The following is a 56,866-nucleotide window of genomic DNA, read 5'->3' on the forward strand; positions in this document are numbered from 1 at the left end:
CCCGGCGGCCCGCACCCCCTCCGCCACCGCCTCGGCGGCAGCGGAGTCGCGGACGTAGTTCACGACGACGTCATGGCCCTCCGCCGCGAGCCGCAGGCAGATCGCGGCACCGATCCCCCGGCTGCCACCGGTGACCACGGTGACCAGACGTTTCATGAGTACCTCCTGGCGAAGGGCGCGATACGAAGATCCCCAGGCTCGCAGATGCGCGAGCACCTCGTCACCGAGGGGTGGGGCCCCGCTCTTCGGGGCCGAGCCCGGGCAGTCCTCCCCGAACCGCTCGGCACTTCGACTCCGGCGCGAGCACGATCGCCGGCATTGACCTCGTCCACACGGCATGCCCGTGATCCGCGGGCCCGCGACGCCTCCCGGGTGGAGCCGCGGCCACGGACCGCTCGGCGGCGCGGCATGCGCGACGGCCGCCCGGTGTCGTGACCCGTGTGACCCGTGGTGGCCCTACGACGACGCCCTCCAGGTCACGGCAGCACGCGGTAGGTCACGTGCGTGACCAGGCTCGCCGGCCGCGACGTCACCTGCTCCAGCTTCAGCGGCGGCACGCCGTCGAACAGTCGCGTGCCGGCGCCGAGTGTGAGTGGCACGATGTGCAGCCGCAACTCGTCGATCAGGCCGGCGGCGAGGTACTGGTTGATGGTGGTCGCGCCGCCGTGGACGAGGACATCGCCGTCGCCGGCCGCCGCGCGTGCCCGTGCCAGTGCCGACGCGATGCCTTCGGTGACGAAGTGGTACGTGGTGCCGCCGTCCATCGGCTGCGGCTCGCGCGCGTGGTGGGTGAGCACGAACACCGGCGCGTGGAACGGCGGATCGTCGCCCCACCAGCCGTTCCACGGCCGATCCCACTCGCCTCGCACCGGGCCGAACATGTTGCGCCCCATGATGAATGCCCCGGCGGCGGCCAGCCGGTCGGCCTCGGCCCGGTTCTCGTCGGGAGTGTCGAACATCCAGGCGTGCAGTCGATCGCCCGAGCCGTCGCCGCCGTCGTCGCCGAACGGGCGTTCCTCTGTCTGGTTGAGCCCGGCCGAGTAGCCGTCGGCCGAGATCGTGAGGTCACAGATCACCCTGCCCAGGGGACCGGTCATCGCTCTCTCCTCCTCCTGGCGACCTCCGTCGCCTTCACGGTGAGCTCCCTCTTGGGCGTCGGCATGAAACGGACACGGCATGAACCCCGTGCCGGGCCTGCGCCGACCCTGCCGGCCACACCCGCGCCGACCACAGGGGTGTACGTGTTCCGCGCGCTGTGGCCGAGGCGCCGGACGCAACGGAGAAGGCCCGGTCGGGTGATCGTTCGCGGCGTCCGGTCTCGGCAGCCGCGCCGTACGCCGGAAGACCGGCGAATATCCCCGCACGCCCCCTTGGCCGCGCACCCGCCATGGCCAACACTGAGCCGATGACGCAGCGTGTGGAGCTCGCGACCGTGAGGGACCGGCTGGCCGTGGACGGGCTGGTAACCGAGTACGCGGTGGCCGTGGACGACGGCGACTGGCAGGCATACCGAGGGCTGTTCACGCCGGCCGGGCGGGTCGACTACCGCTCGGCGGGAGGCATCGAGGGGAACGCCGGGACGGTCGCCGGGTGGCTGGCCGAGAGCCTGGAGGCGTTTCCCGTGCGGCAGCACCTGATCGTCAACCGGCGGGTGCGGTTCGGGATCTGGGAGCAGGACACGGGCGACACGGCGCAGGTACAGGCCGACTACGTGAATCCGATGGGCCCCGGCGGGCAGGACGGCGCATCCGCCGCGCCGGACTTCGTGTGCGGTGGCCGGTGTGCCTTCGCCCTGCTGCGCACGGAGGACGGCTGGCGGCTGAGCGAAGTGGTCGTACGGGAGAAGTGGCGCCGCCTTCCCGGTCTCCGGGCGACCCCTGTGATCAACTGAGCCGGCGCGCACTGTTGCGGATCACCTCCGGTACGCACACTGGAGGCACCACGGGGTAGGGAGGCGCCTATGAAGACGCTCGGCCACTGGCTCGCCTCCCCGTGGCGGCGCTCGACCGCCGCCGCGGTCGTGGGCGCCCTGCCCGTCCTGGCCTTTCCCTCCCCTTCCCTGTGGTGGTTCGCCCCCGTCGCCCTGGTCCCGTGGATGCTGCTGGTTCGTAGCGCTCCGACGGGGAAACGGGCGGCCCACGACGGCTGGTGGGGCGGGTTCGGCTTCATGCTGGCCATGCACCACTGGCTGCTGCCGAACCTGCACGTGTTCACGTTCGTCATCGCCGCCCTGCTGGGCGCGCTGTGGGCGCCGTGGGGCCGGCTGGTGCGGCGACTGCTCGGCGGGGTGCCGTCGCGCGGGCGGGTCGCGGCCGCGCTCGTCGTCGTGCCGTCGGGCTGGCTGGCGATCGAGCTGGTCCGCTCCTGGGAGGGGCTCGGTGGCCCCTGGGGTGTGCTCGGCGCGAGCCAGTGGGAGGTGGAGCCCGCGCTGCGGCTGGCGTCGGTGGGCGGGGTATGGCTGCCGAGCTTCCTGGTGGTGGCCCTGAACCTCGCCGTGGCGGTGCTCGTCGCGGTCCCGCGGGCCCGCGTGCCCGCCGTGACCTGCCTGGTCGCCACGGTCGCCGCCACCTCCGCCGCCTGGGTGTTCTCGCCCCGGCCCGACACCGGCGACCGGGTCCGGATCGCGCTCGTGCAGCCGGGTGTGGTCTCCGGACGCGACAGCGCGGACCGCCGCTTCGACCGCGAGGAACAGCTCACCCGTGAGCTCGTGGGCCAGGGCGTCGGCCTGATCGTCTGGGGCGAGAGCAGCGTCGGCTTCGACCTCGGGGCCCGGCCCGACCTCGCCCGGCGGCTCGCGGCCCTCTCCCGCGAGACGGGCGCCGTGATCCTGGTCAACGTGGACGCCCGCCGCTCGGACAAGCCCGGCATCTACAAGAGTTCGGTGCTGATCGGCCCGGACGGACCGACCGGCGACCGGTACGACAAGATGCGGCTGGTGCCGTTCGGCGAGTACATCCCGGCCCGGTCACTGCTGGGCTGGGCGACATCCGTCGGCGAGGCGGCCGGCGAGGACCGCAGGCGCGGCTCGCGGCAGGTGGTGATGGACACCGGGAACGGGCTGCGGATCGGCCCGATGGTGTGCTTCGAGTCCGCGTTCCCCGACATGAGCCGGCATCTCGCCGAGGACGGCGCCGACGTTCTCCTCACGCAGTCCTCCACCTCGACGTTCCAGCACAGCTGGGCCCCGGAGCAGCACGCCTCGCTGGCCGCGCTGCGCGCCGCCGAGACCGGGCGTCCGATGGTCCACGCGACGCTGACGGGCGTCTCCGCCGTGTACGGACCGAGCGGCGAGCGCGTCGGCCCGTGGCTCGGCACGGAGGCGAGCGCCGCTCAGGTGTACGAGGTCCCGCCGGCGCACGGCACCACCCCCTACGTCCGTTTCGGGGACTGGCCGCTGCACGCGGCGCTGCTGGTCCTCGCGGTGTGGGGTGTCACCGAGGCGGTGCGCTTCAGGCGGAGCGCTCGTGGACCGCTCGTACCACCCGTTCGCACAGCTCATGGGTCGCCAGCGCGTCCCGGGCACTGAGCACCTTGCCCGCACGCACCGCGTCCAGGAAGACGAGCACCGCCTGCTCGATGCCGCGCTGCCGGGACACCGGCACCCAGTCACCGCGCCGTCGCACGGTCGGCTGGCCCTTGTGGTCGATCACCTCGGCGAGGTTGACGACCTGACGCTTGGTGTCCTGCCCGGAGACCTCCAGGATCTCCTCCGCGGAACCGCTGAGCCGGTTCATCACTCCGAGCGCGGTGAAGCCGTCACCGGCGAGCTGGAGCACCACGTGGTGCAGCAGCCCGCCCTCGGTGCGGGCGCGCACGGTCACGTCGTCGATGGGGCCGGGCGCCAGGAAGCGCAGGGTGTCCACGACGTGGATGAAGTCGTCGAGGATCATCGTGCGCGGTTCCTCCGGCAGCCCGATCCGGTTCTTCTGCATCAGGATCAGCTCGCGCGGATGGTCGGCGCACTGCACGTAGCCGGGGGCGAAGCGCCGGTTGAAGCCGACGGCGAGGCTGGTGGCCCGCTCCTCGGCGAGCGTCACGAGCCGCGCGGATGCGCCGAGCTCGTAGGCGAGCGGCTTGTCGACGTACGTCGGCACGCCCGCCTCGAGGAGCCGGGTCACCATCTCCGGGTGGACATCGGTCGGTGCGTGCACGAAGGCGGCGTCGAGGTTCTGGGCGAGCAGGGAGGCGAGGTCCCGGTGGCGCCGTCCGGGCGGGAGGTGGAGGCTGTCGGCGACCCGGTCCAGCGTCGCCGGGGTGCGGGTCTGCAGATGCAGCTCCACTCCCGGCTGGACGGCGAGCACCGGGAGGTAGGCCTTCTGCGCGATGTCACCGAGTCCGATGCAGCCGACCTTCACCTGGAGTACTCCTCTGATCCTTGCCTGCCGTGGTCCGCTGCGAAGCATACGGCCGCCGGGGAGGCCGCCAGCCGGCGATCCGGTCGAAGCCGCGCGCGCGAACAGAGCCGGTCCGGCCCTTCGACGGCGCGGCGATCGCGTCGTCGCGTACGGCGATGCCGCGGCCGGTCATCAGGTCGAGGCGGGCCACCTTCACGGCCCGGCGGGCGATGGCGGTGGTGCGCTGCGGCCGGGCAGGTCGTCGGTGTGGTGGGCGAGGGGGACCGTGTCCTCGACGGCCTGGTTGCCTGCCGTCGGCTTCGTGCCGCCCGTGACGCGCGCCGTCCCGAACCGCGGGCTCACTTCGACGTGGCCGGTGCCCGCTTCCGCGACCGGCTCACGACCCTGGTGACCGGTCCGGGCCCGACGGACCCGGACCGTCATGCGCTGTCACTGATCGCCTGGGCGGACGGGCTGACGTCCTCCTGCGTGGCCGGTTCCCTCAGCGCGCCGGTGCCGACCCTCGCGGAGTGCACTCGGACGTGCGGGAACCGCTGCCCCGGACGCTGGATGCCGAAAAGTCCTGGCGAGCGGAGGCCGGGCCGGACCAGGATGGCGCCATGACGACCGAGCGCAGGGAACCCGCCAACAACGCCGACGAGCGCACCATGCTGGAGGGGTGGCTCGACTACCACCGCCGCACCCTCGCCTGGAAGTGCGAAGGGCTGACCGACGAACAGCTGCGCACCGCGTCGGTGCGGCCCTCGGAGCTGTCCCTGATGGGTCTGGTGCGGCACATGGCGGAGGTGGAGCGGAGCTGGTTCCGCAGGGTCCTCGCGAGTGAGGACGCCGGCCCCCTCTACTTCACCGAGACCGACCGGGACGGCGACTTCCACCTCACCGAGGCGGACACCTGGCAGGAGGCGCACGCCACCTGGCAGGCCGAGATCGACGTCGCCCGGCGCAACGCGGCCGGTTTCGCCCTGGACGACCTGTCCCGGGGCCGCAGCAGGCACACCGGCGAACCGTTCAGCCTGCGCTGGATCTACACCCACATGATCGAGGAGTACGCGCGCCACAACGGCCACGCCGATCTGCTCCGCGAGCGGATCGACGGCGCCACCGGCGACTGACGTCACCCGCGGCGCCTTCAGGGCCCCCCGTACGGGGCCGGAGATCACCCGTGCGGGGCATGCTGCGCCTGTCCGCCCCCTCCGGGACGGGCGGAGCCAGCAAAGTGGCGCGGGTGCATCGAACGACGACCACAGCAACGCTTCTGGTGACCGTGGCTGTCTGCGCCCTCTCGGGCTGTGTGACGGTCCAGCGTCCCCTCGCACCCGGCCCGGCGACGGCACCGTCCCAGCGGGCCGAACCACGTTCGGGCGGGCAGAACGAGACGCAGGTCGTGCAGGCGCCGGCACGTGAGGCCCTGGAGATGATCGGCCCGTCCCGGCCCCCGAGGACGCCCGCGGCCCCGTCGCACCGCGCCGCGCCCACGACCGACCCGCCGCAGCGGGACACTCCTCCCGGCAACCGGAAGGGACAGACCGGTCCGGCCCGTCCGGATCCCGGCGGCAACGGCCGGTCGCGCCGTCCCTCGGCGGACCTCCCCGGCGTCGCGGAGCCGATGCGCCGTGACGCCTCCGGGAGGCCGGACCTCTGCGCGTTGGGCAGGAAGTACGGCGGCTGGCGCCCGGACAGCCCGGAGGCGGCCATCTGCCAGGAGGCGTACGGACGCTGAACCGACCGCGGATGGACGGTGCACGGCGGCGGCCCCGAGCGGGCCGCCCGGACACCGGCGTACGGTCGCCGCGGGACACCGGCGGATGACGTGCGCGGCTGCCGGCGCCGGCGTTCGGCGGGTCCTACGGGCGCTGCCGCGGGGGTCCCCAACGCCCGGGCGTGCCGTCGTCGCCCAGCCGGACGGCCAGCCGCCGGATGGCGGCCCGCACCCCCTCGCCGTAGCGGTCGTCGGCGAGGGTGCGGGCCGCGTCCCTGGCCCGATGGAGATGGGTGCGGGCGGCGTCGGGGCGGTCGAGGCGGGCGTAGTCGGCGGCCAGGTTCAGATGCAGCGACGGGTAGAGGGCACGCACGGCCAGGGACCCCTCGTACGCGGCGAGCCGGTCACCCGCGACTTCCTCGGCCGCTGTCAACGCCCGCAGGTCCCAGGCCAGTTCGTCCTCGGGATCGTCCTGGGTGTCGGCGAGGTAGTGGGCCAGTGTGCAGCGGTGCAGCGGATCGCCGTGCTCGCCGATCTCCGCCCACAGACCGAGGAACCGGTGCCGGGCCTCCTCGCGGTCCCCCGCGTGGTGCAGCATCACGACCTGACCGATCCGCGTCAGCACGGCGTCCGGCGCCGCCTGCCCCTGTCGCTCCGCCACCACGTCCTCCGCACCGCTCGCCGGCTGTCGCCCCCGACGCTAGCCGCAGGCAGACGCGATACGGGACAAGCCGCTCCGTAGCACCGCGAGCTGCCGGGTGCGGGATACGGCGGACGAGGTCCGCACCCGGCGGAGCGCCTCGCGGGAACCGTCAGCCCAGGTTCGGGACGGTCCAGTCGATCGGCTCGTGACCCTGCGCGGCCACCGCCTCGTTGATCTGCGTGAACGGACGCGACCCGAAGAACTTCTTCGCCGACAGCGGGGAGGGGTGCGCTCCCTTGACCACCACATGGCGGCTCTCGTCGATCAGCGGCAGCTTCTTCTGCGCGTAGTTCCCCCAGAGGACGAAGACCGCCGGATCGGGGCGCCCGGCCACCGCGCGGATGACCGCGTCGGTGAACCTCTCCCAGCCCCGTCCCTTGTGCGAGTTGGCCTCGCCGGCGCGAACCGTGAGCACCGCGTTGAGCAGCAGCACGCCCTGCTCGGCCCACGGCATGAGATAGCCGTTGTCCGGGACGGGCGTGCCCAGCTCGGCGTGCATCTCCTTGTAGATGTTCCGCAGCGACGGCGGGATCCGCACACCCGGCCGGACGGAGAAGCACAGGCCGTGGCCCTGGCCCTCGCCGTGGTAGGGGTCCTGGCCGAGGACCAGGACCTTCACCTTGTCGTACGGCGTGGCGTCCAGCGCCGCGAAGACCTCCTCGCGGGGCGGATAGACGGGACCCTTCGCCCGCTCCTCCTCGACGAACTCGGTCAGCTCCTTGAAATAGGGCTGCTGCAGTTCGTCGCCCAGAACCCCGCGCCAGGACTCGGGCAGCATGGCGATGTCGGTCACGTCAATGTCCTCACGTGTGCGGTCACTTCCAGGCCACAGAACCTACAGGCGAGCACTGACAACCGGCCCGGCGGACGGTCGTACCCGGCGCTACCAGCTGGTCTTGCGGGAGAGTTCCCACATCATCATGATCGTCGACGGGTCCAGCGCCCGCTCCGCGCCCGAGATGTCCCGGCTGGCCGCCACGTACTGCCGACCCTGCCACAGCGGCAGCAGCCGCGCGTCGTCGGCGAGGATCTGCTGGGCCTCCTCGAACTGCCTCAGCACGTTGCCGCGGTCGCTCTCCCGGCGGGAGCTGGGCAGCAGATCCTTCGTGATCTTCCTCGCCTCGTAGGGCGTGCCGAGCGCGTTCTGCTTGCCGACGAACGGGGCGATGAAGTTGTCCGCGTCCGGGAAGTCGGGGAACCAGCCGCGGCCGAAGACCGGGTAGTCGCCCTTCTGGTAGCCCTCGACGTACGTCTTCCAGGGGCGGCTCTCGAGCGTGATGTCGAACAGCTTCGACGCCTCCAGCTGCCGCTCGAGCTCCTTGAACTCCAGCGCGGTCTCGGAGCCGTAGCGGTCCGTGGTGTACCAGAGGGTGAGCGGGACCGGCTCGCTGATGCCCGCTTTGGTGAGGATCTGCCGGGCCTTGGCGACGCTGGGCTCGCCGTAGTCGTCGAAGAAGCCCGTCGTGTGCCCGGTGATGCCCTTGGGGACCATGGAGTACAGCGGGTCGACGGTGTCCTTGTAGACCTTGTGCGCGATCGCCGCGCGGTCGACGACCTGCGCGATGGCCTGGCGCACCTCCTTCTTGCCGGCCCAGGGATCCTTCGGGTTGAACACCAGGTAGTTGATGTCGGTCCCGGTACCGTCGATCAGCTGGATCTCCTCTTCCTCGGAGGTCCTGCCCTGGAGATCGATGATGTCGCCCGCGGCCAGACCTCGGTAGGTCAGGTCGATCCGCTCGTCCCGCAGCGCCTTCACCATGGTGCCGGAGTCCTGGAAGTAGCGGATGGTCACCGCGCTGTTCCGGCGCTCGGCGGAGCCCTCGTAGCGGTCGTTGCGGACGAGTTCGGCCTTCTCGCCCTCCTCGTACGACCGCAGCGTGTACGGCCCCGAACCGACGACGGCGCTGTCCTCGCGCAGGGCGTCGGCCGGGTAGGCGCCGGGGGCGACGATCGACATCGCGGGGGTGGCGAGCACGAACGGGAAGGTGGCGTCCGGCTTGTTGAGGTGGAAGACGACCTCGCGCTCGCTCGGTGCCTGCACCCGCTCCAGGCTGCCCAGCAGACCGGCCGGACCGCCGTTGACGTTGATCTGCCGGATCCGGTCGATCGAGTGCTTGACCGCCTTGGCGTCGAGGGTGCCGCCGTCGGAGAACGTCAGGCCCTCGCGCAGCTCGCAGCGGTACACCTGGTTGGAGTCGTCGGAGAACTCGCAGCTCTTCGCGGCGTCCGGCTGAGGGGTGGTCGCACCGACCGGGTAACTGAGCAAGGTCTGGTAGATGTTGCGGAACAGCTCCCAGGAGCTGTCCCAGGAGGCGGCGGGATCCAGCGTGCTCGGCGAGCTGGTGGTTCCCACGACGATGGGCCCCTCGTCGTCCGGGGAGTCCGCCGACAGAACGCCGCATCCGGTCACCAAAGACGCTATGGACGCGATGGCCGCCACCCGTCGCAGGCATCGGTTCCGGTTGAACACGCGCACGCTCCTCGATCTGCCATCCCAAGGGTCGGCAGACCATACCGCAGTGTTTGCCCCGTTGGCCCCCCTGTGAACGACCCTTGAGATCGACCATCCGATGACTACGTTGTCACGCGCCGTAACGATCCAGGAAGCCGTACATGGGCGGCGTCTTCGTCCACGGGCACCGCGCCGGGACGGCCGTGCACCGCCCCATTCGCCCGCGTGCGTGCGCGCGTCCCGCACGCACGCGGGCGATGTCCTGGGTCAGGCCACCCCGGCGTTCAGGAAGATGCCGCCGTCGACCACCAAGGTCTGGCCGGTGACCCAGTCCGACTGGTCCGAGGTGAGGAACGCGGCGGCGCCGCCGATGTCGGAGGGCACGCCGAGCCGGCCCAGCGGGTAGGCCGCGGCGGCCTCCGCCTCCCGGCCCTCGTACAGGGCCTGGGCGAACTTGGTCTTCACCACGGCCGGGGCGATGGCGTTGACCCGCACCCCGGGCGCGAACTCGTGCGCGAGCTGCACGGTCAGGTTGATCAGCGCGGCCTTGCTGACGCCGTAGGCGCCGATGAAGGGCGAGGGCGCGAGGCCCGCGACGGAGGCGATGTTGACGATCGCGCCGCCGTTGTCCTTCTGCCAGGCGTGCCAGGTGCGCTGGGCGAAGCCGAGCGCGGAGACCACGTTGGTCTCGAACACCTTGCGCGCCACGTTCAGGTCGAGGTCGGCGATCGGCCCGAACACCGGGTTGGTTCCGGCGTTGTTGACCAGGTAGTCGACGCGGCCGAAGGCCTCCATCACGCGCTCGACGGCGACGGCCTGGTGCGCCTCGTCGTGCGCCTTGCCGGCCACGTAGACGGCGCGGTCGGCGCCGAGCTTCTCGACGGCCTCCTTGAGGGCGTCCTCGTTTCGGCCGGTGATGCAGACCCGGTCGCCGCGCGCGACCAGCGCCTCGGCGACGCCGTAGCCGATGCCGCGGCTCGCGCCGGTGACCAGGGCGACCTTGCCCGAGAGTTCCACTGACGTCATGGTTCCGTGTTCCCCAGTCATTCCCTAGTCGAGCGGTCCGCCGGCGACGTACAGCACCTGGCCGGAGACGAAGCCGGCCGCCTCGCCGGTGAAGAAGGCGATCGCGTTGGCGATGTCCTCCGGCTCGCCGACGCGGTTCACGGGGATCTGGGTGGCGGCGGCGGCCTTGAAGTCCTCGAAGCCCATGCCGACGCGGTCGGCGGTGGCCTTGGTCATCTCGGTGGCGATGAAGCCGGGGGCGACGGCGTTGGCGGTGACGCCGAACTTGCCGAGTTCCTTGGCGAGGGTCTTGGTGAACCCCTGGAGGCCCGCCTTGGCGGCCGAGTAGTTGACCTGGCCGCGGTTGCCGAGGGCGGACGAGGAGGACAGGTTGACGATCCTGCCGAAACCGGCGTCCACCATGTGCTTCTGGCAGGCGCGGGACATCAGGAAGGCGCCGCGCAGGTGCACGTTCATGACGGTGTCCCAGTCGGAGACGCTCATCTTGAACAGCAGGTTGTCGCGCAGCACGCCCGCGTTGTTGACCAGGATGGTCGGGGCGCCGAGCTCCTCGGCGATCCGCGCGACGGCGGCCTCGACCTGTGCCTCGTCGGAGACGTCACAGCCGACCGCGACGGCCTTGCCGCCGGCGGCGGTGATCTTCTCGACGGTGTCCTTGCAGGCGGCCTCGTCGAGGTCGATCACGGCGACCGCGCGGCCCTCGGCGGCCAGTCGTACGGCCGTGGCGGCGCCGATGCCGCGCGCGGCGCCGGTGACGACCGCGACCCGCTGCTCAGTGGTGGACATTGCTGCTTCTCCTCGCCCTTGGGATGCGGCTCCTGCGGCCGGACTCACCTGGATGAGCGACCGCTTAGTACCTTCAGCAGACGAGACGCTAGAAGCCCTGGCACCCGGTGTCAACGGCACACCGCGCGTGTGTGATCCATTCCCCGCGCGGGGACGCACCGGGCGTCCGTGCCGTCCCGTGCTCGTTCCGCGCCCGGCAGTCCCGCGAAGCACCCGATCGGCCCACGGCTGCGCGCCCCAGCGCCGGGCCGCGTCTAGCGTCGAAGCGCGAGCCACCCGTGGCCGGAAAGGAGGCGCTCCATGCGCCGGCGCACCGGTGCCATAGGCACGCTGATCGCGCTCTCCGCGATCGTGCCGTTGGCCGACACCGCTCACGCCCAGGATCTGGACTGCAGCGACTTCACCTACCAGGAGGACGCGCAGACGTTCTTCAACACGGACCCAAGTGATCCGCATCGACTCGACGAGGACTCGGGTCCGGACGACGGAGTGGCCTGCGAGGCACTTCCCCGGCGCGGCCTCACCTCGTCCACCTCCCGGCCCGCGCCGACCACCTCCGCTCCCACGGGAACGGCGACACCCACGACCGCCGAGCCGACCCGGACCATGACTCCCACGCCCACCCGGACGGCGACACCCACGCCCACCCCGACGGCGACACCCACGCCCACCCCGTCGGCGACTCGATCGCCCACCCGGAGCGCGACACCCACGACCGCCGCGCCCACCCGCACCACGCCGTCCATGACTCCCACCAGCGCGCTCGCCGCGCCGACGACTCCCGCCTCCGTCGCGCCGACGCGTGGCGTGCGCGGCGGGCTGGGCGGCGCGTCGGGCTCCGGCCCGAGCCACTGGGACGTCGGCATCGGCGCCACGTTCGTCACGGGCGCCGTACTCGCGACCGGCTACGCGGTGAAGCGCCGCCGGACCTGACGGCCGGGTCAGCGCACGAGCAGGTCGAGCAGCCGCTCGACCTCCGCCGCCGGATCGGCGGTGAGCCCCGTGTGTACGGGACCGGGCTGGACGATGGTGGACCTGGGCGCGATCAGCCAGCGGAAGCGCCGCCCGGCGTCGTCCCCCGCCGCCTGTCCCGCCGCGTCCCCGCCCGCGCAGACGCCCTCGACGGCGCGCAGTGCGGCGCGCACGCCGGGCAGGTCGGCCTTCGGGTCGAGGGCCAGCAGCCGCGCCTCGTCGAGGTGGGTGCGGGCCGCGACGAACGACCTGGGACGGCAGTAGACGAGCACCCCGGCGTTGACGCACTCGCCGCGTTCGACGCGCGGTACGACCCGCAGCAGCGCGTACTCGAAGACGTGGCGGTCGCTCACTGGTCCCCCTCGAGGCCGTGGATGTGCTGGTGGACGGTTGCCGCGCGGGCGATCAGCGGCCGCGCGTAGGCCAGCCGGAGTTCGTCCGGCGTGTCGAATCCGGGCTCGCCGGTCAGCCAGACGTCGGGGATCTCGGCGGTGACCTCGGCGAGCAGATCCTCGGTGACCCGCGGCGCGAGTTCCGCGGCGGCGGACGCGATGTCCGGCGCGCAGGTCTTCAGGACGTGGTCGAAGGCGTCGTAGGGGCAGGCGGCGGAGGCCGCGGCGCCGGGCCAGTTGTGGTGCCAGATCATGGTCGCGCCGTGGTCGATGAGCCAGAGTTCGTCGCGCAGGCGGAGCAGATTGGGGTTGCGCCAGGAGCGGTCGACGTTGTTCACCAGCGCGTCGAACCAGACGATCCGTCCCGCCTCCTCGGAGCTCACCTCGAAGGCGAGCGGGTCGAAGCCGAGGGCGCCGGACAGGAAGTGCATGCCGAGGTTGGTGCCGCCGCTGGACTTCAGCAACTGCTGCACCTCCTGGTCGGGCTCCCCGAGCCCCAGCACGGGGTCGAGCTCGACGGTGACCAGGCGCGGCACCCTCAGTCCCAGCCGGCGGGCGAGCTCTCCGCAGACGACCTCGGCGACGAGCGTCTTGCGGCCCTGTCCGGCGCCGGTGAACTTCAGGACGTAGGTCCCGAGGTCGTCGGCCTCGACGAGTCCCGGCAGCGAACCGCCCTCGCGCAGGGGCGTGATGTAGCGGGTTGCGGTGACCTCGGTCAGCATTGCGCCAGGCTACGCGATCTTCCCACCCTGCGGTCCACGGCCTCCCCGGGACCGCACACGTCAACCGCTCAGCCGGGACTCGGGCTTCGCCGCGCTCCGACAGCGAAACGACAGCTGTGATTTACGCCCTTCCGACCGCGGGCAGGCCAAGCTCTTCGCACTGCCTGAACAGCGTGGGCCCGCTGACCGTACCTCTCCCCAGATCACGCGTCCTCCCCGGAAGGAAACATCGGCATGACCAGCGCATCGTTTCAGCCCTCCCCCAGGCTCTCGGCTCCGCTCGCGCAGGGCGGTGCCCCCACGGCGGGACCCGCCCGCCGTACCGTCGTGGCGGCGGCCGGAGCGGCGGGCCTCGCCGTCGCGCTGACCGCGTGCGGCGGCTCCGACGACGACGCGTCGAGCTCCTCCGTGGACTCCGGATCCGCCGGCGGCTCAGCGGACGACGGCGCGGCGAGCAGCGGCGGTTCGGGCGGCGACGACGCCCCCGCCGGTGCCGCGCTCGCCTCGACCGCCGACATCCCCGAGGGCGGCGGCAAGGTCTTCGCCGACCGCAAGGTGGTCGTCACCCAGCCGGCGGCGGGCGAGTTCAAGGCGTTCTCGGCGACCTGCACCCACCAGGGGTGCGCGGTGAAGAGCATCGCCGACGGGGTCATCAACTGCCCCTGCCACAACAGCAACTTCTCCATCACCGACGGCAGCGTGAAGAGCGGCCCGGCGACCGAACCGCTACCCTCCGTGGAGATCACCGTCAGCGGGGACTCGATCACCCTCGCCTGAGTCGCCGGTGCCACAACGCCTTCCGGCACGACGTGAGAGATGAGGGGGAATGATGACCGCCACGCAGCGCCGCGGCCGCAAGATCATGATGACGCCCGGGGAGCTCGACGATTTCCTCACCGCCCAGCGCACCTGCCGGGTGGCCACGGTCTCCGCCGACGGCGCGCCGCACGTCAGCACCCTCTGGTTCGCCTGGGACGGCACCTCGCTATGGCTGTACTCCGTGGTGCGCAGCAAGCGCTGGGCGGATCTGCGCCGGGACCCCCGGGTGGCGATCGTGGTCGACACGGGCGAGGAGTACGACGAGCTGCGCGGCGCCGAACTGTCCGGGCGGGTGGAGTTCGTGGGCGAGATCCCGCGCACCGGTGAACTGTGCGCGGAACTCGACGTCCCCGAGACCCTGTTCGCCCGCGAGAACTTCGGCCAGGACGAGATGCCCCACGACGGCCGGCACGCCTGGATGCGGCTGACACCGGAGAAGATCGTGTCCTGGGACTTCAGGAAGCTGCCGACGCTGCAGTAGCACCGGCTCGGCCACGGGGCCGAACCCCGGACCGCGGCAACCGCCCGCCGTCCGCTCGGCCACGGCCGGTCCACCGACCACGGCCGGTCCAGGGACCACGGCGACGCCCGGCCCCCACCTCACGCCGCGCTCGCCCCGACGCGTTCCCCCGCCGCCCGCAGCGCCTGTACCGCCGCCCGGATCGACGGGCGGCGGTCGGCGTCGGCGCGCCACACGACGAACACGTGCCGTCGTACGCGCTGTCTGAGCGGGACGGTCACCACCCCCTCGGGCAGCGGGTCGCGGCCCAGGAGCGGTGCGACGCAGACGCCGAGCCCTGCGGCGACCAGGCAGAGCTGCGTGTGGGTCTCGGCGGCGCGGTGGCCGACGACCGGCTCGATGCCCTGGGAGCGCAGGGTGAACATCAGCCACTCGTGGCAGAACTCGCCCTCGCCCCAGGTGATCCACTCCTCCTCGGACAACTCCGCGAGGTCCAGCTCGTCGCGGCCGGCGAGCCGGTGGCCGGCGGGAAGCGCGACGTCGGTGGGGTCGTCCAGCAGGGCGGCCTTGACCAGGCCGTCGGGCAGCGGCATCGGCTTGTTGTACCAGTCGAGCAGCACCGCGAGATCGAGGTCCCCGCGCACCACTCCCCGGATGCCCTGCTCCGGTTCCAGTTCGCGGGAGCGCACGCGCAGGGCGGGATGCCGCTCGCGCAGCTCGCCGAGCGCGGCCGGGAACAGTCCCCGCGCGGCGGTCGGGAACGCCGAGACGCGCAGCTCGCCGACGACCTGACCGCGCTGCGCCTCCAGGTCGGAGTGGGCGAGTTCGACCTGGGAGAGGATGCGCGCGGCGTGCTCGGCGAGCAGCCGGCCCGCGTCGGTGAGCCGGACACCGCGCCCGTTCTTGGCGAGCAGCCGCTGGCCGACCTCGCGCTCCAGCTTGGACATCTGCTGCGAGACGGCCGAGGTCGTGATGTGCAGCCCCTCGGCCGCCCCGCTGACCGAGCCGTGCCGGGCGAGGGCGTCGAGGGTGCGCAGGCGCTCCAGGTTCAACATGTAAGCGATGCTACGAGATACCGCGCGCGAAATCTCGATTGTGCTACGAGATGGGTGTCCGCCATGGTTGCTTCCATGAGCAGCGTCACCGCCACCACCACCACGCCCAGCCCGGTCCAGCCGGCCCCGGAACGCACCCGCCCCCGCCTGGACTGGCGTCTGCGTTTCGGCGCCCTGTCCCTGATCTGGGGCTTCAGCTTCCTCCTCATCAAGGTCGGCACCCAGGGCTACGCCCCCTTCCAGGTCACCCTGGGCCGGCTGGCCTTCGGGACCGCCGTCCTCGCGGTCGCGATGGCGGTACGGCGGGAAGGACTGCCGCGCGGTGCGCGCACCTGGGGTCATCTCGCGGTCGCCGGATTCCTGCTGAACGCCCTGCCGTTCTCGCTGTTCGCCTTCGCGGAGCTGACCATCCCGTCCACGCTGGCCGGCATCTGCAACGCGACCTCGCCGCTGTGGGGCATGGCCCTGTCGCTGGTGGCCCTGTCGGAGGACCGGCCGACCCGGGTCCGTGTGGCGGGACTGGGCGTGGGCTTCCTCGGGGTGCTGACCGTACTGGGCGCCTGGCAGGGCTTCGCGGGCCTGGACGCCCGCGGCACCGCGCTGGCCCTGCTGGCCTCGCTGAGCTACCCCGTGGGCTGGATCTACGTCCGTCGCACCCTGGCGGGCAGCAGCCACTCGAACCTGTCTCTGACCGGCGGCCAGTTGCTGCTCGCCACGGTCCAACTGGCCGTGGTGACCCCGCTGTTCACGACCCTGCCGACCACTTTCGCCGTGGGGCCGCTGCTGGCGATCGCCGCGCTGGGCACGCTGGGCACCGGACTGGCCGTACTCGTCCAGTACGGCCTGGTCGCCGAGGTCGGCCCGACGACCGGCCAGATGGTCACCTACTTCGTCCCGGTGATCGCCGCCGCGGCCGGCATCGTGCTGCTCGGCGAGACGCTGACCTGGTCGACACCGGTGGGTGCCGTGATCGTACTGGCGGGTGCGGCGCTCACGCAGGTCAGGCCGAAGGGGACGGCGTGACGGCGCCCGTCCGTCCCGTGGTCGACGGTGGCCGGTCCGAGGAGGCGTACGCCGCCGGCCGGCCCGGTCACGGCACCTCCCCAGGGCCTGTCTGACCATTCGCGTCGTCGCCCGCAGGGCGGCCTCGCGGCGTCAGGTGCGTGCTCCCGGCGTGCCGGGCGCAGAGCCTCGTACGGGATGTACTCGGCTCTGCGCCCGGTGCGGCGAGAGTGCGTGCATGGCGTCGCGAGGCAGGCGGGAATGGTCAGACCGGCCCTACTAGACGTACGTCCGCGTCGGCGTCCCGGCAGGGCCGACCGCCGCGGTGATCGCCCGCGCCAGGGGCTCGATGTCGTCCTGCGTGAGCGTCGAGACGGTGACGCGGATGCCCGGCGGCGCGCTCATCCGGAAGCGGGCGCCGGGGGCCACCGCCCAGCCGGCGTGCAGCAGCCGGGCGACGGCGCCGGTCTCGTCGGGGACCGGCACCCACACGTTCATGCCGCTGCGCCCGCGCGCCTCGATCCCGCGCCGGGCCAGCGCCCCGATCAAGGCGTCCCGGCGCCGCCCGTACCGCGCCGCCACGGCCGCCGGGTCCACCGCGCCGTCGCTCCACAGCCGCACCACCGCGCGCTGGACGATCCGGCTGACCCAGCCGGGCCCGAGCCGCTGCCGTCCGCGCACCCGGTCGAGGGTGACCGCGTCCCCGGTGAGCACCGCGAGCCGCAGATCGGGGCCGTAGGCCTTGGCCGCCGAGCGCACGAAGGCCCAGGTGCGGGTGGCACCCGCGAGGGGATGCAGCGGGAGGTCGACGATGTGATGCCCGTGGTCGTCCTCGATCAGCAGCGTCTCCGGGTGCTCGGCGAGCACCGCCCGCAGGGCACGCGCGCGTGCCGCGGTCAGCGCGGCGCCGGTCGGATTCTGTGCGCGGTCCGTGACGATCAGGGCCCGCGCGCCGTCCGCCAGCGCGCTCCGCACGGCGTCGGGGAGCGGTCCCTCGTCGTCGACGCCGACGGGGACGGTCCGCAGGCCGAGCGCCGGGACGAGGTCCAGCAGACTCCCCCACCCGGGGTCCTCCATCGCGACCGCGTCGCCGGGTCTGAGATGTGCCGCGAGCACCCGCTCCACCGCGTCCAGCGCGCCCGAGGTGACGGCGACGGGCCCGTCCGGAACGCCGTCGGCGTCCAGTCCGGCGCGGGCCAGACGCGCCAGCTCGGGTTCCACGGGCGCGTGCCCGTACAGCACCGGCTCCCGGTCGCCCTGCCCGGCCGCCGCCGCGAACGCCCCGGCCAGCGCGGGCAGCAGCGCGGGGTCCGGATTGCCCTCGGACAGGTTCCGCACGCCCGGCGGGACCTCCACACGGATGAGATCGCGCGCGGTGGTGGCGGGTTTCGGCCGCACCCGGCTCCCCCGTCGGCCCGCGGTCTCGATGACACCGCGCTCGCGCAGGTTCCGGTACGCGGCCGCGACCGTGTTCGGGTTCACTCCGAGCCGGTCCGCCAACTCCCGCATCGGCGGCAGCAGTTCACCCGGTCGCAGCTCCCCCTGCGCGACCGCTCGTTCCACGCTCGCGGAAATCTCCACGGCGCGCCGCCCACTGATCCGATACTCTCCTAGCACAAAACCGATTATGCACTAGTGCAATGGAGAGCGCCATGCAGGGGACCCCGTCGCAGCAGCGGCCCGCCGCCACCGCCTACCCGCCCACCGAGCGCACCGTCCCCACCCGCTCCCCCGACCGTGCCGCCTACGACAAGGAACTGGTGCACGCGATACTCGACGAGGGCTACGTCTGCCATCTCGGCTTCGTCCGGGACGGCGCGCCGGTGGTGCTGCCCACGCTGTACGGCCGGGTCGGTGAGCGTCTCTACGTGCACGGTTCCACCGGCTCGCGCCCGCTGCGCGCGGCGGGTCAGGCCGAGCCGGGCCTTCCGGTCTGCCTGACCGTCACCCACGTCGACGGTCTGGTGCTGGCCCGCTCGGCCTTCCACCACTCGATCAACTACCGCTCCGTGGTGGTGCACGGCCCGGCATACGACGTGACCGACCCCGAGGAGAAGCGTCAGGCGCTCGACGCCCTGGTCGACCACGTCGTGCCGGGCCGCGCCGCCGACTCCCGGCCGGCCGACAAGAAGGAGCTGGCCGCCACCGCGGTGATCCGCCTCGACCTGAACGAGGTCTCCGCCAAGCTCCGCACCGGCGGTGTCAACGACGAGCCCGAGGACCTGGCCCTGCCCCACTGGGCGGGCGTCGTCCCGCTGCGCCGGGGCTACGACACCCCGCTCGCCGACCCCGGTCTGGCACCCGGCACCGAACTGCCCGACTACCTCGCAGCCCTGTGATGCCGATCCACCCCTGGGGCGCGCCCCGCGACGACGCCGAGTCGCAGCGCCGGCCGGCCGTACACGACTTCGGGCAGTTCGCGGTCGACGGCCCGCCGGGCGAGCCGCCCCACCGTCCGGGAGGCGCCGGCCGCGCCTGGAAGTGACGGGCGTACGGGCGACGTTCACGTACGCGGGAAAGCGGTCCGAGGCGGTACGGGACCGGATCGCGGCCGGACTGTCCGACCGGGACGGCGCGCGTGACGCGGCGGCACGCGCGCACGTCCCGCGCCGGTCATCGGCCTGACCCGGGGCCCTCCCCGACGGAAGGGCCCCGCGCCGTCACGCCCGCACGGCCTCCCGCTCCGCCTTGCGGACCCGTGCCCCCCGTGCCTCGCCCACCGCGAGCCCCGCGACCGAGCCCAGCATCAACAGGGTGCCGGCCAGGGTGGCCGCCGTGAGCCGCTCACCGAGGAGGGCGACCGCGAGCACCGCCGCGCTCACCGGCTCGAGCAGCATGATCACGGACACGGTGGCCGACCGGACGACGGCCGCACCGGCGAAGTAGAGGCCGTACGCGAGCGCCGTCGGTACCGTGGCGACGTAGGCCAGCAGGCACAGGAGCCCACCGGGTGCGTCGGTGTGCGGCACCAGTCCCTCGACGGCGGCGAACGGCAGCAGCACCAGGCTGGTGACGGCGAACGCCCCGACGGTCGTACCGGAGGAGTCCGTGCCGCCGTCGCGTCCCCACCAGCGGGTGAGCAGTGTCATCGCCGAGTATCCGGCCGCGGACAACAGGGCGAGCAGGACGCCCCAGGGGTCCACGGTCGTCCCGCCGCCGCCGAGGACCAGCACGACGAGTCCGGCGAGCGCGCCCACGACGGCGGCCAGTCCGCCGCGCCCGAGACGTTCGCCCATGGTCACGCGCGCGCCGAGGGCCATCAGCACGGGTCCCGCACCGAGGGTGACGACCGTGGCCACGGCGAGTCCCGTGGCGGAGACGGCGGCGAAGTAGGCGGTCTGGAAGACCGCGAGCCCGATCCCGGTGGCTGTGGCCCGCAGCACCCGGCGGCCGAGGGGCTCGGGTGCGGCGGGCCGGGTGCGCCGCAGCAGCAGGGCGGCGAGCAGCAGCACCAGCCCGAGCGCGCAGCGCCAGAAGGACAGGGCGACGGGACCCATGTCGCTGATCCGGTAGACCAGGGACGCGGCCGCGCCCGCGGTGCCCCAGGCGGCACCGGCGACGATCAGATAGAGGAGGCCTCGCCCGACGGGCAGGCCGGAGACGGCGTTCGACACGTGTTCTCTCCGCAGAAACACGCACCACGCGCATCGGCGCGGGCGCGGAAGTTCGGGAAAGGACCCCGGATCGGCCCCGGACGGGGCCGGATCGACGGGATCCGCGGACTTCGTCTGCGGGCAGCACCGTTACGCCCGGCGACGTGCCGGGCGGATGTACCGGAGGGCCCGCCTCAGGCGGCCGGAGGCGGAAGAACCAGTGCGCGCGCATGCATGAGCGGCACCCTATGCGCTCGTTCCGGGCGTGGACAACTCCCGTTCGGGCCCGCCGCTCGCCACCGGCTCCTCGGAGCCCTTGGCCGGGGCCGAGGACTGGGCGATGAAGGCGCCCGTGAGGACGACCGCGCCGCCCACGATCTGCGGCGCCGACAGATGCTCGCCAAGCAGGACCCAGGCCAGGACGGTCGCGATGACCGCCTCGAGGCAGGCCACGACACCCGCGACCTGCGGCGAGAGCCGGCGCACCGAGATCACCCCGGTGACGTACGCGACGACCGTGGCGACGAGGACGATCCAGGCCAGCAGCGCGAAGGCCGCGACCGGAGTGCCGTCCATCTCGGCGCTGCCGGTGAGCAGGGACCAGTCCATGGACCAGGGGCGGGCGACGACGGTCAGGACGGCGGCGCCGATCAGCAGTCCGTACGCGATCACACCGAGCGGATCGGGCGCCTCGTCGCCGTCGCTGCCCTGGTCGGACAGGACGAAGTAGCCGACCTGACAGCAGGCTGCGCCGAGCGCCAGCAGCAGTCCGAGGGCGTCGAAGCCGAGGCCCGACCACACCTCCACGACGCAGGCGAGCCCGCCCACCGCCAGGACCACGCCGACCGCGGCGGCACGGGTCACCGGCCGTCGCTGCACGAACCGCACCCAGCCGAGGACGAGCGCGGGCGCCAGATACTCCACCAGCAGCGCCACGCCGACGGGGATGCGGGAGAGGGCGGCGAAGTAGCAGGCCTGGACGCCGGCCACGGCGAGCAGGCCGAACCCGGCGAGCAGCCCCGGCCTGCGGCGCAGCAGTCCTCGGTGACGCACCGCCAGCGGCAGCATGACGAGGGCCGCGCCCGCCACGCGCAGCCACACGACGTGGAGCGGGTCGAGCCCCGCCTCGATCAGCGGCTTCGCCGCCACACCGGATCCCCCGAAGGCCATCGCCGACAGCAGCGCGAGACCGAGCCCGACGCCCTTCGACTGGTTGCTCCGGGTACTGACAGAGGTAGGCACCGGCACATGATGACAGGCGCCGACAGGAGCGTCACCCCCTATCACACCTGTCTCACCGACTGGACTCCCCGGGCGGGGCGCCGGCCCGGACCGCCAGCCGGTCGAACAGTTCACAGGGGTCGATACCGGCGCGCCGGAGCACCTCGACGGCCCGCGCCCGCGGGTTCACGACGATCGCCGCGAGCAGGTCCGTGCCGCACGCCGGGCCGCGGCCTTGCTGGGCGGCGCGCTCGTGGGCGTACGCCATGCAGCCCGCGGCCAGTGGGGAGAAACCCGCGGCCTCCACCGCCACGGGGACACCGGCGGAGTCCTCGACCGCGCTCTGCCAGCGCAGGCCGTAGCCGATGCTGCGCTGGACCAGATAGCCGAGCAGCCGTGCGATCCGGGGACCGTCGCCGAAGACGGCTCTCACCTCGGCGTCGGACTCCAGCAGCGAGTGCAGCAGATGGGCGGTGTCTATCTGGCGGTCCCCGTCCCGGACCGCTCTGCGCCGGGCACCGGCGACCACCGCTGCCAGCTCGGCACTGAGCCTGGCATCGCTGTCCGCGCGGTGGATTGCCTGCTCCGGGAGTTCCTGGGCCGACTGCCGGGGGATACGGGGTTGCACATCCGCCACCCCATCAGTCCCGCGAGCCCGGGTCATCCCCGGCGGGAAGCATCTTGGCGTCCCACAGAAAGTGGACACCCCTGGCCGGAATCTCCTCCTTGGGAAGGAGATCAGGGTGTTGCGTCCCGAGGGGCGCGCGCCGCTTCGCGCCGCGCCCCGCTCAGTCCTCGTCGGCGAGGATCAGGTACAGCTTCTTGCGGGCGTCGTTGATGACGGCGAGGGCCTTGTCCCGCTGGTCCTTGCTGCCGGTCTTCCAGACCTGCCCGAAGGCCTCCATCAGTCCGAAGCCGGCCTGCCGGATCTCGCTCAGCGCCTCCCAGTCGACCCCGCGCGAGGCCTCCTCCCAAGGGGCCTCGGGACCGCCCTCGACCGCGGTACGGCCGGCCTCGGTGAGGGAGAACAGCTTCTTGCCGCCCTCGGACTCGCTGACGATCAGCCCCTCGTCCTCCAGCAGCTGAAGGGTGGGGTACACGGATCCGGGGCTGGGCTTCCACGCCCCGCCGCTGCGCTCGGCGATCTCCTGGATCATCTCGTAGCCGTGCATGGGGCGGTCCTTCAGCAGGGCCAGGATCGAAGCCCGTACGTCACCGCGCCGCGCCCTACCCCTCGGTCCGCCACGTCCTCGTCCACCCCAGGGGCCGCCGTGCCCGAAACCGGGACCGAAGGGGCCACCGGGACCGCCCGGGCCTCCGGGGCCGAAGGGCCCGAAGGCCGCGCGCAGCCGGTCGAAGTCGCCATGACCGCCGCGCGGGCCGCCCCGGCCGTGTCCGTGCTCGAAACCATGGGTGTGCATCGCCACCCCTCCATTCCATCGTTGATCTGTCGCGATGCTTCAACGATATATCGGAAGGATGGGCGTGACAACCTGCCGTCCTGAGGGGAGGGCTACGACGCGCTTCAGGTCACCGGTCCCGCGGCGGGAGGCTCCGGGGCGTAGGCGCCCTCCCGCACGATGTCCCGCAGGTGCAGTGCGGCGGCGAGCAGGTCGTGGTGGGTGGTGTAGAGGGCGTTGACGCCGAAACGCAGCAGATCGGGTGCGCGCATGTCCACGATCACCCGGCGCTCCGCGAGTGCGTGGGCGAGACCGCGGGCGTGCGGGTGGCGCAGAGCCACGTGGCTGCCGCGCCGGTCCGGCTCGGCCGGTGTCACCGAGGTGAATCCCAGGGGGGTCAGGAGTTCCTCGGCGCACCGCAGGAAGAACGCGGTCAGGGACAGGCTCTTGGCCCGGACCCGGGCCAGGTCCACCCCGTCGAAGGCGCCGAGGGCCGCTTCGAGGGCGAGCAGGGACAGGACGGGCGGGGTGCCGATGCGGGCGCGGGAGATCCCGGGGGCGGGGACGTACTCCCGGCCCAGGCCGAACGGGTCGGCGTGGCCGTTCCAGCCGGTCAGCGGTGTCTCCAGTGAGGCCTGGTGGCGCCGGGCCACGTAGAGGTAGGCGGGGGCGCCGGGGCCGCCGGAGAGGAACTTGTACCCGCAGCCTACGGCGAGGTCCACGCCGAGGGCGTCGAGCTGCAGGGGGAGTGCACCGGCGGCGTGGCACAGGTCCCACAGGGCGAGGGCGCCGGCGCGGTGGGTGGCCCGCGTCAGTGCCTCCATGTCGTACAGCTCGCCGGTGCGGAAGTCGACGGGCGAGTAGCTGACCACGGCCACCCGGTCGCCCTCGGCTGCGAGGAACCGCGGCAGACGGTCCGGTGGCACCCGCCGCACCGCCAGGCCCCGGTGGCGGGCGACCGCGTCCGCCAGGTACCGGTCGGTGGGGAAGTGCCCGGGGTCGGTGACCAGCAACGAGCGGTCCGGGCGGAGCGCCGCGGCGGCGCTGAGCGCGGTGAACAACTGCACGCTGGTGGAGTCCCCCGCCACCGTCTGTCCCGGCGCGGCCCCGATGAGCGCGCCGATGGCATCGCCCACCCGCAGGGGCGCCTCCCACCAGCCGTTGCCGTTCCACGACCCGATCAGGTCGGTGCCCCACTGACGGGTCACCGCGTCGGCCAGGGCCGGTGGCACGGCCGCGGGCAGGGGGCCGAGGGAGTTGCCGTCGAGGTAGATGACGCCCGGCGGGAGCAGGAACCGTTCCCGGAGAGGAGCCAGGGCGTCGTCGCCGTCGAGCCGTGCGGCCGACTCGCGCAGTGCGGCCGGTGCGGTGGCCGCGGTCTGTGCGGTGGCCGCGGTCTGTGCGGTGGGCGCGGTCGTCATCGGTGTGCGGCCTCCTCGCTCGCTCGGTCGGGCTGCCGCGGGGCGAAGGCGGCCGACATCTCCCGGAGGGTGTCGGCGACCGCGCGGGCGCCGGGCGCGTCCGGTTCGATCAGGGTGTAGTGGCCGGTGCCGGGCAGGACGACCGTCCTGAGGTCCCGGTGCACGGCGGCGTAGTCGCTGAACTGCGTGAGGGGCACCTCCTCGTCGGCGGCCCCGTGCAGCAGCACGGTGGGCACCCCCGTGGTGCCGGCGCCGCGCAACAGGGTCAGGGGGTCGACCTCGGGCAGCCGCTCCTCGAACAGTTCCTCCGCGCCGAGGAGTTGGAGGGCGGCCCCGCTGCTGAGGTCGTCCCGCCGGGTGGCGGTGAGGTCGGTGATCGGCGCGAGGGCCAGCACGCTCGTCGGCAGGGTGCGCGTGTACCAGCGGGAGCCGGGGGGCAGCAGTGCCCGGGCGGCGCACCACAGCGCCAGGTGCCCGCCGGAGCAGTGGCCCGCCAGCACGTACGGGCGGCCCTCGGGCAGGGTGTCGACGATCCGGGCGACGTCGTCGAAGGTCTCGGGGTAGCCGCCCGCGCCCCCGGAGCGGCGGAAGCCGGGCAGCAGGACGTCGAAGCCCTGCCGCGAGAGCCAGGCCGCGAACGGCGTCAGGTGCATCCGGTCGTAGCGCCAGTAGCCGCCGTGCAGCAGGATCACCAGCGGGGCGCCGGAATCGCCGGCGGCCGGCCAGGCGTCGTAGCTCTGGTGGGGGTGGTCCCCGTAGCGGCCGTGCACCGGTGCCAGCACCGGCTTGAGGCTCAGGACCCGTTTCTCCTCCTCGGCCGCGAAGGCCGAGACGACCCTAGACGTCACCGCGTACCTCCCACAGTTCCGGGAAGACCGGCCGGGCCGCGCGCTGCTCCAGCCAGGCCAGCCCCGCGGAACCCGCGCTGCCGGGTTTGGATCCCATGGCCCGGCGCACCACCAGGACGTGCTCGAACCGCCACCGGGTGACGAGTTCGGCGATGTCGGTGAGCAGTTCGCCCAGCGCCAGGTGCGGGTGGTGCTGCGGTCCCGCGTAGACGCGCCGCCAGACCTCCACCACCCCGGGGTCGGAGGTGTACGGGGTCGTGACGTCACGTTCCCGGACGTGCCGCGGGACGGGCAGGTTCTGGCGGTACAGGTACGCCAGGACCTCGTCGTACAGGGAGGGTTCGCGGTAGGTCTCGGCGAGCGCCTCGTGGACGGCCGGATCGCCGCGGTGCGCGCGCAGCAGTCCGGCGGACTTGTCCCCGAGGAGGAACTCCAGGTGCCGGTACATCGCCGACTGGAAGCCCGACGCCCTGCCGAATGCGGCACGGAATCCGTTGAACTGGGCGGGGGTCAGCGCGGCGATGGGCGCCCAGGCGCCGTTGAGCGCGGTCAGCGCCCGGCGGCTGCGGACCAGCGCGTCCATGGCCGCGTGCGGCTCGTCCTTCGCGAAGGCCGTCCGCGCCGTGCGCCATTCGTGCGCGATCAGGGTGAACCACAGCTCCATCACCTGGGTGGTGACGAGGAAGCCCATCTCGTCGGCGGCCTCGGTGAGAGGGTGCTGCAAGTTGTTGAGGACGGACGCGTGCACGTACGAGTCGTAGGGGCTCGCGCCCTCGAAGGGCTGGGTCAGGGAGTCGTCCGTCACCGGATCGGCGAGAGCGGACGTGCTGTTGTTCATCGCATCTCCTGGTTCTGCGGCCGGGGAGGTGGCGGTCACGGGCCGAGGTGGGCGCCGCCGGAGGCGTCGATCCACTGACCGGTCACCCAGCGGGCGTCGTCGCTCGCGACGAAGGAGACGACGTCGGCGATGTCCACCGGGTCGCCCAGCCGGCCGAACACGGAGGCCTCGGAGTACCTCCGGCGGATCTCCGGGATCTCGAGTGTGGGGTTGATCTCCGTCTCGGTGTAGCCGGGCGCCACGGCGTTCACCGTGATGCCCCGGGGGCCCAGTTCCTCGGCCAGGGCCAGGGTGAGGTAGTCGAGGGCGGCCTTGGTCATGGTGTAGGAGACGATCGCCGGGTAGGCGACGCGGGTGGCGACGGAGGAGATGTTGACGATCCTGCCGCCGTCGCGCAGCCGGTCGAGGCCGCGCTGGATGATGAAGAACGGCGCCTTGGTGTTGATCGCGAACACCCGGTCGTAGTCGGCCTCGGTCACGTCGGCGATGCGGCGCGGGACGGTGATGCCCGCGTTGTTGACGAGGATGTCCAGGCCGGCCTCCGCGTCCTGGTCGGCCAGGGCCCGGTCGAAGGCCGACCACAGGGTGGCGGCGTCGCCGTCCACCCCGAGCTCGGCGTGGACGGCGAAGGCCCGTCCGCCGTCGGCCTCGATCTCCTTGACCGTCCGCTCGGCCGCCGCCCGGTCGTGTCCGTAGTGGATGGCCACCAGGGCGCCCTCACGGGCGAGGCGGCGGCCGATGGCCCTGCCGATGCCCCGGCTTCCTCCGGTGACCAGAGCGGTCTTGCCCTCGTGGCGCGCGGTGGTGGTCAACGTCTGTCTCCTTCGCGGGATCGCTGCGTCGGTGGGTGGGAGCCTCGGGTGGCCCCCGGTGGCGTGGCCGCGGGTGCGGTCACGCGTCGAAGTCGAGGGTGATCTCGGCGGTGCGCGGCCGGGCCCGGCAGACGAGGGTGTAGCCGGCGGCCCGGTCCCGCTCGTCCAGGGCGTACTGGCCGTCCGCGGTGACCTGCCCGGACAGGACCTTGGCGCGGCAGCTGCCGCACACGCCCTCGCGGCAGGCGTACGGCACATCGGGGTGGGCCCGCAGCAGCGCGTCGAGGATCGCCGCGTCCTGCGGCAGGACCGTGGCGACGCGGCGGCCCCCGGCGAGCAGCGCGGTGACGCGGGTCTCCCCCGCGGCCGGCACCGGTCCTGCCGGGGACGCCCCGGGCGACCGCGGTGCCGCCGGTGGCATCCCGGCCGGGGTGAACAGCTCCCAGCGGACCAGCGCGGGGTCGGCCCCCCGGTCCGCCAGCACCCGCCGTGCGGTGGCGACCAGACCGGGTGGACCGCACAGGGCGTACGCGGTGTCCGGTGCGGGCCGGGCGTCCACGGCGGTGAGCAGGCGGGACAGCTTCACGGCGTCGATCCGCCCGCCGGCCGGCCCGGCGCCGTGTCCGTGGTCCTCGCGGGTCAGCACGTACAGGACGGTGAACCGGTCGACGAAGGCGTCCTTCAGCTCGGCGAGTTCGTCGGCCAGCAGGGCGTCCGCGGAGGTGGGCACCGAGTGGATCAGGCAGACCCGGCAGGCCGGGTCCCGGCGCAGTACGTCGGCGGCCATCGCCGCCAGCGGCGTGATGCCGGAGCCGCCCGCGACGAGGACATGGTGGGCGCCGGGCAGGTCCGGCAGGGCGAACGAGCCGGTGGGCGGGGAGAGTTCGAGGTGGTCGCCGGGGGTGAGACGCGTCGTGGCGTGGGCGCCGAAGCCGTCGGGCCCGCCGCGTTTGATCACCAGGCGCAGCGCCGCCGGGTCGTGCGGCGGGGGGCACACCGAGTAGCTGCGGCGCAGTTCGCCGCCGGCGTGTCGGTGCCGGACGACGACGTGCTGGCCGGGCCGGTGGGTGAAGACCTCGCGCAGGCCTGCGGGCACGGCCAGGCCGACGGCCACGGCGTCGGCGGTGAGGCGGCACACCTCGGCGACTTCGAGCCGGTGCCAGCCGGTGCGCGGGCCGGTGTCCCGGCGCAGGCCGGGGGTCACCTCACGGAGGGCGGTGGGCGGGGTGGCGGCGGGGTTCACGGTCTGCCTCACAGCGCGGTCAGGTGGGGGAAGGGCTCGCGGCACGCCGTGCACCACAGCACCGACTGGCAGCGGGACGGCCCGAAGGTGCTGTGCGGCCGGGTGGCGCGCGAACCGCAGTGCGGGCACGGCACCCCGCCCAGCTCGACGGTGACGGGGCCGTCCGGGGCCGGGGACGCGGGCGGGGCGATGCCGTGCGCGGCGAGCTTGCGCCGCCCCTCGGGGGTGATGCGGTCCGTCGTCCAGGGCGGGGACAGGACCTGCCGTACGCGGCCGTCCGGGTGGCCGCAGGCGGTCAGGACGTCCCGCACCGCCGAGGTGATCGCGGGCAGGGCCGGGCAGCCCAGATAGGTGGGGGTGATCTCCACTTCGAGCACCCCGTCGGCGCCCGGGGCGACCGAGCGCACCACGCCGAGGTCGCCCAGGCCGATCACCGGCAGCTCCGGGTCCGGAACCGCCTCCACCCGCTCCCGCACCTCCCGCACGGAGCGGCGGGCCGCGGTCGGGGCCGTCCCGCTCACCAGGTGCCTCCGGGGAACTGCCGGTGCACCGACTGCAGTTCGGCGATCAGCGGGCCGAACTCCTCGGTGTGCAGGCCGTCGCGTCCGCCCCGGGCCGACCAGGAGGGAGCGGGCACGGTGAGCCCGGCGCGGGCCACCACCTCGGTGACCCGCCGCTCCCACGCCGGCCTCAGAGGTGCCGGCGAGGGCACCGTGCCCGACGCGGCCAGGCGCCGCATCACGTCGTCCTCGTCGAACAGTTCGCCGGTGTACGGCCACACCCGCTCCAGGCCAAGCCGCATCCGGCGGGCGCTCTTTGGTGTTCCGCGTCCCAGCCGCAGGATCCAGCGGTCCGCGTGCAGCCGGTGGAAGGCGACCTCCTTGGCGGCGCGTGCCCCGAAGGCGGCGAGTTCGGCGTCGGCGCAGCCGGCCAGCGCCTCGTAGTACAGGACCGCGTAGTGCGTGTACGCGAGCTGCCGGGCCACGGTCACCGCGAAGTCGCCGCCCGGCAGCTCGGTCAGCAGGGCGTTGGTGAACTCGCGCTCCGGGCGGGTGAAGGCGAGGTCGTCCTCGGTGCGGCCGGTCCCGTCGAGCCGTCCGGCGCGGTCGAGCAGGACACGGGCGTGGCCGATCAGGTCGAGGGCGATGTTGGACAGCGCCAGGTCCTCCTCGACGGTCGGCGCGCGCGTGATCCACTGGCAGAGCCGCTGCCCGAGGACGAGGGCGTCGTCACCGAGGCGCAGCAGGTGCACGGCGAGGTCGGCGTCGGGGGCGGGTGCGGTGCCGCCGCCGACGGCCGCCACCACGGCCGGTCCGGGCGTCGTGGGGTTCGCCGGGGCGTCACTCGTGGTCGTCACCTTCGGGGCCTTTCTCGGTCAGCGGTGCGAAGTGCTCCGGATACCGGTACGGCTTGTGGCGGGCGCCCGCGAAGTACGGGTCGCGTTCGTCCGGGGAGGCCGTGTGCACGGCGTCCGAGCGGACCACCCACAGCGACAGTGGATCGCCGCGGCGCGTGTACAGGTCGCGGGCCGTGGCCAGCGCCGCGTCCGGGTCGGCCGCGCGCACCGACCCCACGTGCTGGTGGGCCAGGCCCCTGCGGGCCCGCAGGAAGACCTCCCAGGACGCCGGTGCGCCCTCCCGTTCCCGGCTCACGCGGTCTCCTCCGGGGCCGTGTCCGCACGGGCCGCGTACGCGGCGGCGGCCTCCCGCACCCAGGCGCCGTCCTCGTGCGCCGTCCGACGGTGCGCGATCCGCTGCCGTGCCCAGTGCGTCTCGTCACCCAGCGCCTGGCGGTACACGTCCCAGTCGACCGGGGTGAAGTCGTAGTGACCGCGCTCCTCGTTCCAGCGAATGGCCCGGTCCGGCAGCGTCAGTCCGAGGCGTTCGGCCTGTGGCACGCACTGGTCGACGAAGCGCTGGCGCAGCTCGTCGTTGGTGTGGCGCTTGATCCCCCAGGCCATCGCGCGGCGGGAGACCGCGGCACCCGGCGCGGCGGTCCGCGCGTCGGCGCCGCCCGCCGCGGTGTCCGGCGGGCCGAACATCAGCGCCACGGCCGGCAGCCACCAGCGGTTCACCGCGTCCTGTGCCATGGCCTTCTGCTCCGGCGTCCCCTCGCACAGCGCGCGCATCAGGTCGTATCCCTGCCGGACGTGAAAGGCCTCCTCCTGGCAGACGCGGCGCATCGCGCGGGCGTACGGCCCGTAGGAAGTGCGGCACAGGGGCGCCTGGTTGATGACGGCGGCGCCGTCCGTCAGCCAGGCGATGGCTCCGGTGTCCGCCCAGGTCAGTGCGGGGTGGTTGAAGGTGGCCGAGGCGCGCTGCTGGCCCCGGTGCAGTGCGTCCAGCAGGTCCGCGCGGTCCACGCCGAGCGTCTCGGCGGCGGAGTACAGGTACAGGCCGTGGCCCGCCTCGTCCTGGACCTTGGCGATGAGCACCGACTTACGGTGCAGCGAGGGGGCCCGGGTGAGCCAGGCGCCCTCCGGCTGCATGCCGATGATCTCGGAGTGGGCGTGCTGGGCGATCTGACGGATCAGCATGCGCCGGTACCCGTCGGGCATCCAGTCCCGCGGTTCGATCGTCCCGCCCTCGGCGATCAGGGCGTCGAAGTGCGCGAGCGCTTCGTCCTGTTCCGCGGACGCGGCGGGCGTGGCCGACGCGCTCACGCGGCACCGCCCGCACGCCCGGTGTCCGCCGCGGTGGTGCGGCCCGCCGGGCACCGTTCCACCGTCCGGACCCCTCCCGGATGCCTGGGCACTCGCATCACTCCTTCGGTGTCGGCCGCGCCCTGCCGGGGCCGGCGCGGGATCTTCTCGTTGCGGTAAGAGGCCGGGTGCGGGTCCCGGCTATCCCCGGCGCACGCGGCCCGGCCGCGTGACAAAGCTCACGCGGTGCCGCGGGGAGTGGGGCCGGCGCCACCCGCCTCTTGTGGGGGTGACAGTCAAGACCCGTACGGCGGCCGGCACGCCGGGGTGAAAGGGGAAACCATGAGCACCATCAGGGAGTTGCTGGTCGAACTCACCGGCACGGCCGAGTACGCCGACGCCGTCGGCGACGACGTCGACCTGGCCGCCAGCGGCATCGACTCCGGCGACCTGGTACGCCTCGTCCTGTTGGTCGAGCAGCGGCTCGGGGTGGAGATCACCGCCGAGGACATGGAGCAGTTGCACACCATCGCCGACTACGAGCGCTTCGTGGCCGAGCGCTCCGCCGCCGGTGCCACCGGTGGTGCGTGATGTGGCTGACCCAGCTGCTGGAGCGCAACCGTCAGTGCTATCCCGACCGGACCGCGCTGGTGGACGAGCAACGCGCCGTGACCTGGGCCGAGTTCCACGACCGTACCGTCGAACTGGCCCGGGGGCTGGCGGAGCTGGGCGTCGAACGGGGCGACCGGGTCGCCGTGCTCTCCAAGGACCGCATCGAGGTCCTGGAGAGCTACTTCGCGCTCGCCCGGCTCGGCGCGCTGTTCGTGCCGCTGAACCACAGCCTGGCCGTGCCCGAGGTCGCCGGCATCGTCGAACGCGTCGGGGCGGTGGCCGTCCTCGGTGAGTCGGACCTGCTGGACCGGCACCCCGAACTGCCGCCCTCGGTGCGTATCCGGATGGCCTTCGACAAGCCCGCCTTCGAGGCGCTGGGCACCATGGCACGCGAGCGGGAGCTGCCCCGCGTGGCCGACACCGACCCGATCGCCGTGCTGCACACCTCGGCGACCACCGGGCAGGCCAAGGGCGTCACCGTCGACAGCGGCTCGTTCCGGGCCATCGCCCTCGGCTGGCTGGTCCTGGCCCGCCCCACCGACGGCATCGTCCTGGTGAACTGCTGCCCGCTGTACCACGGCAGCATGGTGGTGTCCCTGACCTACATGGCGGCCGGCGCCACGGTGGTGCTGATGCCGGGCTTCACCCCGCAGCGGGCGCTCTCCGCGGTGGAGCGGCACCGCGCCACGCACCTGTGGATGGTGCCGCAGATGCTGCGGTTCATGCTGCAGGCCAAGGGCTCGCACCGCACCGACCTGTCCTCGCTGCGGGAGGTCCTGTACGGCGCCGCCCCGATGCCGCTCGACGTCTACGCCGAGGCGGTGCGGCGGCTCGGCTGCGGTTTCCGGCAGGTGTACGGGATGACCGAGGTCGGCGGGCCCTTCGTCACGCTCGGCCCCGACGAGCATCCCGCGCCCGGGGACGTCACCGCCCGCATCCCCTGCGGGCGCGTGGTGCCGGGCATGTCCGCCCGCGCGGTCGACGAGGACGGCCGGGAACTGCCGGGCGGCCGGATCGGCGAGATCGTGGTGCGCGGACCGGGCGTCATGCAGGGCTACTGGAACGACCCCGAGGCCACCCGCGAGATCACGCTCGACGGCTGGATCAGGACGGGTGACCTGGGGTTCGTCGACGAGGAGGGGCGCATCCACCTCGTGGACCGCACCAAGGACGTCATCATCCGGGCGGGGCAGAACGTCTACCCGTCGGAGATCGAGCGCGCCCTGATGACCCATCCCGCGGTGCGGGACGCCGCGGTCGTCGGGATGCCCGACGAGGACTACGGGGAGGTGCCGCTGGCGTACGTCGTCGTGGAGCCGGGCACGAACACGGACGCGGCGCAGCTGCTGGGGCACGTCGCGAAGCTGCTCGCGCCGTACAAGCGCCCGCGCCGGGTGGAGTTCATCGAGCAGGTGCCGCGCAATCCGGCCGGCAAGATGGTCAAGAAGCTGCTGCGGGCCTGACGGTGTGCGGCAACTCCCGGAGCGGGGCCCGGTGACCGGCCGCCCCGCACGCGACCGGCCGGCCTCCGCGGCGACACGGGGGCCGGCCGGTCCCGTCGTCCCGGTGCGCGGCGGGAAGGCGTCGTACTCCCGCCCGGCAGCGGGCACGTCCCCCCGGGGAACCGCTCGTGCGACCGACGCCCCGGCCACGACCCCGGTGGGCCCTCCGGCCGACGGTCCGGCCCCCGGCACGGGCACGGCCGGTGCCGACGGTCCGGCGGCCCGCACGGCCCCTGCGCCCGGCACGCACACCACGGACACCTCCCTGGCCACCGACGGCACGGCAGCCCCTCTGCCGGCCCGCGCGATCGCGGTGACCGGCACGGACACCGCCGGTGCCGACCCTGCGCCCGACGGCCCGGCAACCCGCGCCTCGGTCCCGGGCCCCGCGCTGTCCGGAGCCGGGCTCCCGCTCCCGGGCGCCTCACCGGACCGGGGGTATCCGCCCGCCCGGGCCCCGTCCGGCTCCGCACGGCCGCGCGGGGACGTACGCGTCGGCCGCGGTGGCGGCGACGGGCACGGACACGGGGCCGCGCTCGCCCCGGTCGCGGCCCCCGGCGTACCCGACCGACTCGGCGTCGACGTGCTGCTGCGGCAGCGCCCGCGACTGGCCGCCGTCGGGCTCGGGCTGGGGGTGGCCGCCGTCTCGGAGCCGTTCCTGACGCCCGCGGGGCCCGCCGAGACGTCCGCCGCCGCGTCGATGCCGCCCCAGCGCCGCCAGGAGTTCCTGGCCGGCCGGTGCGCCGCCCGCCGGGCACTGCGCGCGGTGGGGCTGGACTGCGGTGAGATTGCCCGCGCGGGACGGCTGCCGGTGTTCCCGCCCGGGCGGGCGGCGTCGATCTCGCACAGCGCCGGGGTCGCCGTGGCCGTGGCCCGCGCGCCGGGCCGGGACACTCCCCTCGGCTGCGATCTGGAGCTGCGGCCCCTCCCTCCGGGCGCGGTACGCCTGGTGCTGCGCGAGGACGAGGAGGGACTGCTGAACGCGGGCCCCTGGTCCGTGACGGCGCTGTTCTCGGCCAAGGAGGCCGCCTGGAAGGCCCTGCACGGACCGGACGGCACACGTGCGGCCGGCTCGTCGGGAAGCCTGCGGGACCTGCGTGCGCGCCCGTCCGGGGAGGGCCTGCGGATCGAACTGCGTGCAGGTCCCGCCCGCGCGGTCCGGGTGCGGGTGGTGCCCGTCGGCTGGGGTGTGTTCAGCTACGTCACGGGCTGGTCGGCCGCCTGACCCGCACGCCGGCGCACCGACGTGACAGGGGCGAGAGGGCCGCAGGCCCTCTCGCCCCTGTCATCGGCCCGCGCCCCTCACACCCGCGCGTTGACCAGCACCGCCATGTTGCCCGCCGGGTGGCTGTTGTCGTGGATGAGCTGGTGGGCCAGGCCGATCTCGTCGAAGGCGAAGGTCCGCGACAGGCACGGGTCGACGAACCCCTGGTCGATCAGCCGGGTCACCTCCCGTGCCTCGCGGGCGGAGGCGACGTGCGAGCCCTGCAGGCGCTTCTGCCGCATCCACAGGAAGCGCAGGTCCACGTCGCCGTTGTAGCCGGTGGTGCCGCCGCAGATGACGACCATGCCGCCGTTGTCGCACAGGTACATCGAGGTCGGGATGGTGTCCGCGCCGGAGTGCTCCAGCACGATGCGCGGGCTGCGGCGCTCGCCGAGCACCTCCCAAAAGCGCCGCCCGAAGGCCCGTGCCCCGGTCAGCCACCGGCCCATCGCCGCGTCGTCGGACGTGTCCGGCATGCGTCCCCAGTGGTCGAACTCCCGCCGGTCGATCCAGCCCTTGGCGCCGAGCTTGAGGCAGAACTCGCCGCGTTCCTCGCTGGAGACGACCGCCACCGGGATGCCGCCGACGTGCCGGACGAGCTGGATGGCGATGCAGCCCAGTCCGCCGGCGCCGCCCCAGATCAGGACCGGGTCGCCGGGGCGCACGGTGTGCGGCTCCCAGCCGAAGAGCTGCCGGTAGGCGGTGGCGGCGGTCGCCATGTAGCAGGCCGCCTCGGCCCAGGACAGCCGGGCCGGCTTCGGGTGGCACATGTAGTCGTCGACGACCGCGAACTGCGCGAAGGAGCCGTAGTTCTCCTCGTAGCCCCACACCCGCTGGGTGGTGGAGAAGGCGGGGTCGGCGCCGAGGCGGATGTCCTCGGCCGACTCGTCCCAGCGGCTGGCGAGGACGACGACCTCGTCGCCGAGGCGCACCCCGCGTACGTCCTCACCGACCGCCCACACGATGCCGGACAGGTCGGAGCCGCCGATGTGGAAGTCCTCGGTGGCGCCCGCCTTCTGGCGTGCGGTGATCACGTCGAGCGGGGAACCCAACGCCGCCCACACGTTGTTGTAGTTGATGCCGGCCGCCATCACCTTCACGAGGACCTGCCCGCGGCCGACGGGCGGGACGTCGACCACCTCCGTTCGGAAGGCGTCGACGGGCCGGCCATAGCGTTCGCGGCGGATGAGCGAGGCGTACATCCTCTTCGGGGCGGTGCCGATCTCGGGCGCGTCGCCGAGCTCGTAGAGGTCCTGGGTCGCGGTCACGTGGCGTCTCCTGAACGGTCGGGGCGTCATCGGTGTGGGCCGGGGACAGGGAACGGGGCGGGTGCTGGGGTGGATCAGCCGGTGAGTCCGCGCAGGGCCTTGGCGACCACCGCGCCGATGCGGGCGATCGGCTCGGGTTCGGTCATCTCGTAGTGGCCGCAGGGCACTTGGTGATCGTGCAGGGTGCCGTCGACGTGCGGCCGCCAGGCATCGGACTTGCCCTGCAGTACCGCCAGGTCATCCGGGAAGTCCGTGGGCTGCTCCTGGGACGCGCTGAAGAACAGCACGTCACCGCGGAAGACGCCGGGAGCGAACTGCGGTGCGAGGCGCAGGTTGTTGCGCATGACGGTGGCGATGGCGGCCGCCTCCTCGCGGGTGACCGGCGAGCCGGCCGGGTCCGCGGCGACGCGGGCGCCGATGCGGTCGAGGACGAAGTCCACGTCCGGCACCGCGGACCCGGGCTCGGGCGGCAGGCCGGCGACGCGCGACAGCAGGGCCGCCACCTGGCGTTCGGCCGCTTCGGGGTCGTGGCCGGTGCCGTGCGGCTGGGGGGCGTCGAGCATGGCGAGGAGTTCCACCCGCTCGCCGCGCTCCTGGAGCGCGCAGGCCATGGCGTGGGCCACGAACCCGCCGTACGACCAGCCCAGCAGCCGGTACGGGCCGTGCGGCTGCACCTCCCGCACGAGGTCGAGGTATGTGGTGACCATGGCTTCGGCGTCCGGCGCGGGCGGCCGGGTGCCGTCGAGGCCGACGGCCTGGATGCCGTAGACGGGCTGGTCACCGCCCAGGTGGGGCAGCAGGCCCGTGTACCGCCAGGACACGCCCGCACCGGGGTGGAGGCAGAACAGGGGGGTCGCGGTGCCCTCGGCGCGCAGCGGCAGCAGCGGCCCCAGCGCGGTGGGGGCGGCGCCCGGCGTTCCCCGGGTCTCCTCCTCGGCCGCCGCGAGGACTCCGGCCACCGTGGGCGCGGCCATCAGTTGCGCGGCCGGCAGGTCGAGAACTCCGGCCTGGCGCAGCCGGCCGGCCAGCAGTACGGCGCGCATCGAGTCGCCGCCGAGGTCGAAGAAGTTGTCGTGCACGCCGATGCCGCCGATGCCGAGGGTCTCCTCCCACAGCCGGGCCACCGCGTGTTCGCGCTCGGTACGCGGCGCCACGCACTCGTTCGTCAGCCGGGGCCGCGGGGCGAGCACCGGGCCCCGTTCCTCCGCGGCCGGGGTGTCCGGTGCGGCGGGGTCCGTGCGGGCGCCGGGGGCGTCGATCCAGTGGCGGTGCCGCTCGAAGGCGTACGGGGGCAGGGGGGCCCGGCGGGGAGCGCCCGGCACCGGCGGGAGGGCGGCGTCCACCCCGGCGCTCCACAGCCGGCCCAGGGCCTCCGCGAGGACGAAACCGTCGGACGCCTCGGCCTTGGCGTGCCGCATCGTGGTCACCGTCACCGGTGTTTCGCCGGCGAGCCGGCCGGTGGCCAGCTTGGTGAGCGTGTCCCCGGGGCCGATCTCCACGAGCACGGGGTGCAGGCGGTCCCACAGGGCGGCGATGCCGTCGGCGAACCGCACGGTGTTCCTGGTGTGGTCGATCCAGTGCCGTACGGAGGTGGCCTGCGCGTCGGTGACCCAGGTGCCGGTGACGTTGGTGACGTACGGGATACGCGGCGGGCGCAGCGTCACCGTGCGCAGGTGGCGCTCGAAGGTCTCCAGGACCGGGTCCAGGACGTGGGAGTGGGCGGCGACGGGGATGCGCAGGCGGCGGAACGGCACGCCCCTGCGGGTGAGTTCGGCCTCCAGACGGGTGATCGCGTCGAGGTGCCCGGCGACGGTGCACGCGGTGGGCCCGTTGACGGCGGCCAGGGACAACTCGCCGCCGAGCAGCGGCGTCACGTCCTCGGCGGGGGCGGCCACGCCGACGGTGGCCCCGCCGGCGGAGCTGATCAGCCGGATGCGCTCGGTGACCAGCGGCAGCATGTCCTCCAGGTCGATGACGCCGGCCAGGCAGGCCGCCGTGTACTCGCCGAGCGAGTGGCCGATGAACGCGTCCGGACGTACGCCCGCCTCCATGAGCGTGCGGGCCAGGGCGTACTCGGTCACCACCAGTCCGAGGAACGCGGCGGTGTCGTCCGGCCGTTGCTGCTCGAAGAGGGCGGTGCGCAGGTCGGCGCCGAGCGCGGGCCGCAGGACGCGGGCGCACTCGTCGACGGTGTCCCGGTAGACCGGGTGGTCGCGGTAGAGCTCCGCTCCCATGCCGGCGTACTGGGTGCCGCCGCCCGGCAGCAGGAACGCCACACGGGCGGGTTCGTCGCCGGTGGGCGGTGTACCGGGGGCGGCGGCGCGCAGGGCGTCCACGGCCTCCTCGCGGGACGCGGCCGTCACGGTGAGGCGGTGGCGCAGCGCGGGCCGGTCCGCGCGCAGGGAGTGCGCGACGTCGTCCAGGCGCAGCTCGGGCCGTCGCTCGAGGTGACGGGCGAGCGCTTCGGCCTGGCCGGGCAGCGCGCCGGCCGTGCGCGCGGAGAGCGGCAGCACCAGACGTCGGCTCTCCTGCGCCGGACGGGGTGCGGCGGGGGTGGTGGGCGGTGCCTCCTCCAGGATGACGTGGGCGTTGGTGCCCCCGATGCCGAAGGCGCTGACGGCGGCCCTGCGGGGATGGTCGCCCTCGGGCCAGTCCTCCAGCGCGGTGGGCACCCGGAACGGGCCGGAGCCGAAGTCGATGAGCGGGTTGGGCCGGTCGAAGTGCAGGCTCGGCGGGATCTGCCGGTGCTCCAGGGCCAGCACGGCCTTGATGAGTCCGGCGATGCCGGCGGCCGCTCCCAGGTGGCCGATGTTGGTCTTCACCGAGCCGAGGGCGCAGAAGCCGCGCCGATCGGTGCTCTGCCGGAACGCGTCGGTGAGGGCGGACACCTCGATGGGGTCGCCGAGTTTGGTGGCGGTGCCGTGCGCCTCGATCAGGCCGATGGTGCCGGCGTCGACCTCCGCCTGGGCCTGCGCGGCCAGGACGACCTCCGTCTGGCCCGCGGCGCTGGGCGCGCTGAAGCCGACCTTGCGCCGGCCGTCGTTGTTGACGGCGCTGCCGCGGATGACGGCGCGGATGCGGTCGCCGTCCGCGAGGGCGTCCTCCAGCCGCTTCAGCACCACGGCCCCGACACCGTCACCGGAGGTGGTGCCCGCGGCGTCCGCCGCGAAGGCGCGGCAGTGGCCGTCGGGCGAGAAGGGCCCGTCGGGCACGTGCCGGTAGCCCAGCGACGCCGAGGGGTTGAGGGAGACGGCGGCGGCGAGCGCGGTGTCGCACCGGTGGTCCAGCAGGTCCTGGCAGGCGGTGTGCACGGCGACGAGCGCGGTGGAGCAGGCCGTCTGCAGGGACACGCTGGGGCCGGTGAGGCCCAGTTCGTAGGAGACGCGGGTGGCGAGGGTGCCGAGGGAGTTGGCGGTGGCCGCGTGCACCAGCGCGACCGAGCCGGGCTGCCCGGCGAACCGCGGGTACACGTGGGCGGGGTAGTAGCGGCTGTCGCCGCTGCCCGCGTACACGCCGAACGCCTCGGTCGTACGCTCACCGCCCAGGCAGCCGGCGTCCTCCAGGGCGTGGTAGGCCGTCTCCAGCAGCAGCCGTTGCTGCGGGTCGACGACGGCGGCCTCGGCGGGGCTGTAGCCGAAGAAGCCCGCGTCGAAGCGGTCCATGCCCTCGACGACCGATGCCACGCGGACCAGCGAGGGGTCGTCGAGGTCGCGCGGGTCCCCGCCCGCGGCGAGGAACTCCTCGTCGGTGACGGGCCGCACCGACTCCCGGCCGGCCGCCAGGTTGTCCCAGAAGGCGTCCAGGTCGTCGGCGCCCGGGAAGCGGCCCGCCATGCCGATCACGGCGACGGCGGGTACCTGCTCGTCCTGCGGCTCGGTGGTGTCATGCATGGCCTCGGCCCCTCTCGTGCCGTGCGGCGCGGCGGGCGCGGGCCGCGCGTTGCCGCTGTGCTTGTTCCTTGGCGCGGTCCAGGCCGCTCGACGCGGAGGCGGCGGACCGCTGTGCGGGATCGGCGGCAGACCGCTGTGGCGCGGGGTCGGCGGACCGCTGTCCGGTGGACGCGGCCGGCGACGTCCCGGCCGGTTCCGGCCCCGGTGACTGCTCCGCGCCGGTCGTGGTGCCGGGGCCGTTCAGGGCCGACAGCCTGCGGGCCAGGTCCCGCACGGTGGGGTGGGCGAACAGGTCGACGACCGACAGGTCGGCCCCGAAGGCGCTGTTGACGGCGCTCTGGGCGGTGACGAGCAGCAGCGAGTTGCCGCCCAGGTCGAAGAAGTTCTCGTCCCGGCCCACCCGGTCACGTCCCAGTACGCCGCACCACACTTCGGCGAGGCGGCTCTCCAGCCGCCGCAGGTCCTCCCCCGGGTCCGCCTGCTCCCGGCGTTCGGAGGTCCCGGCCGAGCGCAGCACCCACGCGTCCGCCAGGCCCGCCGCGCGGGCGGCGTCGGCCGCCGCGCGGTGGAGGGCGCCCAGGTCGGTGCCGTCCTCCAGGCCGACGCGTGCCACCAGGCGACGCACCTGGCGGACGGGGGCCACGACGTGGCTGCGGACCCAGGGGGCGCTGCGGTCGGCGCCGATCAGCAGGTGCGGCTCGTCCAGGGCGCGGGCCAGGTCGAAGGAGCGCAGCGCGGCGGTCGCGTCGAGCAGTCGGTAACCGCGGGCCTCGGTGAGCGCGGTGAGACCGTAGCCGCGGCTCATGCCGTGCTCGCGCCACATGCTCCAGGCCAGGCTCTGTGCGGGCAGGCCCAGGCTGCGGCGGTACAGCGCGAGGGCGTCCAGGTAGGCGTTGGCGGCGGCGTAGGACGCGTTCATGGAGCCGCCGAACCAGCCGTTCACCGAGGAGAAGGTGACGAAGGAGCCGACCGGGTGGTCCTCCGTCAGCCGGTGCAGAGTCCACGCTCCGTCCACCTTGGCCGCCAGGGCCCGGCGCCAGGTGGCGGGGTCCAGGTCGCCGACGGGGCGTTCGACGAGGGTTCCGGCCAGGTGCAGCACCGCCGCCAGGGGGACGCCCCACGCCTCGGCGGCTGCGTCCACCGCGGCCCGTACCTGGTGTTCGTCGGTGACGTCGGCGCAGGCGTAGCGGACCTCGCCCAGCTCGCGCAGCCGCCGAAGGGTCCGACGGCGGTCCGCCTCGGGTGCCGGGCCCTCCCCCTCGGGCAGCGGGGTGCGTCCCAGGATCAGCAGCCGGGTGCCGGGCGTGCGCAGCAGATGGGCCGCGACCTCGCTGCCGACACCGCCCAGTCCTCCGCTGATCAGCGTGAACCCGTCGTGCGCGGGCGGCTGTTCGCGGGGCGGCGGGTCCGGCAGCGGTGCCAGGCGGCGCACGTAGCGGTGTCCGCCGCGGTGGGCCACCTCCGCGTCCGACGGTGCCATCGCCGACTCGGCGAGCAGGACGGGCAGCGGTTCCTCGTCGGCGTCCGCCGCCAGGTCGAGGTGCGTGCCGCGCAGCCCGCCGAGCTCCTCGCCCAGCGACTTGAGCAGGGCGCCGGCCATGGCGTGCGCGGGGGCGGGCCGGTCGCCGGGGTGGACGGCCTGGGCGCCCGCCGTGACGTGCAGCAGGTGGACGGGGCGCTGCCGGCCGGGTCGGGCCGCGAGGGCCCGGGCGAGCGCGAGCAGGCGCCCGGTGCCGGTGTCGTCGGCCGGTGCCGTCCCCGGCGCGCCGGTGGTGCTCAGCCCGTCGAGGTGGAGGACGGCGTCGACCGGCCGCAGGTCGGCCTCCGACTGCCGCAGCAGCACGGTGTGATCGGCCTCCTCGAACGGCCGGACCCGGTAGTGGGCGGCGTCGAGCCGGGTGTACTCCGTCCCGTCGGTGACCACGGTGCACAGTCCGCCGCCGGACCGCAGCGCGTCGGCGACCCGCTCGGCGAGCCGGTGGACGCGCGGGTCGCCGCCCGCCAGGAGGAGGGTGTGCCGGCCGGGCGGGACCGCGGCGGGGCGGTGTGCCCGGGCGCGCTGCCACACCGGCCGCAGGAACCAGTCGGGCAGCGTGGCCGCGGTGCCCATCAGCAGTTGGGCCCGGCGGACCTCGTCGTCGAAGGCACCCGCCTCGAAGCTCTTGCGCAGCCGGGTGCGCTGGATCTTGCCGATCTCGGTCTTCGGGACGGCGTCCGTCTCCACCGGGATCAGGAAGGCGGGGCTGACGCCGATCTCCCGGGTCACCTTGCCGGCGATCTCCCGCAGGGCGGCGGCCGTGTCCCCCGCCGCGGCTTCGGGGGCGAGATGGAAGAAGAGAGCCAGTTCGTCGGTGGGCGCCGACGGGTCGGAGCGCACCGCGACCGCTGCGGTGAAACTGCGGACCACGTGCGGCAGTTCCTCGACGCAGGCCTCGATCTCGTGGCTGTAGTGGTTGACGCCGTTGACGATGATGACGTCCTTGGCGCGGCCGGTGATGTACAGCTCGCCGTCGCGCAGGAACGCCAGGTCGCCGGTGTCGAACCAGCCGTCCCCGGTGAACGCCTCGGCGTTGGCCCCCGGGTTGTCGTGGTAGCCGCCGGTCACGGAGGTGCCGCGGACCTGGAGCCGGCCGGCGGCGCCCTCGGCGAGCACCGTGCCGGCGTCGTCGACGATCCGCATGGCGAACCCGGGGTAGGGACGGCCGCAGCTGACGAACGTCGACTCCGCGCCGTCGGGTTGACCCGGCAGCACGGCGTCGGTGACCACCGAGCAGGTCTCGGACATGCCCCAGCCGGGGTGCATCACGTCCTGCGGCAGGCCGAACGGCTCCAGCGCGTGCAGGAACCCGCGGGCCGCCGCGGCGACGACGACCTCACCGGCGTTCATCACCAGCCGCATCGGCGACAGGTCCCAGGTGCGGTCCGCGAAGCGGTGGACCTGTTCGGCGAGCAGCCCGAAGGCGAAGTTGGGCGCCCAGGTGACGGTCACCCGGTGCCGGTCGGCGAGGTCCATCCAGCGCGGTGGGTCCTGGAGGATCCAGGAGGTGGGCGCGTGGATCTGACGGCAGCCCAGGTACACGTCCCGCAGATGGAACATCACCACGCCGGTGACGTGGTCGAGCGGGATCCAGTTCAGGGAGACGTCCGCCGGGCCGAGGCCGTTCATCTGCTCGGTGGCGGCGGAGCGGGTCAGCACGTTGCGGTGGGTGAGCCGCACCGCCTTGGGCAGGCCCGTGCTGCCGGACGTCATCAGCATCAGGAGGAGGTCGTCGGGCCGGGCGGGGTGCCAGTCGTGGTCCTCGGGCGCCTCCCGCAGCGCGTCGGCCGTGGTCAGCCGCAGGCCGGGCCAGTCCTGCCGGGCGGCGAGAGCGCGCAGGCCGGCCTCGCGGCCGGCCGAGCACACGATCCAGGGGCGGCCGAGCATCCGCCAGATGCCCTCCAGCTTGGTCAGCGCCGCCGAGGGCGTGTCGTAGGAGGCGGGGACGGTCAGCGGCACGGCGACGAAGCCGCCGAGGATGCACCCCCAGAGCACGGCGAGGAAGTCCTCGGTGGCGTCGCACTGCAGGATGACCTGGTCGCCGGGGCGCAGTCCGGCCCGCCGCAGTCCGGCCAGCACCCGCGAGGCCTCCGGAACGAGGGACGCGTAACTGCGCCGGTGCTCGCTGCCGTCGGGGTGGACGTGGACGATGTCCCCCCGGTCCCACTGCGCGGCGCGCCGCAGTGCCTGGGCCCAGCCGGGCACGGACGGTTCGGTGAGGGCGGGGCCCTCGCTGAGCGCCGGGACGGTGGACGCGGGTGCGACGTCAGCGGTCCCGGCGGCCGGTTCGGTGCGGTCGGGCAGTCCGGCGTGGCGGCGGTCGAGTTCCTCGGGGGTGTTCTCCACCGACACCTCGGCGGTGGTGACGCCGGGGACACGGGCCAGGCGGTCCCGCCAGGCCTCGGCCGCGGTGCGGTCGACGGCGGGCAGGGCGCGCAGCGCCTCGGTGTCGACGGCGCCGTCACCGTCGCGGGGCAGCGTGTTGACCGCCGTGACGCGGACCGTGCCGTGACCCGCGCGGTCCAGGACCTCCTCGACTCGCTCCACGGCGTCCGCGCGTCCCGGCACCACGTGCAGGCGCGGCGGACCGCCGTCGGCGCCCGGGAGGACGCGGGCGTCGCGGATGCCGGGCACCGACAGCGCCGTGCCCTCCAGTTCCGCGCCGCCGGGCGCGGGCGGTGCGGGGGTCCGCCGCGGGACCGCCGGCAGCGCCCCGACGCGGACGCCGGGATCGGCGCACACCGTGCGCAGGACGTCGTGCAGGGCGCGGGCGAACGCCTCGGCGGTGCCCGCGTCGTACAGGTCCACGGCGTACTCGACGTGGACCGTGAGGCCGTCGGGCGCCCCCTCGGGGGTGCGCCGTTCCAGGACGTCGACGAAGAGGTCGAACTTGGCGGTACCGGTGGCGGTCGGCCGCAGTCGCGTCCGCCGGCCGTCCAGCCGGAGTTCGGCGGGTTCGTTGTTCTGCAGGGCCAGCATGACCTGGAACAGTGGGTGCCGGCCGGGCCTGCGGGGCGGGTTGAGTTCGTCCACCAGCCGGTCGAAGGGCAGGTCCTGGTGGTCCAGGGCGGCCAGGTCGGCCGTGCGCAGCCGGGCGAGGAGGTCCCGGAAGACGGGATCCTTGGAGGTGTCGGCGCGCAGGACCAGGGTGTTGGTGATCAGGCCGATCAGCCCGTCCAGGGCCGGTTCGGTGCGGCCCGCGACCGGGGTGCCGAGGACGATGTCCTCGCCGGCGCCACTGCGGGTGAGCAGGGCGCTGACCGCGGCGTGCAGCACCATGAAGAGGCTGGCGCCGGCGCGCTCGGCGAGGCCCAGCAGGTCCCGGTGGAGGCCGGCGTCGATGTCGGTTTCGACGTGCGCGCCGCCGCCGCGCGGCGCGGCGGGACGCGGCCGGTCGCCGGGCAGGGTGCACTCCTCGGGCAGGGCGGTGAGCGCCGTGCGCCAGTGGTCGGTCAGCCGCTCCAGCCGGCCCGGTCCGTCCGGTTCGGGTGCCAGCAGGTCGCGCTGCCACAGGGCGTAGTCGGCGTACTGCACCGGGAGCGGGGCCCACTCGGGCGCCCGGCCGGCGCGGCGGGCCGCGTAGGCAGTGCTCAGGTCGTCGGCGAAGGGGCGCAGCGACCAGCCGTCGGCCGCGCTGTGGTGCAGCACGAGCAGCAGGGTGCGGTCGGTGCCGGAGCCCAGCAGCCAGGCGGCCAGGGGGCTTTCCGCGGTGAGGTCGAAGCGGTGTCGCAGCGCGGCGGTGACATGGGCGGCGGTCTCCGCGGCGGGGCAGTCGATGTGGCGCAGCTGCGGACGGAGCCGGCCGGGCGGCAGGACGCGCTGGTACGGCGCGCCGTCGTGCTCGGCGAACACCGTCCGCAGGGTCTCGTGGCGGTCGGCAAGGTCACCGAGGGCCGCGCGCAGCGCCCCGGCGTCGAGTTCGGCGTCCACCGGGACGAGGAGCGGGATGTTGTAGGTGGCCGCTCCGTCGTCGAGCCGGTTGAGGAACCACATGCGTTCCTGGGCGAAGGACAGCGGCGGGCGCTCCGGGCGTACGGCGTCGCCCAGGGCGGGGCGCGGGAGGGCGCTGCCGGACCGCGCGGTGAACCGCTGGGCGAGGGCGACCGGCGTCGGCGCCTCGAACAGGGCGGTGATGGGGATCTCGGCGCCGGTCTCGTGCCGCAGGCGGGCCAGCAGGCGGGTGGCGAGCAGGGAGTCGCCACCGAGGTCGAAGAAGTTCGCGTCGGTGCCGACGGTGTCGCGCGGCAGCCGCAGCACGTCCTCGAACAGCGCGCACACCAACGCCTGTTGCGGTGTCGTGGGGCGGGCGCCGGACGCGGCGGCGGTGAAGTCCGGGGCGGGCAGGGCCGCGGCGTCCAGTTTGCCGTTGGGGGTCAGCGGCAGGGTGTCGACGGGGACGCAGGCGGCCGGGACCATGTGGTCGGGCAGGCGGGTCGCGGCGTGGGCGCGCAGGTCGGCGGGGCTCACCGGTTCCCCGTCGGCGGGGACGGTGTAGGCGACGAGCTGCTGGGCGCCGTTGCCGGCGCGGCGGACCACGACGGCGGCCCGGGCGACGCGCGGGTGGGCGGCGAGGACGGCCTCGATCTCGCCGGGCTCGACGCGGAAGCCTCGGATCTGTACCTGTGCGTCGGCCCGGCCGAGGTAGTCGAGTGTGCCGTCCGCACGGCGTCGCGCCAGGTCGCCCGAGCGGTACATGCGGGTGCCGGGCGGGCCGTAGGGGTCGTCCAGGAAGCGCTCGGCGGTCAGCTCGGGCCGGCCCAGGTATCCGGCGGCCACGCCCGCGCCGGAGACGTACATCTCGCCGGTCGCGCCGGGCGGCACGGGACGCCCGTCCGCGTCCAGCAGGTGCACGCGCAGATCGGCGAGCGGGCGGCCTATGACGGCGGCGCGGCGCGTGTCCTCCAGGTCGGCGCGGGTGAGGCGGTGGTGGGTGACGTGCACGGTGGTCTCGGTGATGCCGTACATGTTCACCAGCACCGGGCGGTCCAGGCCGTGCCGGTCCGCCCAGGGGCGCAGGCGCTCCGGGCGCAGGGCCTCGCCGCCGAACACCACGTAGCGCAACGCCCCGGTCCCGCCGTCCCGTTCGAGGTCGGCGTCGATCAACTGCTCGAAGGCGGAGGGCGTCTGGTTGAGGACGGTGACGCCCTCGCGGTGCAGCAGTTCCAGGAAGTCCCGGGGCGAGCGGCTGACGGCGTACGGGACGACGACGACCCGGCCGCCGTGCAGCAGGGCGCCCCAGATCTCCCAGACCGAGAAGTCGAAGGCGTAGGAGTGGAACAGCGTCCAGACGTCGTCGGCGCCGAAGTCGAAGTGCTCCGCGGCGGCGGAGAAGAGGCGGACGACGTTAGCGTGCGGGACCGGCACGCCCTTGGGACGGCCGGTGGAACCGGAGGTGTGGATGATGTAGGCGGTGTCGGCCGGGCTCGTGGGGCCGTGCCGGTCGGCGGCGGTGAGGTCGGCGGCGGACCGGCGGGCGAGGCCGGCGGCCGTCTCCGGGTCGTCCAGCACGACGACGGGGCACGCGGTCCCGGCGGCCGGGCCGGCGTGGGCGTGCTCGGTGACGAGCGCGACGGGTGCCGCGTCCTCGACGACCAGCCGCAGCCGCTCCGCCGGGTGGCCGGGGTCGAGGGGGAGGTAGGCGGCGCCCGTCTTGAGCACGGCCAGCAGCGCGGGCAGCAGCCGCACGCCGCGTTCCAGGGCCAGCGCCACCACTCGGCCCGGTCCCGCGCCGTGTTCCGTCAGCAGCCGGGCCAGGCGGTTGGCGTCGGCGTTGAGCTCGGCGTAGGTGAGATGTTCGTCGCCGCAGGTGACGGCGGTCCGCCCGGGTGCGGCGGCGGCCTGCCGTTCGAACAGTTCGGTGAGGGTGTGCTCGACCCGGTGGGTGCGGGCGGGCGTGTCGCGGGGGTGCTCGCCCGGCAGCAGCAGGTCCAGGTCCCGCAGCGGTGTCGTCGGCGCGGCCTCGGTCAGCCGGTGCAGCAGGGTGAGGAACCGCTCGCGGTGCAGGGCGAGTTCGTCCTCCTCGTACAGGGCGGGGTTGGCGTCGAAGGCCAGCCACAGGGTGCCGGGCCGGGTCCCGGGCCGTACCGATATCTGGAGGTCGTCGACGGCTCCGCCGGACAGGTGGTGCCAGGTGGTGGGGTGCCCGTCGAAGGCCGGTGACTCGTCGAACGGGACGATGTTCAGCACCGGCCCGTACAGCCGGCGTCCGGTGCCCAGCAGTCCCAGGTCGCGGCGCAGGAACTCGCCCCGGTACTGCTGGTGCCGGCGTAGGGCCCGCAGCTCGTCCGCGACGGCGCGCGCCAGCTCCGCGACGGAGGTGTCCGGGGCGGCGGCCACGCGCAGCGGGAGGACGTCGGAGGCGGTGCCGGGGGTGCGCAGCGCGGCGCTGCCCAGCCGGCTCATCGTGGCCAGGCCGAGCACCAGGTCCTCGGCGCCCGTCATCCGGTGCAGGTAGGCGGCGGTGGCGGCGGTCAGCAGGTCGGTGCGGGAGACGCCGAGGCGGGCCGCCGCCGTGTTCAGGGCGTCGGTCCCGGCGGTTTCCAGCTCGGCGGTGCGGCGCAGGAAGGGGGCGGTGGGGGCGGCGGTGCGGGAGGTGAGCCGGGCGGGCTCGGGCAGCCCGGCCAGGCGGTCGGTCCAGTGGGCGCGGTCGCGGGCGTACCGCTCGGAGTCGCGGTAGGCCGCTTCCTCCTCCTGGAGCCGGCTCACCGGGGCGAAGACGGCGGGGTCCGGCTCGCCTCCCTCGGCGAGCGCGTTGTACGTCTCGGCGAGGCGGCGCCCGAGGAGCTTGTAGCTGTAGCCGTCGAGCAGGATGTGATGGGCCCTCAGCAGCCAGATGTGGCGGTCGGCGGCCAGCGTCAGCAGCGCGTGCGAGAACAGCGGGCCCTTCTCGGTGTCCACGGGGGTCGAGAGGTCCGCGCGGATCCACGCCCACGCGGCCGCCCCGGGGTCCTGCGCGTCACGGACGTCGACCCGGTGCAGGGTCCAGTCGTCCGGGTCCGGCGCGACGTGGCATCGGGGGCCGTCGTCGGTGTCGACGAAGCGCAGGGCGAAGGTGTCGGCCTCGGCGACGGTGCGCCGCAGCGCGGCCTCGAAGCGGCCGGTGTCGAGGGGGCCGTGGATCTCGACCGCCTCTGCGGTGTTGTACGCGGCGCTGTCCGGCGCGAGCCGTTGGGCGTACCAGAGCCCTTCCTGGGCCCCGGACAGCGGTCGACGTTCGTCGTCCTGGAGTGGCATAGCGCAACCCTCACGTGGCAGCCGTGGTGTCCCGGCCGGCGAAGGCCCGGCCGGATCGGACGGGTGCGGACCTCGGCCCGTGCCGCCCTCGCGTCGTCGTACGCGCCGGGCCGGACCAGGGGGAAAAGGAGGTCGCACGCCGAGGGCGTGGGGATTCGCGTCGCCCCACCGCCGGTTCTACGGCACATCACGGTGAGGTACCGGGGCCGGAAGGGTCAAGGCCGGATGGGGCCCGTGGCCGTCAATTCAGGTTTTCCCCTGGAGATTGCGGCCGGAGGGAGTGCGGGACGCGCAGCAACCTTTAGGGAAATCACGCGAATCACCTTCGCGGCGCGCTCCCGGGTGGATCCGGCAGTGCCGCGCGGTGCACTCTCGGAAGGACCCCCGACTCCCCGGAACGCCCGGCGACGGAAAACCGGTGCCGGGCCGTGGGACGACGAAATGGACGACCGAAAGAGGGCTGACGCATGCACCGTGCGCTGTGTCCGGTTGAGACGCTCTACGTGGGCCAGAGAAGCAGGGCCGTCCTCTCCTGCACCCTGCGCGGGCGCGTCGACGTGGAGGCGCTGTCGGCCGCGTTCGACGCGGTGACCGGACAGAACCCGACGCTGCGGTCGTGCATCGTGCCGGACGGTCCCGGGTACGCGCTGCGCCTCCTCGGCGAGGACGAGCGGCCCCGGCTGGTCACCCGCACCGGCGACGAGGACGAGGCCTACGCCGCCGAGCTGAACACGCCCCTGCCGGTCGGGGGGCCGCTGACCCGCGCCGTCCTGGTCAGCTCGCCGGACGGCGGACGTCATCTGTTCGTGCTCCTGGTGGACCACACCGTCATCGACGGCCACAGCAGCATCGCCCTGCACAACGCGCTGTGGGACCACTACCGGGCGCTGGTCGGCGGGGAGCGGGCCACGGCCGCGGATGCCGCCGTTCCCGAGGCGCCGCAGTGGCCGCGGCCCGTGAGCGGTCTGCTGCCTGCCGCCGACGAGGGCGACACGGCCGCATACCTGGACAGCCGTCTCGAGGAGATGCGACGGCACCCCGTCGAGCTCGTGCCGTACGACGTGCGGCGTCCGTCCCCCACCGGCGTCGCGGGTCAGGGCGCGGACGGTTCCGCCGACGGGCACATCGAGGTGTGCCGGCTCACCCTGGACACCGAGCGCACCACCCGTCTGCGCCGGACGGCGCGGCAGTCGGGCGTCTCCGTGCACTCCCTGATCGGCGCGGCACTGCTGGCGGCGGCCAGGCGGCGTCTGGACGGTGACGGTCCCCGGACACTCGGCTGTCTGTCCCCCGTCGACCTGCGATCACGGCTGTCCCCTCCGCTGCCCGCTTCCGTCATGGTGCCCGCGGTCACCACCCACCTGCAGACCCTGGAGGTGTCCGGGTCGTCGGATCCGCTGGACCTGGCACGTGCCGTCCACGCCCGCCTGAGTGACTTCATCGCCCGCGGCGACCAGTTCCACGAGATGCGCATCACCCCGGAGATCCCCCGCAACCCCGCGCTGCAACTGGCCACGGTGATCGCCACCAACATGGGCGTCGTGCCCGGCCCCCGGCTGCCGAGCGGGCTGCAGGCGGTCGACGTCCGCCTGGTGCCCGCGCGGGAGCAGTACTTCCCGCAGGCGGGGCGCAGTCCCGTCATGGCGTGCGTGGTCTCCTTCGAGGGCCGGCTCTCCATCGAGTTCCCGCACTACACGGCCTGTTTCAGCCCGTCCTTCATACAGGCGTTCCGCGACGACGTCCTCGACGGCCTCCTCGCCTTCACGCGCCCCGCCCGACCGGGCACACCCCCGCGGACCGCCCCGGCTCACGCACACGCCCGGCTGCTGTGAGGAGTCAACCCCCCATGACCACCGTCAGCGAACTCCCCTCCCCCCTGACGCTGCTCCCCCGAGCCCAGGCGGGCGACGAGCACGCGATGAACCACCTGCTGACCGGCATCACGCCCTACGTCGCACGCATCTGCCGGTCCATCACCCACGACGACGGCGCCGACGCGACGCAGGATGCGCTGCTCGCCATCTACCGCGGTCTGGGCACCTTGCGTGAACCGGCGGCGTTCTACGGCTGGGTGCGCTCGGTGACGGTCCGCGAGGCCGTCCGCGCGGCGAAGCGGTACGGCGAGGAGCGTGCCTGCCCCCATCCGGAGTCCGGGCAGGAGACGAACCCACTGGACGCGGTGCACATCAGCGACGTGCTGGAGCGGCTGTCCCGCGCGCACCGGCAGGTCCTGACCCTGCGCGTGTACGGGCTCAACGAGGAGGAGATGGCCGAGCTCCTGTCCCTGCCCGTGGGTACCGTGCGCTCCCGGCTGTTCCGCGCCCGCCGTCGCTTCCAGGAGGCGTGGCAGCAGCCCTCCGCCGCGTGAGGCGGACACCCGCTTCCCCGGGCGGTGCGACGGCCGGGCGTACGGCGGCGGCCGTGGCGGTGGGCACCGCCACGGCCGCCGGGGAAGCCGCCGAGCCGCGTTCGGGGTTATGTGACGCGCTCCGGGAGGACTCGGGGCGGCCACTGGCCCGCGGCGAACACACCGAGCGCGTGTGCGCGAGCCACCAGCGCGGGCCGGTTCGGCGCGTCGAACCTCCGCAGCATCTGCCCGACGCGGTACTCGATTCCCTGACGGCTCAGATAGAGACGAGAGGCCAACTGGACCGTGGACTCGCCGCGCGCCACTCCCTCGAGCACCTGTGCGTCGAGTGCGCTGAGCACGGGTCCGTCGTTGTTCACCGCCCCACTGTGCCGTTCCGGCCGGTGGGAATTCCCGGTGGGACGGAAAAGGATGACTATGCCGACGATTTCTCCCCACGGACCGGTGACGGCGGTGCCGGTCAGGTCCGCGGAAAAGACCCGGCCCGCGCCGTCCCGGCCCGTCACCCTTTCCGTGACACAACTGTTTCGGCCTTCGGAAAGAGCGGCGAACCGCTCCCGCAGGCGGGCGGGATCCGGTGAACGGAGGAGGCCGAGAAGGCCTCGCCCGCATATCTCGGCGACGCTCAGGCCGAATTGCCGGGCGAATTCGGGTTCCGCGGCCGTGACGACCAGGTCTTCGGGGGACGCGTGGGCCGTGCAGACGCCCTGTCGAGCGGCACCGCCTGGTGGACGGCTCCCGGTGAGGTACCGGTCGGCAGCGGAAGCCGGGTGTACGACTCCCTTCCTGTTGCGCGGCGAAGCGCCGGGCGCACTCGTGGACACCACGGACATACCGTCCCTCTTCCTGCGCGTGGGGGGTGGGAAGCACTGCTGTGCGCACGGCCGTACCGACGCTTCGGGGCCGGTGTGCCGGCGACGCATCGGTGCCCGTGCGCGCGCCACCTCGTCGGTGGCTCTGGTCAAGCGTTCGACGCCGTCCGGCGCATGCCGCTGGCGCCGGACGGCTTACCGGTCGGGGCGGAGCAGCGGGTCGGCGCCCGGTCGACCGGGTACGGATAACGTTGTCATGGCCATTCGATCTCGCCGCTCGGCAGGCGAAGCGAGACGGAGTCCGAAGCGTCGGACGCGAGGACCACGAGCGCCTGGCACTCGAGGCTCGCCGCTGTGCTCGCGAGAGCCGCTTCGATGGCGATCGCGACCAGTCGTACGGTCGGCCTCCGCGGGGAACCCGTACGGGCGTGACGGAGCACGAATACCTCCACGAAGCGAGAAGGGGGGAATCGCGTCAGGACGGCACCCCAGAGACTAAGGTGTGGCAACCATCGTGACAAGGCTTTGCCAAGTGACCTGAGTAACGTGTCAACTACCTTGCCGGAGCGACGCTTTCGGCGCTCACCACAGCCCGTCGGGGGGCTCCCCTGGCCTCAAACAGGCCGCTGAGCTGGGGAGTTGGTCAGGTCATATGGACTTGCCGCCCCTTGGTGCACTCCTTAAGGTGTTGCCAACTCGGACCGTCTACGGGCCGGCCGGGAACGGAGGCCCCGACGGACGCACCAGCGGACCAGAGGTGGGAGATGCTCGAGCAGCCGCTCTTCGGCCGGCGACTGAGAAGGCTCCGGCTGGAGCGAGGCATGAGCCAGGCGAGCCTCGTCGGCGAGGGCATGTCGACGGGATACCTGTCACGCCTGGAGTCCGGTGAACGGCGCCCCACCGAACGCGCGGTGGCCTATCTCGCGGAGCGGCTCGGCATCGACGTGTCGGCGCTGGCCCAGGGCTCGGACGGCCGCTCCCTGAGCCAGGTCCTGGCCGCCGTGACCTCGGCGCCGCCCGGCGTGGACGACACCGCGGCCCTCAGCCACGCGGTCGACGAGGACGCGGGGGACGATCCCGCCGCCCGCTGGCAGGCCCTGTGGCTGCTGAGCCGCGCCGCCGGCCGGAACGGCGACTACCAGCGGGAGCGGGCACGGCTGCTGGAACTCATCGAGCTGAGCGACCAGTTGGAGGCGGCGGACCTCCGGGCCAGGTCGCATGCGCAGTACGCCCGCTGCCTGCGGGCACTGGGCGACATGCGGACGGCGGAGCCCGCGGCGGTGGAGGCCGTGTCGATCGCCCGCACCGGCGACCTCCCGGTGGCCGACACGCTCGCCACCCTGCTGGTGCTGATCAGCATCGAGACGGAACTCGGCAGGCTGGACGAGGCCGGGCGGCACGTCGACGAACTGGAGCGGGATTTGCTGCCCTCGGTCGCGCCGGCTCAGGCGGCCGAGGCCCTGTGGACCGCCGCCATGGTCAGCAACCGTCAGGGCGACCACGCCGCCGCCCAGGCCAGGCTGGAATCGGCTCTGGACCTCGTCCAGGGCCGAGACGACCTCGTCCTGTGGACCCGGCTGCGGGCCGCCGCCACCACCGCCGCGCTCCAGATGTCGCCTCCCCGGGTGGCCGCGGCCGACCGCTGGCTGAGCGAGGCCGCGTCCGTCCTCGACCTGATCGGCACGCCCCTGCAGGTGCAGGAACTGCGGGCGCTCCAGGCGCATCTGGCTTTTCACAAGGGCCAGTTGGGCGTGGCCCGGACACTCAGCAGCGCCCTGCTGGCGGAGAAGGACCTGCGTCTGTCCTACCGCGACCGGGTACGGCTGTCGGTCCTCGACGGCCGGCTGAGCATCCTGGACGGCCGCGTCGACGAGGGCATCGGCACCCTGCAGCGACTGGGCCAGCAGGCGACGGAGTCGAGGAACTTCGACCTGGCGGCCCACATCTGGCAGACCTTGGCGACGACCCTGGCCGATGTCCGCCCCCCGCAGGCCCGGGTGGCGGAACACGGCACGTCCGGGCCGGTTGCGCACTCGGCCGGCTGAGGCGTGCGGCCGCGGCCGGACCACGCGCCCCGGCGCGCCAGGGCCCACGGTGCGACCTCCGAGCGGCGCCTGCCACGGACCGGTGGCCCGGCTCCCGGCCGACTCCGGTGACACCTCTCGCCCGGGTCCCGGCGCCCCGCCGATCGGTCCAGTGCTCGCGCATTGGCCTTGGCCCGCGGTCACGCGCCGCCCTTACGGTCGCCCCATGCGGATTCGAATCGTCGACGCCTTCACCGACCGGCCCTTCGCCGGCAACCCCGCCGGGGTGCTGCTCCTGGACGCCTTCCCGGACGACGGCCGGCTCCAGAACATCGCCCTGGAGGTCAATCACGCCGAGACGGCCTTCGCCCACCCGCTTCCCGCCGGCGGGGAGGCCGACTGGGCGCTGCGCTGGTTCACCCCCTCCGTCGAGGTCGCGATGTGCGGCCATGCCACGCTGGCCGCCGCGCACGTCCTGCACACCACCGGCGCGCACAAGGGCCCGGTGCGGTTCGCCACCCGCAGTGGCGTCCTCATCGCCACCCCCGGCGAGGACGGCGCCGTCACGCTGGACTTCCCCACGGCCCCGCTCACCGCGGTCGACGTCCCCGCCGGCGTCGCCGAGGCCCTGGGCGCCGCGCCGCTCACGGCGTTCGACACCGGCCCGAACATCGGGGACCTGCTCGTCGAGGTCGCCGACGAGCGGACGGTCCACGCACTGCGGCCGGACCTCAAGGCCCTGGCCGCCTACTCCGAGCGCGGCATCATCGCCACCGCCCGCGCCGAGAACCCCGCTGTGGGCTACGACTTCGTCTCCCGCTGCTTCTTCCCGAACGTCGGCATCGACGAGGACCCCGTCACCGGCAGCGCGCACACCGCTCTGGCACCGTACTGGTCCGAGCGGCTCGGCCGCTCCGTCCTCACCGGCCTCCAGGCCTCACCGCGCTCCGGCCGCGTCCGCACGGAGCTGCGCGGCGAGCGCACCCTGCTGAGCGGCCGGGCCGTGACGGTCATCGAGGGCGACCTGCTGGTCTGAAGCGGGTACGGCGAAGGGGCGTACGGCCGTGCCGCACGCCCCTTCGCCGGGTCCGGCCGGCTCACGCCGTCGGCAGCCAGTCCACCTTGCCGGCCAGCAGCGCGTACCCCACGAACGCCCCGATGTCGAGCAGCGTGTGCGCGACCACCAGCGGCCCGACGCGGCCCCAGCGCCGGTAGAGGAAGACGAACACCACGCCCATGACCATGTTCCCGATGAAACCGCCGATGCCCTGGTAGAGGTGGTACGACCCGCGCAGCACCGAACTGGCCGCGAGCGCGGCACCCGGGGTCCAGCCCAGCTGGTCCAGCCGGCGCAGCAGATAACCCACGACGATGACCTCCTCGAGGATCGAGTTCTGCATCGCCGAGAGGATCAGCACGGGGTACTTCCACCACACCTCGGGCAGCGCCTCCGGCACCACGGTGAGGTTGAAACCGAGTCCGCGCACGGCCAGGTAGAAGGCGATGCCGCTGCTGCCGATGACCGCCGCGACCGCCGCTCCGCGGCCGAGGTCGGGCCAGGGGCGGGTGCGGTCGAAGCCGAGGGTGCGCAGCCCCGCCCCCTCCCGCAGCAGGACGTGCGCGACCAGTGCGACCGGGACGAGCGCCGTGGTGATTCCGAAGAGCTGCCAGGCCAGGTCCAGCCAGGGGCGGCCCGGCGCGGCCGAGGCGTTGAGGGTGGCCGCCTGGTCCTTCAGGCCGCCCGGTTCGGTGACCGAGCCGAGAAAGCTGATCAGCGCGGACACCCCGCTCGCGCCGAGCGACAGCGCGAGCACGAGCAGGGTCTCGTCGCGGAGCGTCGTCCGCGAGAGCCTGCGCTCGACATACGAATCGGCCCCCGGGCCCGCCTCCGCCTGCACACCTGCCTCCACATCACCGATCGGTCCGATCAGTATGAAGGCAGCTGTCGTGGGCCCGGCCGGGGGTCCGCCACGCGGGTCAGCCCGTCGGCACCGCCGGTTCCGGCAGCCCCACCGGCCAGGTGTGCACCGGATCGCCCTGCCGCATCAGCTCGCGGTACCGACGGGTGGTGGCGGCCAGCGCGGCCTCCCGCCCGAGGCCCAGGTCCAGGGCCCGGTGGAAGGTCGCGGTCTGCCAGGTCGCGCCGTTCACCCGGCGCCGGCACCGCTCCTCGATCACACCGAGGTACAGGTCGCGGTCGGCGGGTTCGATCCCCCACGCGTCCAGCCCGGCCTCGGCGAGCGGCAGCAGTTCGTCCCGTACGAGGGTGACCGCGTCCACCTCGCCCGTGCCGCCGTAGCGACCGCGCCGGGGCCAGGTGAGGCGGGCGTCGATGCCGTGCCTGCAGGCCGCGTCGAAGTTGGCGGCGGCGGCCTCGAACGGCAGCCGGGACCACACCGGCCGGCTGTCCTCGGCGAGGGCGCGGACCACGCCGTAGTAGAAGGCAGCGTTGGCGATGACGTCGGTGATGGTGGGGCCGGCGGGCAGGACCCGGTTCTCCACGCGCAGGTGGGGGACGCCGTCGGCGATGCCGTAGACGGGTCGGTTCCAGCGGTAGACGGTGCCGTTGTGCAGGACGAGTTCGGCGAGGGTGGGGGTGCCGCCCCCGTCCAGCACCTCGAGCGGGTCCTCGTCGTCACAGAGGGGCAGCAGGGCAGGGTAGTAGCGCAGGTTCTCCTCGAACAGGTCGAACGCCGAGGTCACCCAGCGCTCCCCGAACCAGGTGCGGGGCCGCACGCCCTGGGCCTGGAGCTCGGGCGGGCGGGTGTCGGTGGACTGCTGGAACAGCGGCGGCCGGGACTCGCGCCACAGTTCGCGGCCGAACAGGAAGGGCGAGTTGGCGCCCACGGCGATCTGGGCGGCGGCGACGGCCTGGGCCGCGTTCCACACACCGGCGAAGCGCTCCGGGGTCACCTGGAGGTGCAGTTGCACCGAGGTGCAGGCGGCCTCCGGGGCGATGGACTTCGAGGTGCAGCTGAGGCGCTCCACGCCGTCGATGTCGAGGGTGAAGTCCTCCCCGCGCGCGGCCACGATCTGGTCGTTGAGCAATGCGTAGCGGTCGACGTCCGAGAGATTCGAGGAGACCAGATCGTCCCGGTCCAGCGTCGGCAGGATGCCGATCATCACGATCCCCGCGTCCACCTCACCGGCTTTCCGGTCGGCGTACGCGAGCGAGGTGCGCAGTTCCTCGTCGAGCCGGTCGAATACCCGGCCTCCCAAGCGGTGGGGGGCGATGTTCACTTCCAGATTGAACATGGCGAGCTCTGTTTGGAAGTCCCTGCTGGCGATGCGTTCGAGGACTTGCGCATTCAACATTTTCGGCATGCCGTCGGCGCCCGCGAGATTCAATTCGATCTCCAGCCCCATGAGGTTCTTGGGGCGGTCGAACCGCTTCTCCGCCAGGAGTCGCTCCAAGCCCGTCAGGCACCTGCGGAGCTTCTCGCGGTAGCGCTGGCGATCGGACAGGTCGAACTGACCTGCCACGACCTTTTCCCCCATTGAAGCGTCCCTCCTCGGATGGGCGGACCGAAGATCGGCCGCCGGGGTCCCGGTCCACAAGGGAGGATGCCCCGCGGATGCGATCGATAACGCCCCGGACGGGCGTGTCGACCGTTAGTCTGGTCGAAGGTGTCCAGTGGCACATTCACGGGGCATGGCGCAGAAGGCTCGGTTGGGGTCGGCTACGAACTCGTGAAAAGCGCCGACGAGAATTAGCCGACCGCTTCGCAGCCATTTTCCGAGGTCATCGGCGTGCGCCCTGCCTGGAATCGGGATGATTTTCGCGTTTCACCGGCCAGAAGTACCCTTGTTTCGCCGGATGAAAACAGCTAGACGAAACACAGCCTGAACACACGTCGTATAAACTTTGCGCACAAGGCAGAAGGTTGGCGCCCTCG

Annotated in this window: 49 protein-coding genes and 2 pseudogenes (1 of these 51 cut by a window edge); 18 read left to right on the top strand and 33 right to left on the bottom strand. The window is 73.6% G+C overall.

Features of this window, described 5'->3' with window-relative positions; translation table 11 throughout:
* Both IE178_RS04910 and IE178_RS04915 read right to left on the bottom strand, forming a co-directional pair.
* A protein-coding gene (locus IE178_RS04910; protein WP_184762286.1) for an SDR family NAD(P)-dependent oxidoreductase crosses the window boundary here: on the bottom strand, window positions 1–156 show its start. Its footprint begins 585 nt before the window's first position; the window shows 156 of its 741 coding nt (coding positions 1–156); the start codon lies at window positions 154–156; its stop codon lies beyond the left edge, outside the window.
* A 320-nt stretch (window positions 157–476) separates the two neighbouring features.
* Window positions 477–1,097, bottom strand: a complete 621-nt coding sequence (locus tag IE178_RS04915) for a dihydrofolate reductase family protein (RefSeq protein WP_193511414.1) — start codon at window positions 1,095–1,097, stop codon at window positions 477–479.
* 308 nt (window positions 1,098–1,405) lie between these two features.
* Here IE178_RS04915 and IE178_RS04920 point away from each other — a divergent pair, with 308 nt between their 5' ends.
* Together IE178_RS04920 and lnt are read left to right on the top strand one after the other, a co-directional pair.
* Complete coding sequence (locus IE178_RS04920) at window positions 1,406–1,891, top strand: nuclear transport factor 2 family protein (RefSeq protein ID WP_193511415.1); 486 nt, start codon at window positions 1,406–1,408, stop codon at window positions 1,889–1,891.
* A 69-nt stretch (window positions 1,892–1,960) separates the two neighbouring features.
* The gene (lnt, locus tag IE178_RS04925) at window positions 1,961–3,526 is read left to right on the top strand and encodes an apolipoprotein N-acyltransferase (RefSeq protein ID WP_193511416.1); all 1,566 of its coding nucleotides are present in this window, start codon (window positions 1,961–1,963) and stop codon (window positions 3,524–3,526) included.
* On the opposite strand, the gene IE178_RS04930 is transcribed toward lnt, so the two are convergent.
* Window positions 3,450–4,355, bottom strand: a complete 906-nt coding sequence (locus IE178_RS04930; RefSeq protein WP_193511417.1) for a Gfo/Idh/MocA family protein — start codon at window positions 4,353–4,355, stop codon at window positions 3,450–3,452. The genes lnt and IE178_RS04930 overlap by 77 nt on opposite strands.
* Window positions 4,356–4,547: 192 nt before the next feature.
* Window positions 4,548–4,778 carry a hypothetical protein gene (locus IE178_RS04935; RefSeq protein ID WP_193511418.1) on the bottom strand — a complete coding sequence of 77 codons (231 nt, stop codon included), beginning with the start codon at window positions 4,776–4,778 and terminating at the stop codon, window positions 4,548–4,550.
* On the opposite strand from IE178_RS04935, the pseudogene IE178_RS35700 reads away from it, so the two are divergent.
* The 3 genes and pseudogenes from IE178_RS35700 to IE178_RS04945 form a co-directional block, all read left to right on the top strand.
* A pseudogene (locus IE178_RS35700) lies at window positions 4,668–4,958 on the top strand (hypothetical protein); the annotation flags it as partial. The gene IE178_RS04935 and the pseudogene IE178_RS35700 overlap by 111 nt on opposite strands.
* Window positions 4,955–5,467 carry a DinB family protein gene (locus IE178_RS04940; RefSeq protein ID WP_193511419.1) on the top strand — a complete coding sequence of 171 codons (513 nt, stop codon included), beginning with the start codon at window positions 4,955–4,957 and terminating at the stop codon, window positions 5,465–5,467. The pseudogene IE178_RS35700 and the gene IE178_RS04940, both read left to right, overlap by 4 nt.
* A 146-nt stretch (window positions 5,468–5,613) precedes the next feature.
* A complete protein-coding gene (locus tag IE178_RS04945; RefSeq protein WP_308433299.1) occupies window positions 5,614–6,075 on the top strand; it encodes a hypothetical protein in 462 nt (153 codons plus the stop codon).
* 124 nt (window positions 6,076–6,199) lie between these two features.
* Here the strand turns inward: IE178_RS04945 and IE178_RS04950 are convergent, their stop codons facing one another.
* From IE178_RS04950 to fabG, 5 genes are all read right to left on the bottom strand, one after another.
* The gene (locus IE178_RS04950; RefSeq protein ID WP_193511420.1) at window positions 6,200–6,715 is read right to left on the bottom strand and encodes a hypothetical protein; all 516 of its coding nucleotides are present in this window, start codon (window positions 6,713–6,715) and stop codon (window positions 6,200–6,202) included.
* 151 nt (window positions 6,716–6,866) lie between these two features.
* Complete coding sequence (gene ung, locus IE178_RS04955; RefSeq protein ID WP_184762294.1) at window positions 6,867–7,550, bottom strand: uracil-DNA glycosylase; 684 nt, start codon at window positions 7,548–7,550, stop codon at window positions 6,867–6,869.
* Between the two features lie 90 nt (window positions 7,551–7,640).
* On the bottom strand, window positions 7,641–9,227 hold the full coding sequence (locus IE178_RS04960; RefSeq protein WP_193511421.1) for an ABC transporter substrate-binding protein: 1,587 nt from the start codon (window positions 9,225–9,227) through the stop codon (window positions 7,641–7,643).
* Window positions 9,228–9,476: 249 nt separating this feature from the next.
* On the bottom strand, window positions 9,477–10,235 hold the full coding sequence (locus tag IE178_RS04965) for an SDR family oxidoreductase (protein WP_184762296.1): 759 nt from the start codon (window positions 10,233–10,235) through the stop codon (window positions 9,477–9,479).
* 24 nt (window positions 10,236–10,259) lie between these two features.
* On the bottom strand, window positions 10,260–11,021 hold the full coding sequence (gene fabG / locus IE178_RS04970; RefSeq protein WP_184762297.1) for a 3-oxoacyl-ACP reductase FabG: 762 nt from the start codon (window positions 11,019–11,021) through the stop codon (window positions 10,260–10,262).
* Window positions 11,022–11,321: 300 nt separating this feature from the next.
* On the opposite strand from fabG, the gene IE178_RS04975 reads away from it, so the two are divergent.
* Window positions 11,322–11,954 (top strand): excalibur calcium-binding domain-containing protein, encoded by a 633-nt coding sequence (locus IE178_RS04975; protein ID WP_193511422.1) that lies wholly within the window; start codon window positions 11,322–11,324, stop codon window positions 11,952–11,954.
* 8 nt (window positions 11,955–11,962) lie between these two features.
* Here the strand turns inward: IE178_RS04975 and IE178_RS04980 are convergent, their stop codons facing one another.
* Window positions 11,963–12,346 (bottom strand): DUF3037 domain-containing protein, encoded by a 384-nt coding sequence (locus IE178_RS04980; RefSeq protein ID WP_184762299.1) that lies wholly within the window; start codon window positions 12,344–12,346, stop codon window positions 11,963–11,965.
* Complete coding sequence (locus IE178_RS04985; RefSeq protein ID WP_193511423.1) at window positions 12,343–13,107, bottom strand: HipA family kinase; 765 nt, start codon at window positions 13,105–13,107, stop codon at window positions 12,343–12,345. Before IE178_RS04985 ends, IE178_RS04980 begins: the two co-directional genes overlap by 4 nt.
* Window positions 13,108–13,341: 234 nt before the next feature.
* On the opposite strand from IE178_RS04985, the gene IE178_RS04990 reads away from it, so the two are divergent.
* On the top strand, window positions 13,342–13,884 hold the full coding sequence (locus IE178_RS04990; protein WP_193511424.1) for a Rieske (2Fe-2S) protein: 543 nt from the start codon (window positions 13,342–13,344) through the stop codon (window positions 13,882–13,884).
* A 52-nt stretch (window positions 13,885–13,936) separates the two neighbouring features.
* Entirely contained in the window at window positions 13,937–14,407 is a 471-nt protein-coding gene (locus IE178_RS04995) for a pyridoxamine 5'-phosphate oxidase family protein (RefSeq protein WP_193511425.1), read from the top strand.
* 119 nt (window positions 14,408–14,526) lie between these two features.
* Here the strand turns inward: IE178_RS04995 and IE178_RS05000 are convergent, their stop codons facing one another.
* The gene (locus tag IE178_RS05000; protein ID WP_193511426.1) at window positions 14,527–15,441 is read right to left on the bottom strand and encodes a LysR family transcriptional regulator; all 915 of its coding nucleotides are present in this window, start codon (window positions 15,439–15,441) and stop codon (window positions 14,527–14,529) included.
* A 75-nt stretch (window positions 15,442–15,516) separates the two neighbouring features.
* Here IE178_RS05000 and IE178_RS05005 point away from each other — a divergent pair, with 75 nt between their 5' ends.
* Complete coding sequence (locus IE178_RS05005; RefSeq protein ID WP_184762304.1) at window positions 15,517–16,464, top strand: DMT family transporter; 948 nt, start codon at window positions 15,517–15,519, stop codon at window positions 16,462–16,464.
* A 258-nt stretch (window positions 16,465–16,722) separates the two neighbouring features.
* On the opposite strand, the gene IE178_RS05010 is transcribed toward IE178_RS05005, so the two are convergent.
* The gene (locus tag IE178_RS05010) at window positions 16,723–18,060 is read right to left on the bottom strand and encodes an aminotransferase class I/II-fold pyridoxal phosphate-dependent enzyme (protein ID WP_193511427.1); all 1,338 of its coding nucleotides are present in this window, start codon (window positions 18,058–18,060) and stop codon (window positions 16,723–16,725) included.
* 35 nt (window positions 18,061–18,095) lie between these two features.
* On the opposite strand from IE178_RS05010, the gene IE178_RS05015 reads away from it, so the two are divergent.
* Together IE178_RS05015 and IE178_RS35705 are read left to right on the top strand one after the other, a co-directional pair.
* Window positions 18,096–18,782 (top strand): pyridoxamine 5'-phosphate oxidase family protein, encoded by a 687-nt coding sequence (locus tag IE178_RS05015; protein ID WP_184762306.1) that lies wholly within the window; start codon window positions 18,096–18,098, stop codon window positions 18,780–18,782.
* Complete coding sequence (locus tag IE178_RS35705; protein WP_229875443.1) at window positions 18,782–18,928, top strand: hypothetical protein; 147 nt, start codon at window positions 18,782–18,784, stop codon at window positions 18,926–18,928. Before IE178_RS05015 ends, IE178_RS35705 begins: the two co-directional genes overlap by 1 nt.
* Before the next feature lie 175 nt (window positions 18,929–19,103).
* Here the strand turns inward: IE178_RS35705 and IE178_RS05025 are convergent, their stop codons facing one another.
* The 13 genes from IE178_RS05025 to paaA all read right to left on the bottom strand — a co-directional run bounded on the left by IE178_RS05025 (window position 19,104) and on the right by paaA (window position 30,481).
* The gene (locus IE178_RS05025) at window positions 19,104–20,057 is read right to left on the bottom strand and encodes a DMT family transporter (RefSeq protein ID WP_193511428.1); all 954 of its coding nucleotides are present in this window, start codon (window positions 20,055–20,057) and stop codon (window positions 19,104–19,106) included.
* 225 nt (window positions 20,058–20,282) lie between these two features.
* Window positions 20,283–21,284: an EamA family transporter gene (locus tag IE178_RS05030; protein WP_193511429.1), complete on the bottom strand. Its 1,002-nt coding sequence runs from the start codon at window positions 21,282–21,284 to the stop codon at window positions 20,283–20,285.
* Between the two features lie 46 nt (window positions 21,285–21,330).
* Window positions 21,331–21,885, bottom strand: coding sequence for a Clp protease N-terminal domain-containing protein (locus IE178_RS05035; RefSeq protein WP_193511430.1), 555 nt, complete (start codon window positions 21,883–21,885; stop codon window positions 21,331–21,333).
* Between the two features lie 160 nt (window positions 21,886–22,045).
* Window positions 22,046–22,678: a PadR family transcriptional regulator gene (locus IE178_RS05040; protein WP_193511431.1), complete on the bottom strand. Its 633-nt coding sequence runs from the start codon at window positions 22,676–22,678 to the stop codon at window positions 22,046–22,048.
* A gap of 104 nt (window positions 22,679–22,782) precedes the next feature.
* Window positions 22,783–24,078, bottom strand: coding sequence for a kynureninase (locus tag IE178_RS05045; protein WP_193511432.1), 1,296 nt, complete (start codon window positions 24,076–24,078; stop codon window positions 22,783–22,785).
* On the bottom strand, window positions 24,075–24,926 hold the full coding sequence (locus IE178_RS05050; RefSeq protein ID WP_193511433.1) for an alpha/beta hydrolase family protein: 852 nt from the start codon (window positions 24,924–24,926) through the stop codon (window positions 24,075–24,077). The genes IE178_RS05045 and IE178_RS05050 overlap by 4 nt, the downstream gene beginning before the upstream one ends.
* The gene (locus IE178_RS05055) at window positions 24,916–25,764 is read right to left on the bottom strand and encodes a tryptophan 2,3-dioxygenase (protein ID WP_193511434.1); all 849 of its coding nucleotides are present in this window, start codon (window positions 25,762–25,764) and stop codon (window positions 24,916–24,918) included. Before IE178_RS05055 ends, IE178_RS05050 begins: the two co-directional genes overlap by 11 nt.
* A gap of 35 nt (window positions 25,765–25,799) precedes the next feature.
* Window positions 25,800–26,576, bottom strand: coding sequence for an SDR family oxidoreductase (locus tag IE178_RS05060; RefSeq protein ID WP_184762314.1), 777 nt, complete (start codon window positions 26,574–26,576; stop codon window positions 25,800–25,802).
* Between the two features lie 79 nt (window positions 26,577–26,655).
* Window positions 26,656–27,831 (bottom strand): 2Fe-2S iron-sulfur cluster-binding protein, encoded by a 1,176-nt coding sequence (locus IE178_RS05065; RefSeq protein WP_318279849.1) that lies wholly within the window; start codon window positions 27,829–27,831, stop codon window positions 26,656–26,658.
* On the bottom strand, window positions 27,828–28,343 hold the full coding sequence (gene paaD / locus IE178_RS05070) for a 1,2-phenylacetyl-CoA epoxidase subunit PaaD (RefSeq protein WP_438874349.1): 516 nt from the start codon (window positions 28,341–28,343) through the stop codon (window positions 27,828–27,830). Before paaD ends, IE178_RS05065 begins: the two co-directional genes overlap by 4 nt.
* Window positions 28,337–29,122 carry a 1,2-phenylacetyl-CoA epoxidase subunit PaaC gene (gene paaC / locus IE178_RS05075; protein WP_229875434.1) on the bottom strand — a complete coding sequence of 262 codons (786 nt, stop codon included), beginning with the start codon at window positions 29,120–29,122 and terminating at the stop codon, window positions 28,337–28,339. Before paaC ends, paaD begins: the two co-directional genes overlap by 7 nt.
* A 37-nt stretch (window positions 29,123–29,159) precedes the next feature.
* Window positions 29,160–29,471 (bottom strand): 1,2-phenylacetyl-CoA epoxidase subunit PaaB, encoded by a 312-nt coding sequence (gene paaB / locus IE178_RS05080; protein WP_184762315.1) that lies wholly within the window; start codon window positions 29,469–29,471, stop codon window positions 29,160–29,162.
* A complete protein-coding gene (gene paaA, locus IE178_RS05085; protein ID WP_193511435.1) occupies window positions 29,468–30,481 on the bottom strand; it encodes a 1,2-phenylacetyl-CoA epoxidase subunit PaaA in 1,014 nt (337 codons plus the stop codon). The genes paaB and paaA overlap by 4 nt, the downstream gene beginning before the upstream one ends.
* 321 nt (window positions 30,482–30,802) lie before the next feature.
* Here paaA and IE178_RS05090 point away from each other — a divergent pair, with 321 nt between their 5' ends.
* From IE178_RS05090 to IE178_RS35710, 3 genes are read left to right on the top strand one after another with little or no spacing between them, the layout of a single operon-like run.
* Window positions 30,803–31,051: an acyl carrier protein gene (locus IE178_RS05090; protein WP_184762317.1), complete on the top strand. Its 249-nt coding sequence runs from the start codon at window positions 30,803–30,805 to the stop codon at window positions 31,049–31,051.
* Window positions 31,051–32,535, top strand: a complete 1,485-nt coding sequence (locus tag IE178_RS05095) for a class I adenylate-forming enzyme family protein (protein WP_193511475.1) — start codon at window positions 31,051–31,053, stop codon at window positions 32,533–32,535. Before IE178_RS05090 ends, IE178_RS05095 begins: the two co-directional genes overlap by 1 nt.
* 31 nt (window positions 32,536–32,566) lie before the next feature.
* The gene (locus IE178_RS35710; RefSeq protein WP_318279851.1) at window positions 32,567–33,799 is read left to right on the top strand and encodes a hypothetical protein; all 1,233 of its coding nucleotides are present in this window, start codon (window positions 32,567–32,569) and stop codon (window positions 33,797–33,799) included.
* Between the two features lie 77 nt (window positions 33,800–33,876).
* Here the strand turns inward: IE178_RS35710 and ccrA are convergent, their stop codons facing one another.
* The 3 genes from ccrA to IE178_RS05115 form a co-directional block, all read right to left on the bottom strand.
* Window positions 33,877–35,106 carry a crotonyl-CoA carboxylase/reductase gene (gene ccrA / locus IE178_RS05105; RefSeq protein ID WP_184762318.1) on the bottom strand — a complete coding sequence of 410 codons (1,230 nt, stop codon included), beginning with the start codon at window positions 35,104–35,106 and terminating at the stop codon, window positions 33,877–33,879.
* A gap of 74 nt (window positions 35,107–35,180) precedes the next feature.
* Complete coding sequence (locus tag IE178_RS05110; RefSeq protein ID WP_193511436.1) at window positions 35,181–38,996, bottom strand: type I polyketide synthase; 3,816 nt, start codon at window positions 38,994–38,996, stop codon at window positions 35,181–35,183.
* Window positions 38,989–47,766, bottom strand: coding sequence for a non-ribosomal peptide synthetase (locus IE178_RS05115; protein WP_193511437.1), 8,778 nt, complete (start codon window positions 47,764–47,766; stop codon window positions 38,989–38,991). Before IE178_RS05115 ends, IE178_RS05110 begins: the two co-directional genes overlap by 8 nt.
* 503 nt (window positions 47,767–48,269) lie before the next feature.
* Between IE178_RS05115 and IE178_RS05120 the strand changes: the two genes are divergently transcribed.
* Window positions 48,270–49,598 carry a phthiocerol/phthiodiolone dimycocerosyl transferase family protein gene (locus IE178_RS05120; RefSeq protein ID WP_438874346.1) on the top strand — a complete coding sequence of 443 codons (1,329 nt, stop codon included), beginning with the start codon at window positions 48,270–48,272 and terminating at the stop codon, window positions 49,596–49,598.
* Window positions 49,599–49,612: 14 nt separating this feature from the next.
* Window positions 49,613–50,134: an RNA polymerase sigma factor gene (locus tag IE178_RS05125; protein WP_184762322.1), complete on the top strand. Its 522-nt coding sequence runs from the start codon at window positions 49,613–49,615 to the stop codon at window positions 50,132–50,134.
* Between the two features lie 107 nt (window positions 50,135–50,241).
* Here IE178_RS05125 and IE178_RS35715 read toward each other — a convergent pair whose 3' ends face one another.
* Window positions 50,242–50,493: a LuxR C-terminal-related transcriptional regulator gene (locus IE178_RS35715; RefSeq protein ID WP_318279856.1), complete on the bottom strand. Its 252-nt coding sequence runs from the start codon at window positions 50,491–50,493 to the stop codon at window positions 50,242–50,244.
* Between the two features lie 36 nt (window positions 50,494–50,529).
* Window positions 50,530–51,057 (bottom strand): annotated as a pseudogene (locus IE178_RS35720) (PAS domain-containing protein); the annotation flags it as partial.
* 710 nt (window positions 51,058–51,767) lie between these two features.
* On the opposite strand from IE178_RS35720, the gene IE178_RS05135 reads away from it, so the two are divergent.
* The gene (locus tag IE178_RS05135; protein ID WP_438874347.1) at window positions 51,768–52,991 is read left to right on the top strand and encodes a helix-turn-helix domain-containing protein; all 1,224 of its coding nucleotides are present in this window, start codon (window positions 51,768–51,770) and stop codon (window positions 52,989–52,991) included.
* 205 nt (window positions 52,992–53,196) lie between these two features.
* On the top strand, window positions 53,197–54,006 hold the full coding sequence (locus IE178_RS05140) for a PhzF family phenazine biosynthesis protein (protein ID WP_193511441.1): 810 nt from the start codon (window positions 53,197–53,199) through the stop codon (window positions 54,004–54,006).
* A gap of 61 nt (window positions 54,007–54,067) precedes the next feature.
* Here IE178_RS05140 and IE178_RS05145 read toward each other — a convergent pair whose 3' ends face one another.
* On the bottom strand, window positions 54,068–54,868 hold the full coding sequence (locus IE178_RS05145) for a CPBP family intramembrane glutamic endopeptidase (RefSeq protein WP_193511442.1): 801 nt from the start codon (window positions 54,866–54,868) through the stop codon (window positions 54,068–54,070).
* Between the two features lie 79 nt (window positions 54,869–54,947).
* Entirely contained in the window at window positions 54,948–56,468 is a 1,521-nt protein-coding gene (locus IE178_RS05150; protein ID WP_193511443.1) for a glutamate-cysteine ligase family protein, read from the bottom strand.
* Between the last annotated feature and the right edge of the window lie 398 nt (window positions 56,469–56,866).

It is taken from the genome of Streptomyces griseoloalbus (assembly GCA_014650015.1).
Classification (GTDB): Bacteria; Actinomycetota; Actinomycetes; order Streptomycetales; family Streptomycetaceae; genus Streptomyces; species Streptomyces griseoloalbus.

What these genes read in the sequence shown, in the direction of transcription:
- IE178_RS05125 (WP_184762322.1), top strand. Translation starts at nt 49,613, where the DNA reads ATGACCACCGTCAGCGAACTCCCCTCCCCCCTGACGCTGCTCCCCCGA.
- IE178_RS05135 (WP_438874347.1), top strand. Translation starts at nt 51,768, where the DNA reads ATGAGCCAGGCGAGCCTCGTCGGCGAGGGCATGTCGACGGGATACCTG.
- IE178_RS35705 (WP_229875443.1), top strand. Translation starts at nt 18,782, where the DNA reads ATGCCGATCCACCCCTGGGGCGCGCCCCGCGACGACGCCGAGTCGCAG.
- IE178_RS04940 (WP_193511419.1), top strand. Translation starts at nt 4,955, where the DNA reads ATGACGACCGAGCGCAGGGAACCCGCCAACAACGCCGACGAGCGCACC.
- IE178_RS05055 (WP_193511434.1), bottom strand. Translation starts at nt 25,764, where the DNA reads ATGAACAACAGCACGTCCGCTCTCGCCGATCCGGTGACGGACGACTCC.
- IE178_RS05110 (WP_193511436.1), bottom strand. Translation starts at nt 38,996, where the DNA reads ATGCATGACACCACCGAGCCGCAGGACGAGCAGGTACCCGCCGTCGCC.
- IE178_RS05015 (WP_184762306.1), top strand. Translation starts at nt 18,096, where the DNA reads ATGCAGGGGACCCCGTCGCAGCAGCGGCCCGCCGCCACCGCCTACCCG.
- IE178_RS05005 (WP_184762304.1), top strand. Translation starts at nt 15,517, where the DNA reads ATGAGCAGCGTCACCGCCACCACCACCACGCCCAGCCCGGTCCAGCCG.
- fabG (WP_184762297.1), bottom strand. Translation starts at nt 11,021, where the DNA reads ATGTCCACCACTGAGCAGCGGGTCGCGGTCGTCACCGGCGCCGCGCGC.
- IE178_RS05115 (WP_193511437.1), bottom strand. Translation starts at nt 47,766, where the DNA reads ATGCCACTCCAGGACGACGAACGTCGACCGCTGTCCGGGGCCCAGGAA.
- IE178_RS05045 (WP_193511432.1), bottom strand. Translation starts at nt 24,078, where the DNA reads ATGACGACCGCGCCCACCGCACAGACCGCGGCCACCGCACAGACCGCG.
- IE178_RS04935 (WP_193511418.1), bottom strand. Translation starts at nt 4,778, where the DNA reads ATGACGGTCCGGGTCCGTCGGGCCCGGACCGGTCACCAGGGTCGTGAG.
- IE178_RS04995 (WP_193511425.1), top strand. Translation starts at nt 13,937, where the DNA reads ATGACCGCCACGCAGCGCCGCGGCCGCAAGATCATGATGACGCCCGGG.
- IE178_RS05140 (WP_193511441.1), top strand. Translation starts at nt 53,197, where the DNA reads ATGCGGATTCGAATCGTCGACGCCTTCACCGACCGGCCCTTCGCCGGC.
- lnt (WP_193511416.1), top strand. Translation starts at nt 1,961, where the DNA reads ATGAAGACGCTCGGCCACTGGCTCGCCTCCCCGTGGCGGCGCTCGACC.
- IE178_RS05150 (WP_193511443.1), bottom strand. Translation starts at nt 56,468, where the DNA reads ATGGGGGAAAAGGTCGTGGCAGGTCAGTTCGACCTGTCCGATCGCCAG.
- IE178_RS04990 (WP_193511424.1), top strand. Translation starts at nt 13,342, where the DNA reads ATGACCAGCGCATCGTTTCAGCCCTCCCCCAGGCTCTCGGCTCCGCTC.
- IE178_RS04920 (WP_193511415.1), top strand. Translation starts at nt 1,406, where the DNA reads ATGACGCAGCGTGTGGAGCTCGCGACCGTGAGGGACCGGCTGGCCGTG.
- IE178_RS04965 (WP_184762296.1), bottom strand. Translation starts at nt 10,235, where the DNA reads ATGACGTCAGTGGAACTCTCGGGCAAGGTCGCCCTGGTCACCGGCGCG.
- IE178_RS05095 (WP_193511475.1), top strand. Translation starts at nt 31,051, where the DNA reads ATGTGGCTGACCCAGCTGCTGGAGCGCAACCGTCAGTGCTATCCCGAC.
- IE178_RS05090 (WP_184762317.1), top strand. Translation starts at nt 30,803, where the DNA reads ATGAGCACCATCAGGGAGTTGCTGGTCGAACTCACCGGCACGGCCGAG.
- IE178_RS04915 (WP_193511414.1), bottom strand. Translation starts at nt 1,097, where the DNA reads ATGACCGGTCCCCTGGGCAGGGTGATCTGTGACCTCACGATCTCGGCC.
- IE178_RS05000 (WP_193511426.1), bottom strand. Translation starts at nt 15,441, where the DNA reads ATGTTGAACCTGGAGCGCCTGCGCACCCTCGACGCCCTCGCCCGGCAC.
- IE178_RS04985 (WP_193511423.1), bottom strand. Translation starts at nt 13,107, where the DNA reads ATGCTGACCGAGGTCACCGCAACCCGCTACATCACGCCCCTGCGCGAG.
- IE178_RS04975 (WP_193511422.1), top strand. Translation starts at nt 11,322, where the DNA reads ATGCGCCGGCGCACCGGTGCCATAGGCACGCTGATCGCGCTCTCCGCG.
- IE178_RS05040 (WP_193511431.1), bottom strand. Translation starts at nt 22,678, where the DNA reads ATGCACACCCATGGTTTCGAGCACGGACACGGCCGGGGCGGCCCGCGC.